Source organism: Streptomyces aureus, from assembly GCF_000725495.1.
GTDB classification, from domain to species: Bacteria; Actinomycetota; Actinomycetes; order Streptomycetales; family Streptomycetaceae; genus Streptomyces; species Streptomyces aureus_B.
This window is the reverse complement of the sequence record NZ_JNZD01000004.1, coordinates 57,672-113,477: the sequence shown is the minus strand read 5'-3', so window position 1 is coordinate 113,477 and position 55,806 is coordinate 57,672. Positions and strand designations below refer to the sequence as shown.

Annotated in this window: 55 protein-coding genes and 1 pseudogene (2 of these 56 running past the window's edge); 29 read left to right on the top strand and 27 right to left on the bottom strand. The window is 71.9% G+C overall.

From position 1 onward, the window contains the following. Positions 1-220, bottom strand: partial view of a MerR family transcriptional regulator gene (locus tag IO36_RS06690; RefSeq protein WP_209441169.1) — the start only. 416 nt of this gene lie to the left of the window's left edge; the window shows 220 of its 636 coding nt (coding positions 1-220); its start codon is at positions 218-220; its stop codon lies off the left edge, out of view. 79 nt (positions 221-299) lie between these two features. On the opposite strand from IO36_RS06690, the gene IO36_RS06685 reads away from it, so the two are divergent. Next, a complete protein-coding gene (locus IO36_RS06685) occupies positions 300-791 on the top strand; it encodes a DUF4188 domain-containing protein (protein WP_037617226.1) in 492 nt (163 codons plus the stop codon). Between the two features lie 142 nt (positions 792-933). Here IO36_RS06685 and IO36_RS06680 read toward each other — a convergent pair whose 3' ends face one another. The 4 genes and pseudogenes from IO36_RS06680 to IO36_RS06665 form a co-directional block, all read right to left on the bottom strand. Continuing rightward, positions 934-1,665, bottom strand: coding sequence for a hypothetical protein (locus tag IO36_RS06680; RefSeq protein WP_037617224.1), 732 nt, complete (start codon positions 1,663-1,665; stop codon positions 934-936). Between the two features lie 287 nt (positions 1,666-1,952). Continuing rightward, positions 1,953-2,550, bottom strand: a pseudogene (locus IO36_RS06675) (maltokinase N-terminal cap-like domain-containing protein). Between the two features lie 59 nt (positions 2,551-2,609). Further along, positions 2,610-3,293 (bottom strand): alpha/beta fold hydrolase, encoded by a 684-nt coding sequence (locus IO36_RS06670; protein WP_037617222.1) that lies wholly within the window; start codon positions 3,291-3,293, stop codon positions 2,610-2,612. Between the two features lie 223 nt (positions 3,294-3,516). After that, on the bottom strand, positions 3,517-5,067 hold the full coding sequence (locus tag IO36_RS06665) for an FUSC family protein (RefSeq protein WP_037617220.1): 1,551 nt from the start codon (positions 5,065-5,067) through the stop codon (positions 3,517-3,519). Positions 5,068-5,250: 183 nt separating this feature from the next. Between IO36_RS06665 and IO36_RS06660 the strand changes: the two genes are divergently transcribed. Further along, positions 5,251-5,745, top strand: coding sequence for a MarR family winged helix-turn-helix transcriptional regulator (locus IO36_RS06660; protein ID WP_078943042.1), 495 nt, complete (start codon positions 5,251-5,253; stop codon positions 5,743-5,745). 11 nt (positions 5,746-5,756) lie between these two features. After that, positions 5,757-7,073 carry an alpha-amylase family glycosyl hydrolase gene (locus tag IO36_RS06655; protein WP_037617217.1) on the top strand — a complete coding sequence of 439 codons (1,317 nt, stop codon included), beginning with the start codon at positions 5,757-5,759 and terminating at the stop codon, positions 7,071-7,073. 277 nt (positions 7,074-7,350) lie between these two features. Here the strand turns inward: IO36_RS06655 and IO36_RS06650 are convergent, their stop codons facing one another. Beyond that, on the bottom strand, positions 7,351-7,962 hold the full coding sequence (locus tag IO36_RS06650; RefSeq protein ID WP_158997258.1) for a helix-turn-helix domain-containing protein: 612 nt from the start codon (positions 7,960-7,962) through the stop codon (positions 7,351-7,353). A gap of 444 nt (positions 7,963-8,406) precedes the next feature. Between IO36_RS06650 and IO36_RS46720 the strand changes: the two genes are divergently transcribed. The 12 genes from IO36_RS46720 to IO36_RS06580 all read left to right on the top strand — a co-directional run bounded on the left by IO36_RS46720 (position 8,407) and on the right by IO36_RS06580 (position 20,543). After that, the gene (locus tag IO36_RS46720) at positions 8,407-8,679 is read left to right on the top strand and encodes a phosphopantetheine-binding protein (protein ID WP_037617213.1); all 273 of its coding nucleotides are present in this window, start codon (positions 8,407-8,409) and stop codon (positions 8,677-8,679) included. After that, positions 8,672-9,439: an SDR family NAD(P)-dependent oxidoreductase gene (locus IO36_RS06640; protein WP_037617211.1), complete on the top strand. Its 768-nt coding sequence runs from the start codon at positions 8,672-8,674 to the stop codon at positions 9,437-9,439. Before IO36_RS46720 ends, IO36_RS06640 begins: the two co-directional genes overlap by 8 nt. Before the next feature lie 25 nt (positions 9,440-9,464). Beyond that, complete coding sequence (locus IO36_RS06635) at positions 9,465-9,938, top strand: MaoC family dehydratase (RefSeq protein ID WP_037617208.1); 474 nt, start codon at positions 9,465-9,467, stop codon at positions 9,936-9,938. Next, positions 9,938-10,744 (top strand): SDR family NAD(P)-dependent oxidoreductase, encoded by an 807-nt coding sequence (locus tag IO36_RS06630; protein WP_037617206.1) that lies wholly within the window; start codon positions 9,938-9,940, stop codon positions 10,742-10,744. Before IO36_RS06635 ends, IO36_RS06630 begins: the two co-directional genes overlap by 1 nt. Next, on the top strand, positions 10,734-12,026 hold the full coding sequence (locus IO36_RS06625; protein WP_037617205.1) for a beta-ketoacyl synthase N-terminal-like domain-containing protein: 1,293 nt from the start codon (positions 10,734-10,736) through the stop codon (positions 12,024-12,026). Before IO36_RS06630 ends, IO36_RS06625 begins: the two co-directional genes overlap by 11 nt. Next, positions 12,023-13,336, top strand: coding sequence for a beta-ketoacyl-[acyl-carrier-protein] synthase family protein (locus IO36_RS06620; protein WP_037617200.1), 1,314 nt, complete (start codon positions 12,023-12,025; stop codon positions 13,334-13,336). Before IO36_RS06625 ends, IO36_RS06620 begins: the two co-directional genes overlap by 4 nt. Beyond that, positions 13,333-14,055, top strand: coding sequence for an alpha/beta hydrolase (locus IO36_RS06615; protein WP_037617196.1), 723 nt, complete (start codon positions 13,333-13,335; stop codon positions 14,053-14,055). Before IO36_RS06620 ends, IO36_RS06615 begins: the two co-directional genes overlap by 4 nt. 141 nt (positions 14,056-14,196) lie before the next feature. Next, positions 14,197-15,198 (top strand): ACP S-malonyltransferase, encoded by a 1,002-nt coding sequence (locus IO36_RS06610; RefSeq protein ID WP_078943038.1) that lies wholly within the window; start codon positions 14,197-14,199, stop codon positions 15,196-15,198. A gap of 499 nt (positions 15,199-15,697) precedes the next feature. Continuing rightward, positions 15,698-15,928, top strand: a complete 231-nt coding sequence (locus IO36_RS06605; protein WP_037617193.1) for a DUF397 domain-containing protein — start codon at positions 15,698-15,700, stop codon at positions 15,926-15,928. 548 nt (positions 15,929-16,476) lie between these two features. Then, positions 16,477-18,375, top strand: a complete 1,899-nt coding sequence (locus IO36_RS42955) for an FHA domain-containing protein (protein WP_245173148.1) — start codon at positions 16,477-16,479, stop codon at positions 18,373-18,375. 247 nt (positions 18,376-18,622) lie between these two features. After that, positions 18,623-19,222 (top strand): TetR/AcrR family transcriptional regulator, encoded by a 600-nt coding sequence (locus tag IO36_RS06585; protein WP_158997256.1) that lies wholly within the window; start codon positions 18,623-18,625, stop codon positions 19,220-19,222. Positions 19,223-19,538: 316 nt separating this feature from the next. Next, complete coding sequence (locus tag IO36_RS06580) at positions 19,539-20,543, top strand: patatin-like phospholipase family protein (RefSeq protein WP_051900091.1); 1,005 nt, start codon at positions 19,539-19,541, stop codon at positions 20,541-20,543. Between the two features lie 74 nt (positions 20,544-20,617). On the opposite strand, the gene IO36_RS06575 is transcribed toward IO36_RS06580, so the two are convergent. Continuing rightward, positions 20,618-21,148, bottom strand: a complete 531-nt coding sequence (locus IO36_RS06575) for a hypothetical protein (RefSeq protein WP_037617185.1) — start codon at positions 21,146-21,148, stop codon at positions 20,618-20,620. A 478-nt stretch (positions 21,149-21,626) separates the two neighbouring features. Here IO36_RS06575 and IO36_RS06570 point away from each other — a divergent pair, with 478 nt between their 5' ends. The 4 genes from IO36_RS06570 to IO36_RS06555 all read left to right on the top strand — a co-directional run bounded on the left by IO36_RS06570 (position 21,627) and on the right by IO36_RS06555 (position 25,850). Next, complete coding sequence (locus IO36_RS06570; RefSeq protein ID WP_037617182.1) at positions 21,627-22,370, top strand: class I SAM-dependent methyltransferase; 744 nt, start codon at positions 21,627-21,629, stop codon at positions 22,368-22,370. A 368-nt stretch (positions 22,371-22,738) separates the two neighbouring features. Then, entirely contained in the window at positions 22,739-23,908 is a 1,170-nt protein-coding gene (locus IO36_RS06565; protein ID WP_051900090.1) for a hypothetical protein, read from the top strand. A gap of 114 nt (positions 23,909-24,022) precedes the next feature. Beyond that, positions 24,023-24,820 carry a formylglycine-generating enzyme family protein gene (locus IO36_RS06560; RefSeq protein WP_037617180.1) on the top strand — a complete coding sequence of 266 codons (798 nt, stop codon included), beginning with the start codon at positions 24,023-24,025 and terminating at the stop codon, positions 24,818-24,820. 271 nt (positions 24,821-25,091) lie between these two features. Continuing rightward, positions 25,092-25,850 (top strand): polyamine aminopropyltransferase, encoded by a 759-nt coding sequence (locus tag IO36_RS06555; RefSeq protein ID WP_037617175.1) that lies wholly within the window; start codon positions 25,092-25,094, stop codon positions 25,848-25,850. Positions 25,851-25,962: 112 nt separating this feature from the next. Here IO36_RS06555 and IO36_RS06550 read toward each other — a convergent pair whose 3' ends face one another. From IO36_RS06550 to IO36_RS06530, 5 genes are read right to left on the bottom strand one after another with little or no spacing between them, the layout of a single operon-like run. Further along, a complete protein-coding gene (locus IO36_RS06550) occupies positions 25,963-26,841 on the bottom strand; it encodes an STM4011 family radical SAM protein (RefSeq protein ID WP_037617174.1) in 879 nt (292 codons plus the stop codon). Between the two features lie 6 nt (positions 26,842-26,847). Continuing rightward, positions 26,848-28,203, bottom strand: a complete 1,356-nt coding sequence (locus tag IO36_RS06545; protein WP_037617171.1) for an STM4012 family radical SAM protein — start codon at positions 28,201-28,203, stop codon at positions 26,848-26,850. Next, positions 28,200-29,006 (bottom strand): STM4013/SEN3800 family hydrolase, encoded by an 807-nt coding sequence (locus IO36_RS06540; protein ID WP_037617170.1) that lies wholly within the window; start codon positions 29,004-29,006, stop codon positions 28,200-28,202. Before IO36_RS06540 ends, IO36_RS06545 begins: the two co-directional genes overlap by 4 nt. Positions 29,007-29,064: 58 nt before the next feature. Beyond that, positions 29,065-30,228, bottom strand: coding sequence for an STM4014 family protein (locus IO36_RS06535; protein ID WP_037617168.1), 1,164 nt, complete (start codon positions 30,226-30,228; stop codon positions 29,065-29,067). 28 nt (positions 30,229-30,256) lie between these two features. Beyond that, the gene (locus IO36_RS06530) at positions 30,257-31,225 is read right to left on the bottom strand and encodes an STM4015 family protein (RefSeq protein ID WP_037617166.1); all 969 of its coding nucleotides are present in this window, start codon (positions 31,223-31,225) and stop codon (positions 30,257-30,259) included. Positions 31,226-31,549: 324 nt separating this feature from the next. Here IO36_RS06530 and IO36_RS06525 point away from each other — a divergent pair, with 324 nt between their 5' ends. Both IO36_RS06525 and IO36_RS06520 read left to right on the top strand, forming a co-directional pair. Beyond that, positions 31,550-31,876, top strand: a complete 327-nt coding sequence (locus tag IO36_RS06525; RefSeq protein WP_037617165.1) for a hypothetical protein — start codon at positions 31,550-31,552, stop codon at positions 31,874-31,876. Positions 31,877-32,007: 131 nt separating this feature from the next. After that, positions 32,008-33,033, top strand: coding sequence for a DUF6745 domain-containing protein (locus IO36_RS06520; protein ID WP_037617162.1), 1,026 nt, complete (start codon positions 32,008-32,010; stop codon positions 33,031-33,033). A gap of 52 nt (positions 33,034-33,085) precedes the next feature. Here the strand turns inward: IO36_RS06520 and IO36_RS06515 are convergent, their stop codons facing one another. Continuing rightward, positions 33,086-33,886: a class I SAM-dependent methyltransferase gene (locus IO36_RS06515; protein WP_037617160.1), complete on the bottom strand. Its 801-nt coding sequence runs from the start codon at positions 33,884-33,886 to the stop codon at positions 33,086-33,088. Between the two features lie 379 nt (positions 33,887-34,265). Between IO36_RS06515 and IO36_RS06510 the strand changes: the two genes are divergently transcribed. Together IO36_RS06510 and IO36_RS06505 are read left to right on the top strand one after the other, a co-directional pair. Then, positions 34,266-35,537, top strand: a complete 1,272-nt coding sequence (locus tag IO36_RS06510) for a phosphatase PAP2 family protein (RefSeq protein ID WP_078943092.1) — start codon at positions 34,266-34,268, stop codon at positions 35,535-35,537. A gap of 297 nt (positions 35,538-35,834) precedes the next feature. Continuing rightward, positions 35,835-36,659 (top strand): SDR family oxidoreductase, encoded by an 825-nt coding sequence (locus IO36_RS06505; RefSeq protein WP_037617155.1) that lies wholly within the window; start codon positions 35,835-35,837, stop codon positions 36,657-36,659. A 28-nt stretch (positions 36,660-36,687) separates the two neighbouring features. On the opposite strand, the gene IO36_RS06500 is transcribed toward IO36_RS06505, so the two are convergent. From IO36_RS06500 to IO36_RS46715, 4 genes are all read right to left on the bottom strand, one after another. Then, positions 36,688-37,038: a PRC-barrel domain-containing protein gene (locus IO36_RS06500; RefSeq protein WP_037617153.1), complete on the bottom strand. Its 351-nt coding sequence runs from the start codon at positions 37,036-37,038 to the stop codon at positions 36,688-36,690. Positions 37,039-37,251: 213 nt separating this feature from the next. Continuing rightward, complete coding sequence (locus IO36_RS06495) at positions 37,252-38,007, bottom strand: tetratricopeptide repeat protein (RefSeq protein WP_158997254.1); 756 nt, start codon at positions 38,005-38,007, stop codon at positions 37,252-37,254. Positions 38,008-38,370: 363 nt separating this feature from the next. Then, positions 38,371-38,829, bottom strand: coding sequence for a hypothetical protein (locus IO36_RS42950; RefSeq protein WP_158997252.1), 459 nt, complete (start codon positions 38,827-38,829; stop codon positions 38,371-38,373). A 152-nt stretch (positions 38,830-38,981) separates the two neighbouring features. After that, positions 38,982-39,668, bottom strand: a complete 687-nt coding sequence (locus IO36_RS46715; protein WP_158997250.1) for a DUF4328 domain-containing protein — start codon at positions 39,666-39,668, stop codon at positions 38,982-38,984. Positions 39,669-40,202: 534 nt separating this feature from the next. On the opposite strand from IO36_RS46715, the gene IO36_RS06480 reads away from it, so the two are divergent. Together IO36_RS06480 and IO36_RS06475 are read left to right on the top strand one after the other, a co-directional pair. Beyond that, a complete protein-coding gene (locus tag IO36_RS06480) occupies positions 40,203-41,411 on the top strand; it encodes a globin domain-containing protein (protein WP_037618294.1) in 1,209 nt (402 codons plus the stop codon). Between the two features lie 142 nt (positions 41,412-41,553). Continuing rightward, the gene (locus IO36_RS06475) at positions 41,554-42,096 is read left to right on the top strand and encodes a DUF4262 domain-containing protein (RefSeq protein WP_078943035.1); all 543 of its coding nucleotides are present in this window, start codon (positions 41,554-41,556) and stop codon (positions 42,094-42,096) included. 120 nt (positions 42,097-42,216) lie between these two features. On the opposite strand, the gene IO36_RS06470 is transcribed toward IO36_RS06475, so the two are convergent. Together IO36_RS06470 and IO36_RS06465 are read right to left on the bottom strand one after the other, a co-directional pair. After that, entirely contained in the window at positions 42,217-42,834 is a 618-nt protein-coding gene (locus tag IO36_RS06470) for a hypothetical protein (RefSeq protein WP_037617149.1), read from the bottom strand. A gap of 101 nt (positions 42,835-42,935) precedes the next feature. After that, positions 42,936-43,625 (bottom strand): FadR/GntR family transcriptional regulator, encoded by a 690-nt coding sequence (locus tag IO36_RS06465; RefSeq protein ID WP_037617147.1) that lies wholly within the window; start codon positions 43,623-43,625, stop codon positions 42,936-42,938. Positions 43,626-43,812: 187 nt separating this feature from the next. On the opposite strand from IO36_RS06465, the gene leuA reads away from it, so the two are divergent. Further along, positions 43,813-45,612, top strand: coding sequence for a 2-isopropylmalate synthase (gene leuA, locus IO36_RS06460; protein ID WP_037617145.1), 1,800 nt, complete (start codon positions 43,813-43,815; stop codon positions 45,610-45,612). Between the two features lie 253 nt (positions 45,613-45,865). On the opposite strand, the gene IO36_RS06455 is transcribed toward leuA, so the two are convergent. The 4 genes from IO36_RS06455 to IO36_RS06440 all read right to left on the bottom strand — a co-directional run bounded on the left by IO36_RS06455 (position 45,866) and on the right by IO36_RS06440 (position 48,161). Further along, entirely contained in the window at positions 45,866-46,516 is a 651-nt protein-coding gene (locus tag IO36_RS06455; RefSeq protein WP_051900086.1) for an Rv1733c family protein, read from the bottom strand. Positions 46,517-46,613: 97 nt separating this feature from the next. Next, the gene (locus IO36_RS06450; RefSeq protein WP_037617143.1) at positions 46,614-47,435 is read right to left on the bottom strand and encodes a rod shape-determining protein; all 822 of its coding nucleotides are present in this window, start codon (positions 47,433-47,435) and stop codon (positions 46,614-46,616) included. Continuing rightward, complete coding sequence (locus IO36_RS06445; RefSeq protein ID WP_037617140.1) at positions 47,432-47,800, bottom strand: TraR/DksA family transcriptional regulator; 369 nt, start codon at positions 47,798-47,800, stop codon at positions 47,432-47,434. Before IO36_RS06445 ends, IO36_RS06450 begins: the two co-directional genes overlap by 4 nt. Positions 47,801-47,834: 34 nt before the next feature. Next, positions 47,835-48,161: a TraR/DksA family transcriptional regulator gene (locus IO36_RS06440; protein ID WP_037617139.1), complete on the bottom strand. Its 327-nt coding sequence runs from the start codon at positions 48,159-48,161 to the stop codon at positions 47,835-47,837. Positions 48,162-48,627: 466 nt separating this feature from the next. Here IO36_RS06440 and IO36_RS06435 point away from each other — a divergent pair, with 466 nt between their 5' ends. The 3 genes from IO36_RS06435 (at position 48,628) to secD (ending at position 53,254) form a co-directional block, all read left to right on the top strand. Beyond that, a complete protein-coding gene (locus IO36_RS06435) occupies positions 48,628-49,581 on the top strand; it encodes a HAMP domain-containing sensor histidine kinase (RefSeq protein WP_037617137.1) in 954 nt (317 codons plus the stop codon). Next, complete coding sequence (locus IO36_RS06430) at positions 49,578-50,243, top strand: response regulator transcription factor (protein WP_037617135.1); 666 nt, start codon at positions 49,578-49,580, stop codon at positions 50,241-50,243. The genes IO36_RS06435 and IO36_RS06430 overlap by 4 nt, the downstream gene beginning before the upstream one ends. A 773-nt stretch (positions 50,244-51,016) precedes the next feature. Beyond that, on the top strand, positions 51,017-53,254 hold the full coding sequence (gene secD, locus IO36_RS06425) for a protein translocase subunit SecD (protein ID WP_425535515.1): 2,238 nt from the start codon (positions 51,017-51,019) through the stop codon (positions 53,252-53,254). A 102-nt stretch (positions 53,255-53,356) separates the two neighbouring features. Here the strand turns inward: secD and IO36_RS06420 are convergent, their stop codons facing one another. The 4 genes in view from IO36_RS06420 to IO36_RS06410 are tightly spaced (at most 57 nt apart) and all read right to left on the bottom strand, a layout consistent with a single transcriptional unit that may run on beyond the window. Then, entirely contained in the window at positions 53,357-54,058 is a 702-nt protein-coding gene (locus IO36_RS06420) for a TetR/AcrR family transcriptional regulator (RefSeq protein ID WP_037617129.1), read from the bottom strand. 40 nt (positions 54,059-54,098) lie between these two features. Beyond that, complete coding sequence (locus IO36_RS06415) at positions 54,099-54,725, bottom strand: class E sortase (protein WP_051900085.1); 627 nt, start codon at positions 54,723-54,725, stop codon at positions 54,099-54,101. A 57-nt stretch (positions 54,726-54,782) separates the two neighbouring features. Next, on the bottom strand, positions 54,783-54,956 hold the full coding sequence (locus IO36_RS46710; protein WP_158997248.1) for a hypothetical protein: 174 nt from the start codon (positions 54,954-54,956) through the stop codon (positions 54,783-54,785). A gap of 18 nt (positions 54,957-54,974) precedes the next feature. After that, a protein-coding gene (locus tag IO36_RS06410) for a glycosyltransferase family 2 protein (RefSeq protein WP_037617127.1) crosses the window boundary here: on the bottom strand, positions 54,975-55,806 show its 3' portion. The gene runs 251 nt beyond the window's last position; 832 of the gene's 1,083 nt are visible here — the last part of the coding sequence; its start codon lies off the right edge, out of view; the stop codon is at positions 54,975-54,977.

Here is a 55,806-nt window from a genome sequence, read left to right as displayed (position 1 = left end):
CGTCCTCCGCTGCGGCGATCACCTCGCGGGCGTCGGCCACCGAAACCCCGCCGATCTGGATCAGGGCCCGCACCAGACGCAGTCGGCGCAGATGGTCCTCGCCGTACTCGGCCTGGGTGGCGGAGATCCGGCGTCCGGGCTGGAGCAGGCCTTCGCGCAGGTAGTACTTGATCGTCGCGGTGGACGCACCGCCGCGCTCACTCAGCTCCGCCAGCCGCATGGTGTTGCACCCTTCGTCGGACAGTGGCACTATCCAAACATGGATCGTGCCACTATCCAAAACGAGAACGGGGAGTCTCATGGGTAATGCACCGACCGGGCGGCGGGTCACGGCCGCCGCCAAGGGTGACGTGGTGGTCTTTCTCATCGGCATGCGGATCAACCGCTGGCGGGCCGTCCGCCACTGGCTCCCGGCCCTGATGGCCATGCCGCGGATGATCAAGGAGCTCTCGCAGGACGGCGACAGCGGGTTCCTGGGCCACCGGGGGCTGGGCGGCGGCCCGCGGGTGTTCACCGTCGCGCAGTACTGGGAGTCGAGCGAGAAGCTGATCGCCTACGCTTCCGACCCGTCCGGCGAACACCGCCCCGCCTGGGCGGCGTTCAACCGCCGGCTCCGCAGCAGCAACGGCAGCGTCGGGATCTGGCACGAGACGTACGTCGTCCCGGCGGGTTCGTACGAGTCGATCTACGTCGACATGCCCCCCGCGGGTCTGGGCGCGGCCTGGGGCGTCGAGCCGGTGGAGCGACGCGGCGAGCGGGCGGCACAGCGGCTGGAGGGCAAGGCAGCTTAGGGCGTGTTGCGAAAGTCCCGTCGTTCGCCCGAAGCGCGGCAGGCGGGACTTTCGCAACGCGCCCTTAGGTGCGGCCGTCGGCCGGAGCGCTCGGGTGGCGGGACGCGGGGGAGGGGCGTCCCGGGGCCGGTGCGGCCGCGCGTCAGGCGGAGGGCCGGGGGCCCGGATGGATCCAGATCCGCAGCGGGCCGATCGGCTCGAAGCCGTGGCGCAGGGCGGCGGCGAGGTCGTCGCCCTGCTCGTAGCCGACCACGGGCAGGGCGGGAAACAGCGAGTGCGCCACGTCCAGGAGGTCGGGCCAGGCCGTGCTCGGGCCGTCGTCGTGCGTGAAGACGTTGGAGAGGCCGAGCACCCGGTCGCTGCGGCTCGCCACCGCTCCGGCGAGCACCCGGCCATCGGGGGAGCGTCCGGCCAGGACGAAGGTGTCCGGGTCGGCGAGCAGTTCGGGGCGGAACAGGTCCACGTCGCCGTTCCCGCCGTCCCAGGCCAGCGCCCACGCGTGCAACGCCCCCGGGTCGTCGGCCACGGCCCAGGCGAGGGCCGGGTCACCGGCGGGGGGTTCCGGTGCCGGGCGGTGGATCCACTGGGCGTCGAAGAGAACCCGGAAGCCCGCGTCCGTCAGGTCGAGGTCGGCGAAGCCGTCCTTCACGGTGGCGCCGGGTGCGGCGGTGTCGATCCGCGCCGTCAGTGCGGCCGGGTCGGCGCCGGGTACGAGCGTCACCGCGTCCGGGTAGTACGGCGGTGTACGGGACGCCGCGGCCCACGTCTGCTCCCCGAACCCGCTCTCCACGCCGTGCGATCGGCACATCGTCGCGCACCACTCGGCGTTGTTGCGGGCGGCGGCGCGGACCAGGGACGGGTCGGGCGTCTTCATGAGTGTGGATCATGGCATGTCCCGGCAGCCGGCACCCGGCCCTTTTCCGCGCGGTGACACCCGACCCTCGTGAGGAGGGGGGTGAGGGCCCGAGACCGGGCAGGGATTCGGGCCCTCACGTCGCGCATCCGTCGGGGGCGTTTGCGCGCTGACCACTTCAACGAGCTTCGCGCCGGAGGGATACGTTTCTCCGTCCGGGGAGGAAACCGCTGCTCCGGGGGCCGGCGGAAACGGCCGCTGCGCGGGAGCGCACGCCTACCGCGGCCTGCACCTCCCGCACCCGACGCCTACCGCGACCGCACGGCGTCGGGCCCCGGTGCGACGGTCGCGAACACTCCGCGCGCCGGCGTCCCGCCGGGCCAGGTCCACCCGGCGACGAGGCACCCCGACGGTCCGGCCGCCGCCTCCTGCGACCTCAGGACCCGCACGAGCGCGACGTCGGGTCCGGCGCCCGGTCCGGTCCCGCGCACGACGACGGTCGGGTCGGGGGTGTCGCTCTCGGACTGGTGCTGCGGCGTCGCCTCACCGCGCAGGCGCGTGCAACCGGGCCCTCACCACCGGGTCGTGGGCACCGTCGTAGATCCAACGGGTCCCCAGCACCCCGTGTTCGGAGGTCCCGATGAGTGCCTCGTCGTCGGCACCCTCAAGCGGCGTCCCGCGGTATCCCATCGGCACGAGATACGCGACCGGATCCGCCGCGCCGGTGTCCACCACGACCATGAACTCGATCCCGACCTCGCCCTCCGGGTCGTCCAGCCGGAAGCCGCCCGCCTTGACCAGCTCGGGCCCGCCCGCGCCACCCGCGTACCAGGGCTGCTCCGGGAGCCAGCGGGTGATCAGTTCGAGCTTGGTGGGTGTCATGGTGGTGCGGTGGACCGAGGCCATGCGGGAGCTCCCTCTGTGCGTGCGTCCGGCGCCCGCCCGCGGGCGGGAGACGATCGAACCTACCGGTCCCGCGGCACCCGTTCGAGCAGGCGGTCCACCAGCCGGGACGGGTGGGACAGCGCGGCCAGATGCCCGCCGGGAACGGTCTCGGCCTCGATGCCGAGGCGCTCACGGGCGACGCGGCGTTGGAAGTCCACGGGGAAGAACCGGTCCCCGGTCGCGGCCAGCACTCGGGTCGGGGTGTCGGGCCAGCGCTCGATGGCGCAGGGCTGGCCGAAGGCGATGTCGGCCTCGGGCCCCTGGTGATCGGCCCCGGCGGCGGCGACCTCGGCCGGGACGTCGTGCAGGAAGTAGGTGTCCAGGTCGAACGCGGTGCCGTAACCGCCCGCCTCGGCGGCGGCCAGCCGGGCCGCCTCCGATCCGGTGTTGCCCCACCACTGCCCGGGTGTCTCGCCCGGCAGCGGCACCATGGCGTTGACGAGCACCAGCTCGCCGACGGGAACGCGGGCGCAGACCATCGGCGCCGTGAAACCGCCCATGGACTGGGCGACCAGCACCGTGCCGGCGCGATCGCCGATCACCGCGGCCACGGCGTCGGCGTACTCGGGCAGCCCCGCGGACTCGTCGGCGCCGGGAAGGTCGACCGCGACCGCCTCGTGCCCTCTCGCCCGCAGTTCGGACACCACACGATGCCAGTACCAGGCCGCGCCCCCGGCCCCGGGAACCAAGACAAACACGCTCACCCTCGCCTCCGTCCGTCTCGCTGTGCTGATGTGGACCGCCGGGAGCGGCGCGAGTCATCGGTGCCGGTGCCGCCCCGGCCGACTCCCTGGTCGATGTTCCAGCCGGACGGCCCGGCTTCCGCGCAGCACACGCGGACGAACCCGTCCGGGGACCGGAGCGGGCGAGACGGTGGCGGCGGGTGCGCCCCGGGTCAGGGAGTGGTGGCGGCGGGTGCGTCCCGGGTCAGGCGGGCGTGGCCGTCGTGGTGTCGGGGGAGAGGACCGGCGGCGGGCCGAACAGGGTACTCAGCACGTCGAGTTGGCCGTCGATCACGTCGAGCGCGACGAGGGCGGCCGGGACGAAGCGGTCGGTGGGCGCTACCGCGACGGGTGGCCTGAAGCCCTCCTGAGGGGCCGTCTCCGCGGGCGCCGGCGGGGCCGGGCGGCGGCCGATCGCCCGGCGCACGGAGAGTGCGTGCGCCGCGACCCGGGCGCGTCCCCGCGTCACGGCGGGGTCGGCGCTCAGCGCGTCCGGCGCCGATCCGGCGGCGCCGGCCAGGTCGTCGACGGTGTCGGCACAGCGGCGGAGTGCCCCCACGGTGCGCAGCGTGGCGTCGTCCGGGGGCCACAGGGCGGACAGCGGCCGGGGGACGGGCACCGCCGCCAGGATCCGCATCGGAGCCGTCACGATCGCCAACTGCTCGACACGGTAGGCGAATCGGTCCTGGGCCACCCGGACCGCGGGGCCGTCGCGCCAGTCCGTCTCCATCAGCTCGCCGAGACCCGACAGCGCCGCCGCCGTACGGGCCCGTACCACCGCCTCCGTCCGCACCGGCAGCACCAGCCAGGAGGCCGCCACGCCGACGACCGCGCCCACCGCGATCCCCGCCAGCCGGGTGTGCAGCAGGTCTCCGGGGCTCTGTCCGAACCAGTCGTAGAGCAGCGAGAGCACGGCGGTGACACAGGCCGCCCAGTAGGCGTAACTGAGTTCACGCAGCCAGGTGGCCACGGCGAGCACCACGAAGATGACCACGACGGCGCTGTCCGACCGCGGCCCGAACTGTCCGGAGACGGCGCTCGCCACCACCGTGCCGGCCGCGGCGCCGAGCGTGCGCCAGGCTCCCTTGACCAGGACGTCGCCGCGGCTGCGCGCACCGCTGCACACCAGGAAAGCCGTGAGGACCACCCAGGCCCAGTGGTCCGGCCACGCGTTCCGGCCGATCACGAACGCCACGGTCAGCGCCGCCGCCATCTGCACGGCCATCCGGGTGCTGGCGGACGGGCGGCGGCGCGGGGCGCGGGGCGCGGTGGTCACCTTCGCGGAGGGCGGCCGGGGCACGAGACCCGTGTGCTGGGCCGTCCACGTCACCACCGTTCCCCAGACGACCGCCGCCAGCGCCGTCACCGCGGCCCAGGCGGTGTGTTCGTGCCCGGTGACCGGTACCGCCCCGGCCGGTACGACCAGGACCGCTATCAGGGGCAGGACGACGAGCGTGCCCGCGCGCGTGGCACGGGCGCCGAACCGGCGCACCCAGATCGCCCCCGCGACCCCGGCGACGAACGCCGCGTCCCCCGCGTCGGGGTGCCGCTGGATCAGGCTGCTCAGCTCGGTGCCCGCCGCGGCCGCGCACGGCAGGACGACGCAGGCCAGCAGCCGGTCGGTCCGGTCGAAGAGGCGCTGCACGCGGCCGAGCGCCGAGGCGATCACCACCGCCTGCACCACGCTGTCCACGCGCAGCCCCGCCTCGTGCTCGACGAGGAGTGCCAGACCGTACGTGCCGAGCACCGTGGCCATGCTCACGGCCGTCGCCCGCAGGTACGTCCCTCGTGGATCGAAGCGCAGCGCACGACGCGTCGACCTGAGAAAACTACGCAACACGTAGAATCACCGCCATGAGAACCCCTGAAACAAGCCATGAGTGAGCCGTCTCTGGACTCACCCTGCGGCCGGTATCGTAAGTGATACCTTAGCAATGTGATGGAAGAGCGCACAGAACGCGAGGACGTGGAGCGGTCCGGGGCCGAGCGGCGGGACTCCGCCGAGATCCGCCAGGGCGTGATCCGGCTCGCCCGGAGGCTGAGCGCTGAGCGCCCCGCCGACGGCTTGAGCCTGAACAAGAGCAGCGTCCTCGGCCATCTGCGCCGCAACGGCCCGATGTCGGCCGGTGCGCTGGCCGCCGCCGACCACCAGCAGCCCCAGTCACTCACCCGGGTCTTCGCCGACCTCGAGGCGGAGGGCCTGATCAGCAGGACCCGGGACGCGCAGGACGGGCGGCAGCGCGTGGTCGAGCTGACCGAGGCGGGCCGGGCGGCCCTCGCCCGGGACATGGCGCAGCGCGACGCGTGGCTCGACGTCGCCCTCGTCGACCTCAACGAGACGGAGCGTCAGGTCCTCGTGCTCGCCGCCCGCCTGATGAACCGCCTCGCCGACTCCCCGATCGGCGTGCCCGGCTCCACGACCCGACCCCACTGACGGAGGCTTCCGTGTCCTGGCCCGACCACGCCATCTGGTGGCACGTCCATCCCCTGAGTTTCCTCGGCGCGGAACCGGACGCGCTGCCCGCCGACGCACCCGTGCGGCACCGGCTGCCGGTCCTCGTGGGCTGGCTGGACCATCTGGTCGGGCTCGGCTGCAACGGCCTCGCCCTCGGACCGGTGTTCGCCGCCGAGACCCACGGCTACGACACGACCGACCCCTTCCGGATCGATCCCCGGCTGGGGACCGAGTCCGACCTGGTCGACCTGGTCGACCGGGCCGCGTCGCGCGGGGTCCGGGTCCTGCTGGACGGCGTGTTCAACCACGTCGGCAGGTCCTTCGCGCCGTTCGCCGACGTGGCCCGGCGCGGTTCCGACTCCCCGTACACGGACTGGTTCGTGCCCGAGGGCGACGACTTCCGGACCTTCGAGGGGCACCGTCATCTCGTCGCGCTGAACCACGCCTCCCCGGCGGTCGCCGAGCATGTCGTCGAGGTCCTCGACCACTGGCTGGACCGCGGCGTCGCCGGCTGGCGGCTGGACGCGGCCTACGCGGTGCCCCGGCCTTTCTGGCGCGCCGTCACGGACCGGGTCAGGGAGCGCCACCCCGGCGCGTGGTTCAGCGGTGAGGTGATCCACGGCGACTACGCGGCGTACGTCGTCGAGGGCGGCCTCGACACCGTGACGCAGTACGAGCTGTGGAAGGCGATCTGGAGCTCGCTCAACGACCGCAATCCGCACGAGCTGGCCTGGGCGCTCAAGCGCCACAACACCATGGTCGACACCTTCGCTCCGCAGACGTTCGTCGGCAACCACGACGTCACCCGCGTCGCCAGCCGGCTGGAGGAGCCCCGGCACCTGGCGCACGCCCTCGCCGTGCTCTTCACCGTCGGGGGCGTCCCGTCCGTCTACGCGGGCGACGAGCGGGGGCGGGAAGGTGTCAAGGAGGAGCGGATCGGCGGCGACGACGCCATCCGGCCCGCGTTCCCCCGCTCTCCCGGTGACCTCGGCCTCGAGGGGCTGGCCGTGCAGCGGCTGCACCAGACCCTGGTGGGCGTGCGCCGCCGCCACCCCTGGCTCGTACGGGCCCAGACCCGGATCCACACGCTCGGGCCGTCCGTCCTCAGCTACTCGCTGGCCGCGCCCGACGGCGGCTCCACCCTCGCGGTCGCCCTCAACTTCGGCGCCTCTCCGGCCACGGCCGGCATTCCGGCCGCCGCGTGGACCACTCTCGCGGGCGACGGCTCTGTCGATTCCGGCACGGGTGCGGTCTCGCTTCCTCCGGCGGGCTGGTCCATCGCCACGACACCGGGAAGTCATGACTGAGCCACGACACGGGGAAAATGTAACGGGCCACGGCGTCGGGAACCCGTAACCGGGCCACGGCATCGGGGAGCCGCAACTGATGGTGCGCCGGTGTGCTTCGATTCTCCGGCGTCGACCGTGGCGAGGAAACGACAGTCGACGCCGGACGGAACAATCGGGTGCGCGGAAACCGTCGAAGTTCTGGAACCGTCCCGTCGAAAAATCCCTCCGACGTGTCGGCGGTCCCGCAATTTCACCTGGCTGAAATCTTGGCGGAACTCGATTTCGGACAGTCAATTCAAGCGGCGTCGGCGCTGAATGCCCGCGCCCACGCATTGCGCCACAACGCTATCCGGCGCCCATGCTGTCCGCATGCCTGGACATAGGCGACGAGAAGTTCCTCCGACGGCATGCGAAATCCGGCCAGAATGTCGGCGACCGTACTGCGCGGTAATGGTCCGGCCCCGAGGTCGCGGGCCTTCCGCTCCATTTCCCGCAGGGACGGCTGGCCGGCGGCGAGCCGTGCCTGGTGCATCGCCTCCAGGAGGTGCGCCGGCTGGTAGACGAGTTCCAGCCTGCGCCTGGCCCGGGGCGCGGAGGCGACCTCCCGGCCGTCGGGAGTGTGGCCCGACTGTCGTGCCGCCTGCTCCCAGCGCAGCCGCGCCTCGCGCCGCGTGGCGCCGCAGACCTGCGCATACGCCTCCACGACATGGCGCCGGGGCAGGAACGTGCCCCGGTCGGCCCGGGACAGGGTGACGGCGGAGCAGGCGGGGTCCGCGATGCGCAGTTCCTCGGTCCGCTCCGCCATCTGCCGGTACGTCAGTCCGGAGCGTTGGCGCAGCGAGCGCAGCCATTGAGCCAGTTCGTAGCATTGCGCGGATTGCGGGATCGATGTTCGGCTCCGCCCCACCACTTCCCCCTGGATGTCGAGACTGCCGGACGCGTGATGCGTCCGATGATATGTCGATCGACGAGGCCCACGGATTCGGCCGATGCCGGGGACCGGGTATTGCGTACGGCCAGGAGGCCCGTTTTGGCCTTTACTTGGGCTCCCCTAGATCGACGCTATGGACGGCTCGGACGGAGAGTCAAGATGCCTTTACTCTACTTTACTCTGCATGGGAATCCCTTTTCTTTCGGTGGATGTTTGGTTCATTTTGTCCGGGAAGTGGAGTGACGAGATCCGTGCTGTCACATGGGGTTTTGGTCGAACGCGGCTCAAGCGGCCCAGTGGGTGTCCCGAATCGCGTTGCATAACGGCCTTGCTGGCTCATTCACCGCTCTGCTGACATGGATTTGCCCGGCCGGAGACGCCGGCCGGTCCCGCTCCTGTCGAATCTGCGGAGGAACACCGATGACCACCGTGTCCAACACCGCCCTGGCCGAAATCATCGAGCTGCTCAAGGAGGTCAAGCCCGGCATAGCCGACCAGACCATCGAGGCCGGCAACTCCGTGGTCGAGGACCTGGGCCTCGACTCGCTGGACCTGCTGCAGCTCGCCCGTCGCATCAACCGGCACTTCGGCGTCGAGTTCGACCTCGACCAGTGGAACGCCGAGGCGGACGAGCACCACCGCAGCATCGCCTCGATCGTGGCCGTCGTGGCCGCCGCCGGCAGTCGTGCCTGAGCCGGCCGCGGCCGGCCGGGTCGCCCTCGTCACCGGCGGTTCACGGGGGATCGGCGCCGCCGTCTCCTACCGCCTCGCCGCCGACGGACTCACCGTGCACCTCGTCTGCCGCAGCGCGGTGGACGCCGGACGCGCCGTCGTGAAGGAGATCGAGGCCGCCGGCGGCCGAGCGGTCCTGCACCAGGCGGACGTCGGCGACGAGACCGACGTCGAGAACCTGGTCGAGCGGGTGACCGAACAGGAGGGCGCCCTGCACGTCCTGGTCAACAACGCGGCCGTCATCGACGACCAGCTGCTCGCGGTGACCCGGACGGACCGCTGGGAGAACGTCCTGCGGACCAACCTCACCGGCCCCTTCCTCACCAGCAGGGCGGTCCTGCCGACCATGCTGGACCAGGGCTGGGGCCGCATCATCAACATCTCCTCCAACTCGGCGCGCACCCCGGGGCCGGGGCAGAGCGCCTACGCGGCGTCCAAGGGCGGCCTGGAAGCCCTCACCCGCGCCCTGGCCGTCGAGGTCGGACGCAAGGGCATCCGGGTCAACTGCGTGGCGCCCGGCAAGGTCCGCACCGAGATGACCGCGGCCGTCGCCGACCAGCTCGGCTCGGACGCCGACGGCACCCGCTGGGGGCTGCCCGAGGACATCAGCGGACTCATCGCGTTCCTCGCCCGCGACGAGGCGGACTACATCCAGGGCCAGACGTTCACCGTGGACGGCGGCCGCATGATCATGCGCAGCCCGGGCCGGCGGTCCCGGTGAGCCGGCGGCGAACGGAGGACGCGCCATGGGTGCCGTGAAGTACTGGGAGGACCTGGCGAACGCACCGGTGCGCCGGTTCGGGCCGGTCGTGTTCAGCACCGCGCTCCTCGACCAACTCCTCGATCTGATGGGGGAGAAGCACCCGGTGCACGACAGCGACGACTTCGCCCAGGGCACGGACCGGCGACAGCGCATCGTGCCCGGAGGCTTCATCCACTCCATCACTTCCGGGTGGGTGGTCCAGCACGGCTCCCCTGCCGCCATCGTCGGCATGCGGCGGGTGAGCTGGGACTTCGTCAGGCCGCTGTACCCCGACACCCCGTTCTGGTTCACCACCGCCACCGACCGGGCCCAGGAGATCGACGACCGGATCGGCCTGGTCGAGACCACACGCAGGGTGTTCGACGAGAACGACCGGACCTACGCCATCGGACGCATGAGCGTCGTCGTGCTGCGGAACGCCACGCAGCGCACCACAGCTGCAGGAAGGGTTCAGTGATGGACAGTCAGTACCAGCCCCTCAAGGGACGAGTGGCCCTCGTGACCGGCGGCTCGCGCGGCATCGGCGCGGGCATCACCCGCAAGCTGGCGGACTGGGGAGCGACCCTGGCCATCAACTACGTCGACCGTGAGGGCCCGGCCAAGGAACTCGCCGAGGAACTCCGGGAACAGGGTACGGAAGTGACCCTGCACCGCGCCGACCTGAGCGAGCCCGCCGAGATCGAGAACCTGATCTCCGAGATCGGCGAGATCCACCAGGACCTCCACATCCTCGTCCAGAACGCCGCCGCCACCAAGTTCGCCCGGCTCTCCGAAGCCTCCCTCGGCGACTGGCAGTTCGTGCAGGACACCAACTCCCGGGCCACCTGGCTGCTCGCCAAGCACGCCCTCCCGCTGATGCGGGAACGCGAGGGAGCCCGGTTCATCACCATCACCAACTCCACGACCACGCGCATCATCCCGCGGGCCGGTCTCTTCGCCGCCGCCAAGGCGGGACTCGAGGCGCTCACCGACTACCTCTCCTACGAGCTGGCGCCCTACGGCATCGTCGCCAACTGCGTCCGTCCCGGACTCGTGCAGACCGGCGTCTTCAAGGTCCGCCCCGACTTCGCCCACGGCGTCACCAAGGAACTGTCCGTCTCCCCCTGGCCCGGCGACCGCATGACCACGCCGGAGAACAGCGCCGACGTCGTCGCCCTGCTCTGCCTGGAGGAGGCGTCCTGGATCGCCGGACAGACCATCACGGTCGACGGCGGATACCGGCTGTGGGGCGGCATCAGCGGCGGAGGCCGGCGTGGCGAGTGAACCCGCCGGACGGCAGGACCGTCCCGACATCGTGGTCACCGGCCTCGGGGTGATCTCCCCGGCCGGGATAGGAGCGGTCCCGCTGTGGGAGGCCATGGCGGCGGGCAAGACCTTCTTCGACACCGGCGGCCACGACGGGCCCGCCCCGGCGCTGCCGTGGCCGTCGGCCTCCGTGGACACCACGGAGATCACCTGGCCGGCCGGCCGCGACTGGGCCAACGCCGGCAAGTACGCCAACCAGTCCGCCCGCTGGGCCGTCGCCGTCGCCCTCCAGGCCCTCGGACAGGCCGGGATCGACGGTGACACGGAGGACGTCCGCGGCGGCACCGTGATGGCCGTCGGCAGCAGCAGCGACGAACTGAGCGACGTCATCCCGCAACTCGCCTCCCGCTTCCGCCATGACCGGCGGCCGCTGGCGAAGTTCCTCCACGACGAGGTCCCCGACTACTCCTACATCCGCGGAATCCCGTCCCAGCTCGGCCAGTTCGTCTCCATGGCCAGCGGCTTCAGGGGCTCCAACGTCGCTGCCTACGGCGAGGCCGCGGCGGGCGGCGCGGGCGCACTCGCCCTGGCCGTAAGGCTGTTGGAGAGCGGCGAACTCGACCGGGTGCTCGTCGTGGGTGTCGCGCCGCCGCTCACGATCACCGCCATGGCCGCCTTCGACCAGGACGAGCCCCTGGGTACCCGCGCCACCGCGGGCGCCGGACCCTTCGACGCCGAGCGGTCCGGGACCCTGCTGGGCCAGGGTGCCGCCGCCGTCCTCCTGGAACGGGCCGAAGCCGCCCGCGGCACAGCGCTCGCCCGCCTCGCCGGCTGCGAGGTGCTCGTCGCCGCCGACGTCATGGCCTCCGCGGAGCAGGTCGTCGGCGCCGTACTCGCCGACGCGGACACCACTCCCACCGCCTGGTGGGCGCACGGAGCGGGGTCGGCCCGGCTCGACACCGCGGAGACCCGGGCGGTACTGCCCCGCGTGGACGGCCTGCCCGTCACCGGCTCCAAGGGCACCATCGGCAACGCCTTCGAATGCTCGGCCCTCATCGACACAGCGCTGGTCGTGGAGAGCCTCGCACGGGGAGAACTGCCGCCCGTGGGCCTGCTGCGCAGGCCCGACCCGGGACTCGGCGGACTCGACCCGGTCATGGGGGAGGCCCGCCCCCTCGGGCCCGCGCCCTCCGCGCTGGTCACTGCGTTCAACCAGGGCCGGCACTCGACGGCGGCGGGAGCCCTCGTCATCACGACGGCGCACGAGGACTCGACCGACGACGGGAAGGCACGTACATGAGCGACGACATCGTCATCACCGGCATGGGGGTGATCACCCCCATCGGCGGGGACGTCGAGACGTTCTGGTCCGCCAACCTCGAAGGCCGCTCCGGAATCGTCCGGGAGGAGCGGATGGACACCACCGGACTGCCCTGCGGCTGGACCGCGGGACTCATCCCGGAGGACATCAAGGCGAAGGTCGCCGCCGAATACGGCGCCCCCGACCGGTCCTGGGGCGACTCCCTCATGCTCGCCTCCGTCGACCAGGCGCTCGGCGACGCCCGCCTCGACGAACTGCCCGCTCAGGACGGACCGGCCGCCCTCGTCTACGCCCGCGTGTGGCCGGGCCCCACCGGCTCGTTCCCGCAGGACTACGTCACCCACATGGAAGACCTCGCCGAACGCTACGACAGGATCGGCAACGAACCCGCCGCGGTCCTGGAACACCTGCGGGGCAAGCATCTCCCGCCGGAGACACGGGATTTGTCCAGCTATCCGAGCGAGATCGCCGAACGCCTCGGGACCGCCGTCATCCCGGTACGCCTGGAGGCCACCTGCTCCGGGGGCCTGCGCGCCATCGCGGAGGCGGCCCGGCTACTGCGCTCGGGACGCGCGCAGTACGCGGTGGTGTCCGCGTCAGTCTCCCGCAACACGCCTTACGTCCTGTCGCAGTACGGCCAGCTCATGGCCCTCTCGCGCTGGAAGGGCGACCCCGCCCAGGCATCCATGCCCTTCGACAAGCGCCGTACGGGCATGGTCATCAACGAGTCGGCGGGCGCGCTCGTCCTGGAGACGGCCGAGCACGCGGCCCGGCGCGGCATGACGCAGTCGTACGCCGTCATCGGCGGCTGGGGCCTCGCCGTGGACACCCGCCACATGACCGCTCCCAGCGTGGACATGATCGAGCGGGTCATGCGGACCGCGCTCGACGAGGCCGGCGCGCACCCGGACGACGTCGACACCGTCAACGCCCACGGCACCTCCACCCGGCTCAACGACGTCACCGAGGCCCGCGCGCTGCACGAGCTCTTCGGCGAGCGGATGGCGGACCTCGACGTCAGCGCCGTGAAGTCGCTGACCGGGCACGGCTCCGCGGCCTCCGGCGTGGTGGAGACGGCGGTCGCTGCCCTCACGATGTGCCGCGGGGTCATCCCGCCCGTCACCACCACCACCGAACCCGACCCGGCGTGCGCGGTGCGCACCTCCCTCACCCCGGTCAGGCGGCCGGTCCGCACCGTGCTGAAGAACTCCTTCGGCTTCGGCGGCCAGTACGCCTCGATGCTCTTCCGCCGCCCGGCCACGCCACGGCCGGCACCCGAGCCGGTATGAGCACGATGGACCGGCTGCAGTACGAGGCCACCCATCCGACCCGTGCGCACCGCGGCACCGTCGTGTGGCTGCACGGCATCGGCCAGGCACCGGGCGATCTGATGGCCGTGACCCAGCGGTTCCGGCTCGCGGAGGCGGGCGTGCGCGGGGTGTTCCCGCGCGCGCCGGTCTCGGCGCCGAGCCTGCTGAGCGGTCTGGCGGTGCCGTGCTGGTTCCCGCAGAACCTCCTCGCGATCGACCGGATCGACGTCGAGGGCCTGCTGGCGGCGCACCGGCCGCTCGCGGAGCTGCTCGACGCGGAGGCCGATCGGGTCGGCGCCGGGCGGGTCGTGCTGGCCGGGTTCTCCCAGGGCGCCACCGTCGCCCTGACCATGGCCCTCACCTACGCCCGGCAGCTCGCGGGCGTGGCCCTCTACGCGCCCTTCATGCCGCCGGACCTGCCGGCACTCCTCCCGGACGGCGGGCCGTCGGCGGCCGCGGACGGCCTGCCGGTGTGGATCGGCCACGGGGCGCGTGACTGGGTCGTCCCCGAACGCAGCGGCGCGGAACTCCGGGACCTGCTCACCAACTGGGGACACCCGGTGACCTGGCAGCGCTACCCCGGCGGGCACGAGCCGTTCGCGGGAGTACGGGCGTCGCTGCCGGCGTTCCTGAGCGAGGTCCTGGACGTCGCCGTGCCGCAGGTCCCGGGGGCGGGGCCGGCAGCACGTACCCGTTGACCGGGGATCCCGGCTCCCGCTGCCGGAGGTCCGGAACCGCGCCCCCCTCGGGGTTCCCGACCTCCGGATCCGCCGTCCCGCCCCCGGTTCCGGACGTCTGGCACACGCACACCCGAAGGGACCGGAAAGGGGTCCGTATCGATGTCTCAGCAGTCACCTCCGAGGGCGGCGGACCGCCCGGAGACCGTGCCGTTCGAGGTCGGTCTGCTCTTCCCCGGCCAGGGAGCCCAGCGCCCCGGCATGGGCGAGCCCTGGCGCGACACCCCGCACTGGAAGGTCGTCACCCGTCTGTCCGAGGTCGCCGGGCGCGACCTGGGCCAGCTGCTGCTGGACACCGGCGCCGAGCGGCTGAGGCGTACCGACACCGCCCAACTGGCCACCTTCACGCTGGAGATGGTGGTGCTCGACGCGTTGCGCGAGGCGGTCCCCGGTCTGCGGCCCGTCGTGTGCGCCGGGCACAGCCTCGGCGAGTACGCGGCCCTGACCGCGGCCGGGGTGCTCGACCCCGAGGACGGCGTGTGGCTGGTCGGCGAGCGCGGGGCGGCCATGGAGGCAGCCAACCGGCTCACGCCCGGCACGATGGCGGTCCTCGTCGGCCCCGACATCGTGCCCCTGACGCAGAGACGTGCCGCCCGCATGCGCGCCGCGGACCGCGCCCAGGTGTGGGTCGCCAACATCAACGGCGCCGACCAGGTCGTCGTGTCCGGCACCGCCGAGGCCGTGGCGGCGCTGGCCGACGAGGCGGCGCGTGACGGCGCACGGGCCATCTCCCTCCCGGTCGGCGGCGCGTTCCACACCCCCTTGATGGCGCCGGCCTCCCCGCGTCTGGCCGAGGCCGTCGACCGCGTTCCGCTCCATCCCGCGCTCTGCCCGGTGATCGCGAACGTCGACGCCCGTGCCCGGCTCCACGATCACGAGGCGTGGCGGACACTGATGCTCCGTCAACTCGTCATGCCCGTACGCTGGGTCGGCTCGATGCGCACGCTCAAGGGCATGGCCGGGGGACGGCTGCGGCTCCTCGAGGTCGGGCCCGGATCCACGCTGGCCAATCTCGCCCGCCGTACCCTGCCCGGACAGATCCTGGTCCGTTCCGTCGGCACTCCGGCCCAGGTGGAAGCCCTCGCCGCCGATTGGTGGCCTTGACCTGGACCGTCCGGGCGGCACCCCGCGCGACGACCACGGACGTCGGAGCGGAGAACGCGAAGCCTGTCCGCGAGAGGGGAGGTCGTGGCAGACTGCTCGGCGTCCAGGGGGTCGATGAGGCGTGAGACGTGAGGGCACCGCGGTCCGTTCCGGCCGTTCGCCGGCCGGTGCCGACCCCACGGCTGCGCCGGACGCGGCGGCCGGGAGTCCCAACCGCCGCTCCTTACGGCCGAGTCGGCCGTGCGCCGCACCGCCGCCACCGAGAGCCTTCGGATCCCTCGCCCGCCCCCTCGCGCCGACGCGTCTCCCGGGCGCCGTCGTCGCGACCGGCACCGACGGCGTCACCCCGACGGGGAAGTCGCTCCGCAGTGAACCGAGTCGCGGAGCTCCGCGACGAAGTCCGGTCGCGCGCAGGGGTGTCCGGCTGGACGCGTTCCCGAGCCAGGCCCATACGACGTCCCGGGGAACGCCCGGCCGGCGTCCGCAAGGAGACACAACGATGAACCACGCCGTGAACGCCGCCCGAGAGCTGGGAACCCAGGGGTGGAGCAGGCCCTGGAACGCCGGCGAGGACGGCGGCTGCGTCGAGATCAAGCAACTCGGCGACGGCGTCGTGGCGGTCAGGCAGTCGACGGACCCGGACGGCCCCGCACTCATCTGCGCCTCGTCCGTCGTCGCGGAGTTCGTCGACGGAGCGAAGGAAGGCCGGGCGGACTTCCTCATCGCCTGAGGCTTGCCTCCTCGGCCCCGGTATCGCACGCGCCGCGGAATGGGATCGCGAGGGCGGGGCCGGTAGCCGATTCCGGGGCGTGGTGACAACGGATTCGGGGGCGAGGCGGCCGCGGATTCCGACTGGGTGGTGGCAGCCGATTCGAGGGCGAGGCGGCCGCGGGTTCCGAGGACGTGGTGACAGCGGATTCCGGGGCGAGGCGGCGGCGGATTCCGACGGCGGACGGGCGCGCGGCGGCGCCGGACCGATCCCGTTGTCCATGGGGGTCGCCCGGAAGCCGCAGGGATTCCGCCGACGTGGGACGGCCCCTCCCGAAAGGCTCCGGAATCGGGCATGATGGACCATCCGAACTGGTCAAGCGACTCAACGCCGTTGTCACACCGAACCGTTCACCGTTCCTGTACGTCGAGGTTCCTGTACGTCGAGCGAACGTCGCCCCGCCCGATCCCGTCGCACACCGCTCGGTCCCGCCCGGCCGGAGGTGTGCGCCGACGGCGCCGCGACAGCGAGAATGTCGTCAACCTGGGGAGGGAAATCCCGTGGCGCCGGTGCTTGTCGGACGTGAAGGACTGTTGGCCGGAGAACGGATACCGGTGATCGGCACCCGGGTCACGTTCGGACGCAACCCCGAGAACACCGTCGTCGTCTCGAGTCTCAGCGTCTCGCGCTTCCACGCCGAGATCGTGCTGGACGACACCCAGGGCTATGTGCTGCGGGACTGCGGCAGCAGCAACGGCACCCTGGTCAACGGCGAGGAGATCGACTCCCGGCTTCTCGAGCCCGGCGACGACATCACCATCGGCGACCAGGAGTTCCGCTTCGAGGTCGCCGACGCCATGGAGACGATCATGGCGCTCTCGCTGCCGAGGGCGCTGACCGACGGCGACGAGGAGGCCGGCCGCGGGCCGGTGCTCAGGGTCACCGTCGCGGGCGGGGGTCCCGTCGGCCTCGCGCTCGCCCTGCTGCTGGAGCACTTCCTGGGCGCCCAGGTGAGCGTCACCGTCTACGACGGGCGATGGCGGAAGCGGGGCCGCTCGATCGTCTGGAAGGACGAGAGCGAGGGCAACGTACGCCGCCAGCAGGTGGTGACCGTACAGAGCCGTCAGTACCTCAGCCTGCCCGAGGAGGTGAAGGCGCGGCTCTTCGACCCGGACAGCTACACCGAGATGTGGCCCTCCGGTCCCGACTCCATCGGCGAGCACCACCCGCGGAACATGCGGATCGCCTACATCGAGGACCGGCTCCTGGAGGTGGCCAACGAGAAGCGGGGCCGGATCCGGCTCGTCCCCGCCCGGTTCGACGTCGAGGAGCAGCAGGAGGTGCTGGCCACCCAGCACGTGCTGGCCATCTGCGACGGCGGACGGTCGCACACGCGCGAGCACTTCGCCGCCAAGTTCGGCAAGGCGGACGAGTCCATCTACTCCCTCGACGGCCGCCACCTCCAGGACGTGGTCCTCGGACTGCGGGTGAAGTCGGGCCTCGCCGACCCCATGGCCGTCCTGCTGACCGTCGGGCAGAACCGCTTCCTGCTCAACTCCCTGCGCGGCGAGGGCTTCCTGAACATGCGGCTGACCGACGCGGAGACCGCGGAGGTCGTCGGCATCGATCCGGTCCGCCGCGTCTTCGAGGAGTGCATCGCCTCCCGCCCCTGTGTGATGGGGCGCGACGAGCACGGTGACTTCCGCTGCTCCACCCACAGCACCCTGTTCCTCCCGGCCCTCATCAGGGGCTCGGCCCTGTGGAAGCGGGTGGACGAGGGACTGCGGCTGTTCGGGGTGGAGCCGGGTGAACTGAGCGCGGTCACCTCGTTCCGCCTCGACATGGTGCAACGCCCGCGCTTCACAGCCGAGTTGCTGCCTCCGACGGCCAACACTCCGGGCACGTACGGATTCCTGCTGGGCGACGCGGCCAACGCCATCCACTTCTGGCCGGGCCGGGGACTCAACAGCGGCCTGGCCTCGGCGATCTCGCTCGCACGGTCCCTGAACGGGGCGTGGAACGGCAAGCCGTTCCGGGACGCGGACTTCCTGCGCCACGAGGCCGCCATGTCGATGCTCCAGTACCGGCACAAGAGCCGCGCCTGGAAGGCGATGGTGACCACCGACGACAAGGGCGCCACCTGGGCCATCAAGGACATCATCGCCCACGGCATCGACGGGATCCCCGAGGAGCCGGACCGCGACGCCGACACCGCGACGCTGCTGGAGCGACTGCGCGGAATCCGCTCCCGGCTTGAGAAGCGCATGTCCGGCCTACCGGACGACGACGCGATCCTGGAACGGCTGGGGACCCTGGAGAGCACCACGCTGCGCATGCTGGTGCTCAGCGGAGCCTGGGACACCCTCACCATGGGCGGTGAGGAGGTGGACATCGACATCTTCTACGGCAGGGACTCCGCGGCCGCGGCGGCGGCCGTCGAGGCACTGGAGCCGGTGGCGCAGGTGTGAGAGCACGCGGTGTGCGGCCGTCGGCTCGGGTGTGACGTTCGTTCGGGGTGCGGCCGGTGGTCCAGGCGTGCGGTGCGTACAAAGTGCGGCCGTCGGCCCGGGTCCGAGACGGGTACGGAGTGCGGCCGTCGGCTTCCCGCGCTGGTTCGCCAGAAGCCGGCCGGCCGGACCGGGCCGGTAAGGTGGACGTCCAGTCTCACCTCACCACCAGCCCTCGAAGGCAAGATCCATGCGGGAGCGAGCGAGCGTGCCCAGCGAACGAGAGCCGGGCGTCCCGGTGGTCGGCCGAGCCGCCCGGGCCGCGGCGACGCGGCAGCAGATCGTCGGGACGGCCCAGAGACTCTTCGCGGCCCGTGGCTATCAGGCCACCTCGTTGCAGGCCATCGCCGACGAGTTGGGCCTCACCAAGGCCGCGGTCTACTACCACTTCCGCACCAAGGCGCAGATCCTCCAGGCCTCGCTCGATCCGGCCGTCGAGGAGATGGCGGTCCTCCTGGACGAGCTGGCCGCCATGCCGTCGCGCCAGGAGCGGCTGGACGCGTTCGGGGTCGGCTGGGTCGACTTCCTGGTGCGGCACCGCGAGCTGGGAACCATGCTCCTGCACGACCCCGAGATCCGGGCCGCCAGCATCTACGCCGAGAACGACGGGCGCAGGCGGCGCATCCTGCGGGTGCTGTTCGGCAGCTCGCCGACGCCGGCGGAGCGCATGGCCTATGTGATGTGCGTGTGGATGCTGGAGGGCCTGGGCGAACTGTCCGACCTCCCGGACGACGAGCTGAGGGCCGCGTTGCTGCTGACCGCCCGCGGTCTGCTGGCCGTGCCGGGGACGGAGTCCGGCGAAGGCTGAGCGGGTGCCCCGCGGCCCGGGCCGTGGGCGGACGGGCGGCACACCCTGGTCCATCGACGGACGGGCGGGCGGCACACCTCACGCCGTCTGTGGCGGGGCAGCACTCTCGGCGCACCCTCCATCCCCCTTTCGATGTGGCGCAGATTTCACTAGCCATCGGCTAGTGAATGGCAGTTCACTGGTAAAGTGATGCTCCGGGCGGCCGGGTCACGACAGGAGACGGGCCGTGATCCGGGGCCGGACGCTCGCGCCCCGCCCCTCCCGAGCTCCGCGTGCGGAAACCACCCCCGAGCTGTCCCCTGGAGCCCTGACCACGATGACGACGACCGCGACGAACTCCGCCGGCACCCCCGAGTCCACGGAGCCGCACCCGGTCTGGCGCGTGCTCACCGAGCGTGCGCGCACCGGCAGCCGCCCCGGCGCCCGCACCGACGGACACCGCGTCGCCCTGGCCATCGAGGGCGGCGGGATGCGCGGCATCATCGCCGGCGGGATGGCGATGGCCCTGCACGAACTCGGACTGACCAACAGCTTCGACGCCGTCTACGGCGCTTCCGCCGGCGCGGCCTCCGGCGCGTGGCTGCTGAGCACGAGCCCGGAGTCGCTGCGCTTCTGGGCGGTTCCCAAGTACGCCAGGACGTTGATCCGGCGCTCGAACCCCCTGCGCGGCAAGCCGCTCGTGGACCTGCACGCCTTCTACGAGGTCCTTTACCGCTACGGCGACCAGGACTGCGCGCCGATGGACTTCGCGTCGATCCTGGCCAGCGACATCGAGTACCACCCGCTGGCCACCGACGCCGAGACCGGCGCATCCATCGATCTGCGGCCCTTCATCGGCGATGCCGCGGAACTCCGTCTCGCGCTGCGGGCGAGCGCGTCCCTGCCGCTGCTGGCCGGAGAGCCCGTGACGCTGCGCGGACGCCGCTACTACGACGCGGGCGTCTCCGAATCCGTGCCCTACCGGACCGCGCTGGCGCAGGGCGCGACGCATGTCATGGTGCTGAGGTCACGCCGGGCGATCGACGTCGCCCGGCCGTCCCGTTCCGCCGCGCTCATCGCGAAGACGGTGCTGCGGCGCGAGCCCGAGGCGCTGCGCCAGGTGTTCCTCGACCGTGAGACGCGGCTGGCCGAGGACGATGCACGCCTGGCCGACCACGCGGCCGTCGTCTCGATCCGGCCCGCCCCGGACTCGCCCGCCGTCGGACGCCTGGCGAGTGACGGGGACCTCCTCGAGACCGCGCTGGAGTCCGGGCGCACCGCGGTACACGCCGCGCACGGTCACCTGTACGGCACGGGGGACCGCCCGGCGACCACTGACTGAGACGCCGGTCTCAGGCGTCGGGCGGCCGCCGACTGAAGCGCCGGGTTCAGTCGGCCACCGGCCGAGACGCCGGCTCAGGCGTCCGCGGGCCCGGTGAAGCGACGTACCCACGCCTGGAACCGGTCGTCGAGCCCCTTGCGCGCGTCCCAGAGTGCCTCCGGATCCTCCGCGGGCCCGAGCCCGAACGTCTCGTCCAGCCAGACGAGGAACTCCGCGTGTCCCTGGCTGTGTTCCTCGACGTCGTCGGGATCGGGGAACCCCTCCGGGAAGGGCTCGCCGTCGATGGCGAGCAGCTGGAACAGCTCCCTCAGATCGCGGGCGATCACCAGGAGGTCGCCCTCGTCGCCCACGAAGACGATGGGCAGGGTGGCGAGTTCGGCGCGGTCGTCGCACCGCCACAGGGCGTAGTCCGAGCCGCTGCCGTTGGCCTTGGCGAAGGGGACGAACCCGCTGAGGAACGCGGGATCCTCCGACCAGGTGTGCAGCCCGGCGTCCCCGCCGTACTCGCCGAGCTCGAAGCCCTCCGAGTAGAAGACGGGGCCGAGCCGGTCCTCGAACTCCTTGAGCAGATTCAGTTCATGGACGGGTGAGTACGAGTCGTTCATCGGACCTCCTCGCCGCGCGGCGTGTCGTGTGCGGATGGTTCGCCTGTCCTGGGACCGCTTCGGGCGGCGGGCGAAGACGCCGGCGCCAGCATCGCACCGCCGACTGACATCCCCGCTCGTGAGGTGCGGTGAGGTGTGGAGAAGCGGCGGGGGAGAGGCGTGGCGGGCATCTGATACGATTGATCTTGAGCTGGTCGGAGGAAGTCGCTCCGGTCGCCGATGCGTTGGTGGTCCAAGGAAAGACGCCCCGCTTCCTGCGGGGAAATGCAGGTGCAAGGCCTGCCCGGCGCTCCATTGAAGCCCTGCCCCGTCCAGTACGGGGCAGGGCTTTTTCTTGCCGCATCGGCAGGCGGCGCACGGCGATGCCGGGAGGGTTCCGCCCGGTCGGCCCGAGGACTCGTGCCGATCTCGGCCTCCGTGGCTTTCGCGCGGCGCAGGACGGTCCGCGGAGGGCGGCTCCTTCGCGATACTGGGCGGCATGGCCATCTATGACACGCTCGGCGCGACGTACGGCCGGACCCGGCAGCCGGATCCGCGGATAGCCGCGCAGGTGCACGCCGCACTCGGGGACGCCGCGACCGTGATCAACGTGGGCGCGGGCACCGGGTCCTACGAACCGCGGCAGACGGTCCTCGCCGTCGAACCCAGCCAGATCATGATCGACCAGCGCCCGCCCGGCTCCGCACCCGCCGTGGGCGCCGTCGCCGAACGCCTTCCCCTGCGCGACAACGCCGCCGACGCCGTCATGGCCCTGCTGACCGTCCACCACTGGACCGACCTCGTGGCCGGCATCGCCGAACTCCGCCGGGTCGCGCGCCGGCGCATCGTCGTCCTGACCTGGGACCAGGAGATCTTCCGCGAGCGGTTCTGGCTCGTACGCGACTACCTCCCGCAGGCCGCCGCGTTCGACGACGTCCGGGCCGTTCCGATCGACCGGCTCACCACCCTGCTCGGCGGGGCGCGACAGGAGCCCGTCCACGTTCCGCACGACTGCACGGACGGCTTCGGCGCGGCCTACTGGCGCAGACCCCACGCCTACCTCGACCCCCACGTGCGCGCCGGTATCTCGATGTTCGCCCAGACGGGAGAGGACGCCCTGGCCCCCGGCCTCGCGGCGCTCACCGACGACCTCGCGACGGGCCACTGGCACCGCCGCCACTCCGACCTGCTCGCCCTCGACACCATCGACGTCGGCTATCGACTCCTGGTGGCCGACGTCTGACCCGCCCGGGCCGGTCCCGGCCCCTGATGCTGCCGAGTCTCTCTCCGCCGGTCTGGTCGGGCCGGCGGGGCATGGTCTATGATTGATCTTGAGCCGATCGGAGGAAGTCGCTCCGGTCGCCGATGCGTTGGTGGTCCAAGGAAAGACGCCCCGCTTCCTGCGGGGAAATGCAGGTGCAAGGCCTGCCCGGCGCTCTGTGAAGACCCTGTCCCGATTTCGTCGGGGCAGGGTCTTTTGCGTCTCCCCTGCCCGCACCACCCACATCTCCTGTCCGGTAATGATCACTCCTGAACGATCAACACCGCCTATTCTTCGACCGGTTGACGTACCCATGGATTCGGGACGCAGGGCAGAGGCGGGGGCTACACATGACCTATCGGCGCGCGGTGATACCGGCACTGGCCGGAAGCCTGCTGATCACGTTGCTGCTGTGGTGGGCCGGGGAGAGCGCTCAGGCACTTCACCTGCAAGGCGCCACCACCGTGTTCGACGCCCAGTCCGTGAGCGAGCTCCGGATGTGGCTGAGACCCTGGGCGTACGACCCTCCGGCAGGCTTTCTCTCCGACGGATCCGGGGGCGTGGCACTCGGCGGAAGCTCGTACGCGGACCTGTACACCACCGCGATGCAGATCAGATTCGTGGCCGTCTTCGCGTTCTTCCTGGCCGGCGCGCTGCTCCTGATCCGCCGCCTCCCTCCGACCGAGGGCCGTACCGCGGCGACCGTGCTCGGGCTGTGGGCCTGGACCCCCATGGCCGGCATGCTGGCCGTGACCGTCTCCGCGCCGTGGGAGATCGCCTCCTACGGGCACGGCAGCTTCCGGGTGCTGCCACGCCTGGCCTCGGTGATCGTGTCGAGCGGGCCGGTCACCGTGCCGGCGGGGCTGCTCACCGCCCTGGTCACCGTGCTCATCGCGCGCGTCACCGCCAAGGGCGAGGAGCCGTCGCCGCGCCGGACCGTGGCACCCCGGGCCGCCCGCCTGGCCGCGAGCACCGGAACCGCGGTGATCGCACTGTCGCTGGTGGTCCTCTCGTACCAGTCCGTGGCCGCCTGGATCCAGACCTCGTTCGACGGCGGAGGGATGCTGTCCGAGCCCGGCGAACTGCTGCGCGCCTGGCTGCTGCTCGGCAGCTGGACGGGCCCCTCGGCCACCCCGATGGGCGACTGGCCCCTGTACCGGGCCGCCGACGCGCTCGTCCTCGTCGCCTTCTGGTGGGCGCTGCGCCTGCTGCCCGGACTGCTCACCCGGACCACGGCACCTGCCATGGCCGTGGGCGGGGTCTGCGCGACCGTACTCGCCCTGCTGGCGGGCCGGTTGGTGCACCTCGCGTTCGACGACGCGTTCACCGTCCGGGGTCCGGTGTCCCTGATCACCCAACTCGACTCGGGTGTCCCGGCCGCCCTCACCTTCGGCGCCGCCGCGGGACTGACGGCACTGCTGACCCTGCGACTGGCGGGAGACCGTGACGGGGACAAGTCGCCGGCGCCGGCAGCCGGTTCCGGCGAACCCGTGGCCGACGAGGCCCGCGCCGAGGAGTAGGAGCCGGGCCGCGGTGGGCCCGAACCGCCGTACACCACGGGCCGCCTCCGTCCCGCCCGAGCGCGCTTCCGCCCGACCCGGACGATGTCGGACCCCCGTGGCACACTCCGGTGCATGTCCCTCGCTGATCTCACCCTCGACCACTGGCGCTCCTTCGACCTGCGGACCGCTCAGCGAGCCGCCCGCGAAGCGGCCGACCTGGTGGGCGGCCGCGTCACCGCGGTCGACAGCGTCGAGCACCTCGGCTCCCCGCTCCACCGCGTCCGAATCGACCGCCAGGGCCAGGAGTTCGCCCTGATACCGGGCGGCCCGGTCGAGCTCGGCTTCGACGTCGACGCCTGGCAGCCGACGGCCGAGCAGTCCGCCGACTACGCGCGGAGTCTGGAGGCCGGGTTCGGCCTCGGCGCCGATCTGCGCGCGTACCTCGCGCAGATGCTCAGCCCGAGAAGGAGCGTCGCGCCGGCCACCGTGCTCATGGCCGTGGAGGACGAGAGGCTGACCGAGATCCCGGCCGACACACCGGCGGAGCTCGAGGCCCGCGGTCTGCGCATGCCCACCTCCGACGAGTGGGAGCACGCGTGCGGAGCCGGCGCGGGCACGCTGTTCCGGTGGGGCGACGAGTGCCCGCTGGACCGCATTCCGTACGGGGACCGCACCGGTCCCCACAACCTGCTGAACGCCTTCGGCCTGCGCATCGCCTACGACACGTACCGCGCGGAACTGACGAGCGAGGGCACCGCCGTGCACGGCGGCGACGGGGGCGAGTCCGTGTGCGGCGGCTACGGCACCCTGCTGGCGTGGCTGCCCCTGGCCACCGCCAACCGCAACCCCTCCATGGTCGAGTTCGTGTACGGACCCGAGGGCGAGGACATGTGCGACGACTTCTCCGTCCGGCCCGTGCTGACCCTCTGAGGGGCGGTTCCCGCCGGGCTGACCCTCTGAGGGGCGGTTCCCGCCGGACCGGCACGAGGTCGGGCGCGGCCGGAGCGGACAGACTCGTTCCGGTGGTGCCCGACCGTTCGACCGCCGGTCGGCCGCGCTCCATGTGAAGATCCTCCCAAGCATCGGGCCCGAACGGGACGGCGGTGCCGCACCTCGTCCGGGCCGCCGGGACGAGGCGACGGCGCCCGTCCCGCCGGGCCCCGACGGTGTGGTGGCCCGAGACCGGGGAGAAGAGCATCGGATGAGCGCACGTTTCGAGGAGATCGACTGGCGTCCGACGCCGATGGGCGACATCAGTCTCCGTCGCCGCAGGGACCCGCTGTCGGGTGACGACGTGTACGAGGTGAAGCTCGGCGACGAGTATCTGATGTCCTCGCTCTTCACCACGGGGGAGATCGAGCTGACCCGGATCGGCCTCGCCGAGCTGTCCGAAGGCCCGCTGGACGTCGTCGTGGGCGGACTCGGCCTCGGCTACACGGCCAGGACGGCGCTGGACGATCCGCGCGTGCGCTCGCTCATCGTCGTCGACACCCTGGCCGAGGTGATCGACTGGCACCGCCGCGGGCTCGTACCGCTGGGCGAGGGCCTGGCGACCGACCCCCGGTGCCGGCTCGTGCTCGGGGACTTCTTCGCGATGACCACCGGGGGAGTCGCCACCGACGAAGAGCCGTCGGCCGACGTGCCCCGCGGCCTCGACCCGGAGGCCCCCGGGCGCCGTTTCCACGCCATCCTGCTCGACGTCGACCACTCACCGCGCCATGTGCTCCACCCCCGCCACGCCGTGCTCTACACACGGGCCGGTCTGACAGCCCTGGCCGAACTGCTCCTTCCCGGCGGCGTGTTCGCCCTGTGGTCGAACGATCCGCCGGACGACGCGTTCGGCGCGGTGCTCGCGGAGGTCTTCACCGACACCGCGGCCCACGTCGTGGACTTCGACAATCCACTGCAGGGCGGCAAGGCCTCCAACACGGTCTACGTCGCCCGACGCCGCGACGGCTGACCCGCCGGGACCGGAGGGCCGCCACGGCCCCGGACCTCAACCGGGGCCCCAGCGGCTCCGGACCTCATCCGGGGCCGGCCCCCACGCGGATTCGGACCTCATCGGGAGCCGGTCACCGGGGGAGCAGGGGAAGCAGCTTCCGGTCCGGGAGCTGCCGCGGGACGCGTTCCAGGACACCGCCCGCGAACACGTCGTACAGCGGCAGCGTCTCCAGATGGACGTAGCCGATGTGACAGTCGCAGGCACCCAGCGGGCAGGGCCGCGGGACGAGGGCCGCGCGGTACGAGCCGTCGTACAGCCGGCCGATCTCGGTCGGGACGAAATGGCACCGTCGCACCGTTCCGTCGCCGTCCACGGAGATGACCGACTCGCCCGTGCGGCAGGGCAGACCGGCCGACCGGTGCGGGTGGCGGCTGAACGGGAACAGCGGATCGAGCGCGGTCCACTCGGCGGCCTGCTCGTCCGAGTAGGTGTGTCCTTCGGCGGCGTTCACCCACAGGTACACCTGCTCCGGGAGCTCGGCGCGCAGCCGGCGCGCCGGTTCCCGGTGCTCGGGCAGGCCGACGACGCCGACACTGAAGCGCACGCCCAGCTCGCCGAGCCGCCGGGTCTTGGCGACGAACCGTTCGTGCGGTGTCTGCCCGGGGTGGTACGTGCACCACAGCGCCACCGTGTCCCGGTCCGCCTGCTCCAGCCAGTCGGTACGGCAGCTGAGGTTCGTCTGGATGGCCACCCGCTCGACGTGCGGCAGTTGGGACAGCTCCACCAGGGCGCGCCGGTACCAGGAACGGACCAGCCCCTCGCCCCACGGAGTGAACAGCACCGACAGCCGGTCGCCGCGCTGCTCGCCCACCCACGCGGTGAACCGCTCCAGCGCGGCCCGGTCCGCCCGCAGCTGCTCCGTACTGTCACGGCGCTTGGCGAACGGACAGTACGGACAGTCGTAGTCGCAGGAGGCGAGCGGGCCGCGGTACAGGATCGTCAGGTCCACGGAGCCCTACTTCCGCTCGTACGCGGCCATGGCGTCCCGGACCGCGGGGGAGAAGAACTCCGGGCCTATCGCGTCCGAGTGCGCGAGCCCCTCCGCGGAGAGCCGGAGCCCTTCCTCCTGCCCGTCGGCGAGCCATCCCCGGGCGTCGAGCGCGTCGATCTCGGCCGGGAAGTCCTCGTACGGCTCCGAACCGAAGCGCCGCCGGTAGTCCGCCATGGGCAGCCCCTCGGCCTGGAGGAGCGACTGGAGCAGATGCCGGCGCCGGGCCTCGTCCTCGTCCACCCGGCGGCCGTGCAGCGCGCGCGAGAAGTCCTCGGTGGCGGTGTAGTCGTCGATGATGCCGCGGATCTCCCGCATCGACACCGCGTAGTCGAAGGAGTAGTGCAGCGTCGAGGTGTACGAACGGGCGCCGCAGCCGAGGCCGATCATGCCGTCGGTCTGGCAGGCGTAGTCGTCCGGCCCCTGCGGTGGTGCGTCGGCCCGCCGGAACATGCGCATCGACACCTGCTCGTAGCCCTGTTCCAGCAGCCGGTCGCGGCCCTGCCGGTACAGCCGCAGCCGCTGCTCGTCCCACTCCAGGTCGGCCGTCCGCGCGTCGGAGTGCCGGCCGAGGCCGGTGAGCGGACGGATGTAGAGGGGATAGAGATAGATCTCCTCGGGCCGCCAGGCGAGGGCCGCGTCCAGCGAGTGCCGCCAACTGGCCGCGGTCTGGCCGTCGATGCCGTAGATCAGATCGATGTTGAGGACGGGGACGGCCGCCTCCCGGATCCGCGCCAGCGCCGCCTCCACCTCGGAGCGCCGCTGCGGACGGACGGCGGCACGCGACTCCTCCTCGACGAAGGTCTGCACTCCGAGGCTGAGCCGGGTGGTGCCCCGTTCCACCAGCACGGCCAGCCGGTCGGCCGTGGCCGTGGAGGGCGAGGCCTCGACGGACAGCGGGATCGCGCGGAGATCGGCCCCCATCTCCTGCTCGGCGATGTCGCACAGCCGCTCCAGCTCGGCGGCCTCCAGGAACGTCGGTGTGCCCCCTCCGAAGGCGGCGTTGGCGAAGCGAGGGGTCTCCTCGTCGCCCAGGGCCTCGCGCATCGCGACGGCCTGGCGCCGGACCGCGTCCAGATAGCGGCCCGTCAGATCGCCGGGAGCGCCGATCCGGGTGAACAGATTGCAGAAGCCGCAGCGGATCTCGCAGAAGGGGATGTGCAGATAAAGCGACAGTGCCTGCCGCGACTCGCCCGCCCACAGGTCCCGCAGCGCGGGGCGCGGAGCCAGCGGCCGGTAGGCGGTCTTGTGGGGATAGGCGTAGGTGTAGCTCTGGTACGGGCGTGGCAGGCCGGTCGGGGCGGCCGCGGGGGCGAGCGTCATACGGTCGGCTCCAGGAAGAAGTGGCTGTAGGGCACGGTCCACACGCAGTCGTGGCCGAGGCGGTGGCCGGTGTAGCCGTCGTCCCCGTAGGCCGTGCCGTGATCGGAGCAGACGATCGCGAAGCAGCGGCGGCGCGAGCTCATCGCGCTGAACAGCCGCCCCACGTGGGCGTCGATGTACTCGAGGGCCGCCGCGTGGGTGGCCCGGCTGTCGCCCGTCTCACGGGTGGCACCGGGCAGGTGGAACCAGGTCGGCTGGTGCAGCGCCGAGGCGTTCAGGAACAGGAACAGCCGCTGCTCGGCGGGCAGTTCGGCGACCACCTTCTCGGCCCGCGCGACCTGGGCCTCGAACGAGGTGGGGGAGGCCACCCCGAACTCCGGTTCCCAGTGGCTCTCCTGGAAGAGTCCGGGCAGTACGCCGCCGAGGGCTCCTTGCTTGTTGAAGAAGCCGACGCCCCCGATGCACACCGTGCGATAGCCGCGCGCTGCGAGCCCGGACACCAGGTCCGGGGTGTCGAAGACGAACGTGCCGTCCGCCGTCGTCTCGCTGCCCGCGAAGCGTGCCGCGAACAGCCGCTGGTGCGGGCCCGGTGTCGCCGGGGTGGGCAGGAAGCCCGCGAACATCGCCTGGTGGGAGGCGTAGGTGAAGCTGCCCGGTGCGTGCCGCCGCTCCCAGGTGCCGCCGGGCAGGTGCGCGGCCAGGTGCGGCAGACGGCCCGCCGCGGCGAGTTCGACCGCGACGTCGTGGCGCAGGGTGTCGAGGGTGAGCAGGAGCAGGTCGTCCCGGCCCACCACCTCGTTCATGTCCGGCGACCCGGCCGGTGCGGGGTCCGGGCGAGTCGGGGCCGGAGTGGTGTCGGGTTCAGGCTGGTGCATGTGCTGTCCTGGCAGGAGTGTCGAGCGGCGGTGCGGGGCGGACGGGGAAGCGGTCGGGGGAGAGGGTACGCAACAGCGCGACCTGCGCCGCGTACGTGTCCAGGCCTTCGGCGCCGCTTCCGGGCAGACCGGTCAGCCGGGGGAGCAGGTCACCGAAGGCGTTGACCTCCCCGACGGCGAACCTGCGCCAGCCGATCGCCGGCAGGAGGTCGACGCCCACGCACAGCGTGCCCGGGAAGCAGGCCGCCGCCCGCTCGCCGACCGACAGGGCCTCGGCCCACCGGTCACCGGCCAGGGCGCGGACCGCGGCGAGGTCGCCCCGTGTCCCGCCCAGGTGCAGATTGGTCAGCGGAGAGCGGCTCGTACGGACCACGGCGTGGGTCGCGCGACCGGCCACGACGACGACGCGCAGGTCGGCCGACCTGCTGCCCAGCGAAGCCTTCGGCAGCCAGCGCTCGATGTGCAGTCCGTCCGGCGCGAGCGCGTCCACGATCGCGGCGATCTGCGCCTCCTCCGTATAGCGGCGGATCCGCAGGGAGTTGTGGAGGTCACCGCCAGGGGTGCGCTCGACCGAGGTGGTGGCCCGGATCCGGCCGGAGGCGGTCGTCTCGACGGCCAGCACGCCCGAGGCGGACGAACCGTGCGCGAGCTTGACGAAGACCCGCCGCAGCCCGGCCTCCGCCATCAGGTCCCGGACACCACTCCAGTCCTCCACGGCCCGCTGGTTCCCGGAGGTGGGGGACTGCGGCACCGGCACCCCCGCCGCGTCGAGACGGGCGTGGCACAGCCGTTTGTCGAAGAGGACTGCCAGTTCACCGGGGTCGTCGAGCCGCCGGCCCCCGCGCAGCGAACCCACCCCCTCGAGGAAGCGTGTGTACCAGCGGGCGGAGCCCTCCACCCTCGTCGGCTCGTCCACACCCCGCAGCAGCCGGTCCACCTCGGCGTTCTCGCCGGGGGAATCCAGCCGGACGACCTCGTCGTCGGCGAAGTCGTGCCCCCCGTCCCGCAAGACGTCCCGCCACTCGACCAGCCGGGGCGTGCCGCAGCCCGCCGCCTCGGCCGCCGCTGTGAACAGGGCCGCGCGGCGGTTCTCCCCATTGGCCACGAGCGCCCACTTCACCGGCGCGCCGTTCGGCCCCGATCCGCCCATCCCGCCTCCTCGTTCCTCGCCGCGGGTGCTACTCGCCGACCGCGACGAAACGCCAGACCGTTCCGTCCTCCTCCTCGTCGGAGTCCGCGTCGCCGCGGTCGGCGCGGACGGTCACGCCGGCGGGCTCCAAGGTCTCCAGCAGCCGCGTCCGGACCCCTTCGCCGAGGTAGTTGTGGTGCAGGTCGAGCACCTGGAGATGGGTCAGCGGCTGGCCCGACAGCAGGGCCGTCGCACCGTCGTCGGTGAGCACGCCCATGGAGACGTCGAGGTGCGTCAGGCGTGCCACGACGGGGGCCGAGGCCAGCGCCGTGCAGATGGCGTCCTGGATCTCGCTGTTGCGCAGGGCGAGACGGGTCAGGCCGGGCAGCCGGGTGCCCGCGAAGAACGGCTCCAGGTCGGCGACATCGGCGTCACCCCCGTAGTTGGACGTGCCGAGCCACAGGTCGAGTTCCGCCAGGGCCGGCAGATCGCTGGCGGCGATGCCCCGCACGGCCTCGACGGGCATACCGCCGGTCTCGACGGTCAGCTTGCGCAGCCGCTCGTGCCGGATCGCCGGGAAGACGAGCTGACTGCCGCCCCGGACGCCGAACTCCTCCAGTTCCGGGAAGGCGTTCAGAAGGGGCGACACATCACCCTGGATGATCCAGGAGATCTCGCACTCCTCCATCACGATGTCCGCGAGGAACAGCGCGCGCAGCGCGGGCAGTCGGTCGCGCGCGGCCAGCAGGGCCGTGATCACCGCGTCGGGAGCGGTGTCGTACACATCGCTCCACGCGCCGACGACGAGGGCCCGCACCTTTTCCGTGTCCACGGCCGCCAGGAAGCGCGCGAAGGCGTCCTCCCACTCCTCCTCGCTCTCGTAGGCCTCGACGGCGACGCGCCAGGCGACGGAGTCGGGCGCGGGGAGCGAGGCGGCGGTGGGCGCCGGGTCGTCGGCGTCCGGGAAGGTGAAGACCGGCAGGCCGTGGAACTCCTCGAGGTGCCTGTTGATGGTCATGCGCGCCCGCTCCTTCGTGTTCGGTCCGGGTGGATCGAGAGTCGTGGTGGAGAGTCCGGAGCGCGCGGTCCGCACCCAGACAGACGAATTTCTACCAAGCGCCACTGACATCGCGGCGAACAGGGTCGGTACCTGTGGACAGAGGCAATGCGGCGGTGGGCCGGGGATGCGTCCGCCGTCGCCGACCGGGTCGCGGCGACGGCGCCATCGGGGACATGACGCCTGGTCAGCGAGGGTGCGAGCCCGGTGCCGGGGCCGATTGTCAGTGGCCGCCTCTACGGTTTTTCCCATGGCACATCCCGTGCCGTGCGGGGAGGGAGACCCATGTTCCGTCAAGGTGACGTGCTGATCGCGCCGTTGGACGAGAAGGCGGTGCCGGACCACGCCCTCGACGCGGTGTCCGAGCCGCGCGACGGCCGCGGACGCATGGTGCTGGCCCTCGGCGAAGTCACCGGGCACGCCCACGCCGTGGTCGGTCCGGGGCGGCTGATACGGGAGGGCGGAGTGTTCGGCCCGATGCTGCTGCACGTTCCCGACGGGGCGCGGGTCGTGCACGAGGAGCACGCGGCGATCTCGCTCCCCAAGGGGTGGTACCGGGTGATCCGGCAGCGTGAGTACGTGCCCGGTTCGGTGCGGATCGTCGCCGACTGAGGCGACCACCGGGACCGGCTTCGGGGGAAACGGCGGCGGCACCGGCTCGGGGAGGGCGGGGCCGACGGCAGGGCGAAGGGCAGCCGGGGGCGCCCTGATCGGACACAAGTACAGGGGAGAGGAACGGTTCGATGGAACAGGGCAGTTGGCGGGGCACCGCGACACGGACGGGAGCGGGCGACCGCGCGGCGGCGGAGGAGGGCGTCAGGCTCGCCTACCGCAATGCCGGGCTGGACGAGCCCGAGCGCATCGTCTGGGCGCGCTCGCCGCACGAGGCCGTCCGCATGCTCATGGGCACGGCCCCCGTCGACGGCGGGGAACTGGGGTACACCGGCCCCGGCGTCCGCGGCGCCGTCGTCACCGGACCCTGGGCGGCGGAACGCGCGCGAGCGCACGAGCGGCTGGGACCCGAGGGGTGGAGCGCGCACTGGCGGAGCACCGGGGCGGCTCTGTGGGAGTCGGCCCGCACGCTGGCCGACCGGGTCCGGGCGGGCATCGTGGAGGACCTCGCAGGAGACCGCAAGGAGGAGAGCCGGGTGAGGTTGCTGCTCCTGGACGCGACGCTCGGCCAGCACGACGCGGCCTGGTTGTGCGCCTTCGACCCCGACGCGGCGAGTCCCCTGGCCGGGATCGCGGCGGTGGCGCGGGAGGCAGGCTGGTGGTGGCCGTACGAGAAGGTGGCGGTCGTCAGCGAACGGCCGCTGAGCCTGCACCGTGACGAGGCCGGGCGTCTCGACCGGGGCGACGGCCCGGCCCTGCGCTACGCCGACGGCTTCGAGCTCTACGCCTGGCGCGGGATGCCGGTCCCCCACGACTTCCTCGACGAACTCACGGCGCTGACACCCGCGCGGATCCGCGACGAGGAGAACGCCGAGCTGCGCCGGGTGATGCTGGAGTACTACGGCTACGACCGTTATCTGGACGAGTCGGGAGCCGTTCCCGTCCACCGCGACGAGACGGGGGTCCTGTGGAGGGTCGAACTGACGGGGGACGAGGACGTAGTCATGGTCGAGGTCGTCAACTCGACTCCGGAGCCGGACGGCACGCATCGCACGTACTGGCTGCGGGTTCCGCCGACGACCCGTACGGCGCGTGAGGGGGTCGCGTGGACGTTCGGGCTCGGCGCCGAGGCCTACGAGCCGTCCCAGCAGACGTGAGGACGGCCGGCCGGGAAATCGGCGGGGCCGCCCTCCCGTCGGCTCCCGGTGCTCAGGGGCGCTGCCCCCAGGCCATCAGCATGCCGGGTCCGAGTTCGGCCAGCCGGGGCGACGCCAGATAGGCCAGGGCCTCCTCGACCACGGCGGAGTCCACGCGTCCGGTCTCCTCGAGGGCCGGCCGCATGCGGTCCAGCGTCTCCGACCAGAAGCGCGCCAGCGGACCGCCCGCGACCAGCGGCGGGCAGACCAGCTCACCGGCGACGTTCCGCAGCCCCTCGTCCCTCAGGAAGTGCGGGTACGCCGGGACGTCCGACGTGTCGGTGCCGATGGTCGACCGCAGGGCCCGCCACATGGCGTCCATGGTCCGCCGGTAGGCCGACGAGGTGTCCAGGGGGTTCGGCACCTCCACGGCATCGCCGAGCACGAGCCAGCCGCCGGGGTTCAGCCACCGCCCGAGACGGGAGACGAGTTGACGACGTTCGGGCAGGTGCATGAGGACGAACCGGGCGTGGACGAGGTCGAAGCCGCCCAGGTCGAGGCTCTCGTCGCGGAGATCGGCGGTGACCACCCGCAGGCGTGGGTCGGTGAGGGCGTCCAGCCCGCCGGTGTCCCGGTCGAGCGCGACCACCTCCGTGACCTCCGCCTCATCCAGCAGCCAGCGGACCACGGTCCCGGTCCCGGCTCCCACCTCGAGACAGCGGGCGCCCGGCCCGGGGATCAGGGCGCGCAGACGGCCCGTGGTGACGGGGTCGTAGACCAGCGCCGCGGCGTCGATGCGCTCGGACTCCTGCGGGTGCTCCGGCTCGAACAGGGCTTCTCCGTAGTGGCCGCCGGAGGCCGAAGGGCCCGTCACGTCGCGTCCTTAGGTTCCGGTCCCGGGATGAGTATCCTGCCGGTCCGCACCATGAAATCCCCTGAGAGCCGAGGAACGAATTACAGCCAGAGTGGCAGCTTTCGGGTGCCTCGGCAGAACGGCGGACACAGGATCCACCGACCTTTGCACCGGCTGTGACCCTTGAAACGCACCTGTAACGCTCATAGCATGATCGAACTCACGACGATTGCCCTGATCGTCCGTCCTTCACTAGAAGAACACGCTGTCTAGCGCGAAGGGTGAGTCATTGTGACCAATACCTAACAAATCGGCCAAACAGTTGATATCCATAGCATCCCGAGTAATTTCACGAATAAACAACGCAATTGACTTCGATGAGCGACGCAGATCACGGGTGATTCTGTGGGCCGTCGCGGGTGTGGTGACCTTCGGGTTCCTGGTCGCGATGGAGATCATCGCGCGTCACTACGGCATGCCGGGACCGATCGCCAATCAGGCCGGTGAGGTGATACTCACACCCACCTCGGGACCGCTGCTCTACGCCGGCCTGGCGTTGATGATGGTCGTCCTCTCCTGGCGCCAACGGTTCATAGCGCTCGGGATAGCGGCCGGAATCGACATCGTCTTCTTCCTGGTGCGCTGGGTGCTCGACGCCAGAATGATGTTCGGCAACGGGGCGTTGTGGGTGATCATCGGCTATGCGTTCATCGCCGTGACCCGCCGCACGGGCAAGGAACGCGTTCTGCTCCTCAAGGGCGTGGGGCTGGGCCTGCTCCTGGTGGCCGGCCACAAGACCGGCGACACCTGGCTCATGATCACGTCGGAGACGCGGCCGACCGTCCTCGACCCGTACGTGGCCACGGCCGATCACGCGCTGGGTAACCCGTCCTGGGTGGTGGGCCGGATCGTCGAGGCCACCGGCCCGATCGGGTACCACGCACTCCACCTCGTCTACGGCCAGCTCCCGCTCGCGGCGGCCGTCTTCGCCCTCTACCAGCTCCGCCACGTGGCCGAGAGACGCCGCTTCCCGGGCCATCATCTGGTGCGCACCTTCCTGGCCATCGGACTGGTGGGGCCCGCCATCTACATGATCTTCCCCGTGGCCGGGCCGGTCTTCGCCTACGGCGCCGAGGGCGGACAGTGGGCGGCGGCCAACCTGTGGCCGCACACCGCGGTACCGGTCGGCACCCCGCACCCGATCCCGTTCGACGAGATAACCCCGCGCAACTGCATGCCCAGCCTGCACACGGCCTGGGCGACCACGCTGTTCATCCACACCCGCGAGGGCTCACGTCTGCTGCGCTACGCGGGCACGTTCTGGCTGGTCGGCACGCTCACGGCAACGCTCGGATTCGGGTACCACTACGGCGCGGACCTCGTCGCCGGTGTCGTCTTCGCGCTCACCATCGAGGCGGCCATGCGCTCGTTCCACCGAGGATGGGACCGCTCGGGATACACGCTGGTCGCCTACGGCTCGGTGGTGTTCACCGCGCTCCTGGTGTCGTACCGCTACCTGCCGGTGGAGATGGCCCGGCACGCCTGGGTGGCCGGACCGTGCCTCCTCATGGCGATGGGTTCCGTGATCTACGGCTATGTGCGCACGACCCGGGCGTGGCACCCGCGGACCGCACTCGTGCAGCAACCGGAACCGCAGCTCGTGCAGGTCTGACGACCGCGCGCTCGCGACCGCTCTCAGCGGCTCACCCGATACCCGTAGGGCCGGCCTTGCCGGCCCTACGGTCGTGAGGGGCCCCGTCCTCGGCCTTCCCCGTGGGGCACGCCCGGTCTTGCACCCGTCCCGCGCACCCGGCCCGGTCTCCGGCCTTCCCCGCGGGACAGCCCCAGGACCTCGGTCTGCCCGGCGGCCGGATTTGCGCTGGAGTGCACTCCAGGGTGTTGGGTGGCGGGAGTGGCGCCGCGGTGACGCGGCGACCGAGCGGACGACACGTTCCACGAGGAGCACTCCATGACACAGAAGATCTGGTTCATCACCGGCGCCTCCCGGGGCTTCGGACGGGAGTGGGCCATCGCGGCTCTGGAGCGCGGCGACTCGGTGGCCGCGACGGCCCGGGACCTGTCCACTCTGGGCGATCTTCGCGAGACCTACGGGGACCGGCTGCTGCCCTTGCAGCTCGACGTCACGGACCGCGACGCCGACTTCGCCGCGGTGCGGCTGGCGCACGAGCGGTTCGGACGGCTCGACGTGGTCGTCAACAACGCCGGCTACGGGCACTTCGGGATGATCGAGGAGATCACCGAGGCGGAGGCCCGCGCGCAGCTCGAGACCAACCTCTTCGGCGCCCTGTGGGTCACCCAGGCGGCACTTCCGTTCCTGCGCGAGCAGGGGAGCGGCCACATTCTTCAGGTCTCCTCCATCGGCGGGATCAGCGCCTTCCCGCTGGTCGGCATCTACCACGCGTCGAAGTGGGCGCTCGAGGGGATGAGCCAGGCGCTCGCCCAGGAAGTGGCGCCCTTCGGCGTCAAGGTCACGCTGATCGAGCCGGGCGGGTTCTCGACCGACTGGGCCGGTTCCTCGTCGAGCACCTCCGAGCCGCTGCCGGCGTACGCCGACTTCCACAAGGAGGTGCAGGAGCAGCGGCGCAAGCGGGTCGGCACCCCGGGCGACCCGCGCGCGTCCGCCGCGGCCGTCCTGGAGATCGTGGACGCCGAGGAGCCGCCGCTGCGCTGCTTCTTCGGCTCGGCGCCGCTCGGCATCGCGAAGGCGGACTACGAAGGGCGCCTGGCGTCCTGGGAGAAGTGGCAGTCGGTGGCGGAGCTGGCGCAGGGGTGAGTGGCGCTCGCGGGCGGGCCCGGGTGGGTCAGGCGCGGTGGCTCTGGTAGTAGCCGCCGACCAGTTCGTGGTAGTCGACGTCGCCGACATGCCGGTCCCGGTCGAACTCCGGGGATTCCCTGATCTGCTCCTGGGTGAGCGCGACATAAATCTTCTGCTCGTCCAGGTCGATCCGTCGCACCGTACCGGCGGGCAGCAGGACGTGTCTGCCGAAGATCCACACGCCGAGGTCGACGACGAGGTACGAGGAGCCCGCGTCGTCGGCGTGCTTGTCGACCTTGCCGATGTGGCCGTCGGTGGCCTCGACCTTGTACCCGACCAGATCGGTGCCCGCGATGTGCCCGGCGGCCGGGTGGTAACCCCAGATGCTGTCGGTCATGAGCGGCTCCCTCGTCGAGGATCCTCGCGTTTCCGGAGCGGAACCCGGGGCGCGCGGGGGCGTCCTCCACGTTAGACGAAGGGCGCGCGCGACGCCGGTTGCGGCTCCCGGGGCGCCAGTGCCGAACGAGACCAGACCAGACCCGCCCGACCCGGATCCGACCGGCCCGCCCGCCCAGGACCGGGACGAGCGGGGCCCGTGCGGTCGGCCGCGTCAGTAGTAGTCGCCCCGGCGTTGTGCCGGGTTGACTGCGTCCCGCCGCTGCTGCAGCCGCCGGGCCGCCCGGGCGGCCGCGATCTCCCGCAGCTGCGCCTGGCTCTGGAGCGTCATCATCGACCCCAGGGCGTGGCGCGCGGTCAGCGGGTTGTCCACGCAGGTCTGGTACATCACGGCGGCGCGTTCGTTGTCCTGGTACAGGGTGCGGTAGATCTCCGCGGCGCGGTACTGGCCGTAGGGGTGGTTGCGGGTGGCCGCCGCCAGGAACTGTTCCAGGGCGTGCTCCGCCGGTGCCCGGGTGATCGGGATCAGCCGCTCCAGGTACAGGTCACCGAGGACGATCATCGCCTCGGGTTCGCCCAGCTCGGCCGAGGCGTGGTACCAACGGGCCGCCTCGTCCAACGACTCGACGATGCCCGCCTGGGGGCAGCCGTGGTGGTAGAGCGAGGCGAGGTAGAAGGCCGATCGCGGTGAACCGCTGCTGTGCCGCAGCCGTGGCACCGCGCTGGCGTAGCGCCCCTGTATGTAGTCGATGTGCCCGAGCAGTTCGATCGCGGCGCCGTGGCCCCTGGCCGCCGCGATCTCGAGGAAGTAGACCTCGGCGCCGGGGTGCTGCCCGCTGTTCCAGCTGTGCAGGCCGATCCGGTAGTACTCCTCGGCGCTGGTCGGCTCGTGCCCGTCCACGGTGAAGTTGGTCCCCTGCCACAGCACCATGTCGCTGCCTCTCGCGTCGTGGCCTGCCCCGGCGGACACGTGCGGTTCGTCGTGCCGCGGCCTCGCGGGGAGGCCGGGAGCGACGACGGGGACGAACCAGTCGTCACCGGTCGTTCCAGCCGTTCCTGTACGTCGTCCCGGCGCGCCGGGTTCCGACCGATGGTACGGCTCGGCAACCGGCTCAATCGTAGGCCCGGTTGTCCTGACATCCGGGCGTTCCGCGGAGGCTACCGCCGATGTGGCCCGTTTCCGACGGCGGCGCCAGATCCTTGAAGCCCTCGCCGCCCGCCGACCGGAATCCGGTGGGAGCCCTCCGACCCGGCCCCGGCCTGGGGGAGCACCGGTGCGGCCGGATTCCCGGACGGGAGGGGCAAGGACGGGACGGTCCGCCGTACGGGCCCTTCACCCGGACGTCATCCGCGGTGCTTCCCGGTCCTCAGATGCTTTCTGGTTCCCTGGCCCTTCCGGGGTCTCCGGTGGTACGCGCGCGGCCACGGCGTCGAAGAAGCGCCACCCGTCCACTTCGCCGGCGCGACCGAAGACCTCCCCGTGCGCCCTGGCCTCGTCGAGCAACTCCCGCACGGTCGCGGGCCGGTGAAGATTGAGGTAGCCGCCTCGCATACGGCTGACTCCACCCTCGTGGGCTCCCCAGCCACCGCCGCCCACCACACGCTCGGGGCCCGCGGCGAAGACGATGCGGATCACGCCCGGCGAACCCTCGCGCGCGAGGACGAGGACCTCCTGGCAGGCGTGCCCGGGGCCGCCGCCGGCGGGGTTCGGCTCCGGCACATGGCGATGGCTGACCCACCACCTGAACCGCTCGGAGCCTACGACCAGTTGGCGGTAGCGACGACGTCCCATGCCGTCACGTTAGCAACGCCTGCGATAGGGCTGTCGGCAACGCTCATGGCACGACGGCGAGTTCAGACGGTGCCGGTAGCTCGGACAGGGCCGCTCGCTCAGACCCCGCCGGTTGTTCGGACCGTGCCGGTTGTTCAGATCACGCCGGTCGCTCAGACCGCACCGGTCCCGACAAGGCTCCCGGACCGGGCGGGGGCCGACCACACGGCACCCCTCAGCCGACCGCTGAGCTGCCACACCACGCAGACGGACAGCAGGGCGGCGCAGAGGAACAGCCCGTCGCCGAGCAGCACCCGCTCCAGTGCCCGGCCGCTCTGTGACGAGGTGTCCGACTTCTTCATCGCGGTCAGGGCCCGGTCGCCCGCCGTCCCGGCGGCGAGGACGAAGAGCCACCAGACGGTGAGCAGGGGGTGGCCGCGGCGACGGCGCTCCGCCGGTTCGGAGGCCGCCCACAGGTCGTTGACGATCATCTTGGGGACGAACAGGTCGGCTCCCGGGACGATCCAGCCGAAGAACAGCCAGGCGCGGCGGCGGCGCTGTCCCTCCGGCCAGAGCCGTTCCGCGAGGTCACGCATGCCGGCCGTCCAGATCATCAGCACCAGCACTGCTGCGACGGTCACGGCCTGCCACCAGCCCACTATGTTGCCCAGCCACATGTTGGCGATGAGCAGCGGCAGCCCCTCGCCGCCGTCGGGCGTGGGCGGCAAGGGCGGTGCCAGCAGGACCTGGTGCTTGTGCCACGCGGCCAGCGCGGTCGCCAGGGTCAGGAGGACGTGTGCGGCGAGCACACCACAGGTCCACAGGGCGGACCCGCCCCGCGCTTTCACCGCGCTCTTCACGACACACCTCCGGGAGCCCCTGTTCGGACTTTCCGCAGGTCGGCGCGTGATCCTAACCCGCCGAGAGGTGCTATGGCCCCGCCCCGCAAGTGCTGCCGCCGTCCTCGGAGCCGGAGTTCGCCTCCGGGGCAGCGCCCGGTGCGGGGACAGGAATCGCGCCGAACGGTACCGGGTGCGACGGATCCCGGCCGCCCCCGGTGTGGTGCTGCCGTACGGGCCGGGACGGCGCATGCCACGACGTGCGCGCGGTGGGGGAGCCGGCCGCGTAGCCGCGCGGAGCGCGGCCGCGCTCCGGACCTCGCGGCGGGATCCGGAGAATCGCCCACCAATGCGGGAACAGGGGATGCGCGGTGCCCGGTCCCCTTCTAGCGTGGAGCGCGGGCGCCGCGCCACGCACCCCGGCGATCCGGTCACCGAGGAAGGCCGTGGCATCGGCACAGGCCCGGCGGCCGCCCTCTGCTCCGACTGCCGTACGAGCAAGGCCGCAGTTGCCCGATGCCCGCCCGCACCTCGCCCGCGCTGGAGATGCCCGTCATGCTTTCGAACACGTCTCGTCCCGTCATCACGGCGACGCTGCCCGTCGTCGGCGAACACATCGGTGAGATCGCCCAGCGCTTCTACCGGCACCTGTTCGCGGAGCACCCCGAGCTCCTGAACGGCGTCTTCAACCGAGGGAACCAGGCGCACGGAGAACAGCAGCAGGCGCTCGCCGGTTCCGTCGCGGCGTTCGCCAGTGGCCTGGTGAGCACGCCGGAGCGGACACCGGAACACCTGCTGAAGCGCATCGCGCACAAACACGCGTCGCTCGGGATCCGCCCCGAGCAGTACCAGACCGTCCACGACAACCTGATGTGGGCCATCGTCGACGTCCTCGGCGACGCGGTCACCCCGGAGGTCGCCGCGGCCTGGGACGAGGTCTACTGGCTGATGGCGAACGCCCTCATCAACCAGGAGCGCGGGCTGTACAGCGCCCGGGGTGTCACGCCCGAGACGGTGTGGCGCACATGGGTGGTCGAGAAGAAGATCAGGGAGACCCGGGACGTCGTGACGTTCGTGGTCAAGCGGGTCGACGACCGTCTGGTGACCACCTCGCTGCCCGGCCAGTACGTCACCGTACTCATGGACATGCCCGACGGGGTGCGTCAGCCGCGCCAGTACAGCCTGACCCGGGCCGACGACGGGGAACACCGCCAGTTCTCCGTCAAGCGGGTGTACGGCAACGGGGAGCCCGAGGGAGAGGTGTCCGCCCTCCTGCACGACTCGGTCGACGTCGGTGACGAGCTCACGCTGTCGCTGCCGTACGGCGACGTCGTACTCGACGACTCCGGGCGGCCGGTGGTGTTCGCGACGGCCGGCATCGGGATCACCCCCATGGCCGGGATGCTCTCCCATCTGGTGCAGGCCGAGTCCCGGCTGCCGATCACCGTCCTGCACGCCGACCTCGACGAGGCGTCGTTCGCGCTGCGCCGCCAGGTGGTCAGTGACGTACTCGAACTGCGCAACGCCGAGATGTACCTCTGGTACGAGAAGGGCGCGCAGACCAACGAGCCGGTGAAGGGCGTCTTCGACGGGCTGATGGACCTCTCCCACGTCGATCTGCCGGACAAGGCGGTGTACTACATGTGCGGCCCGCTGGCGTTCATGCAGCCGCTGCGCAGCGCCCTGCTCGGCCGCGGAGTCTCGCCCCACGACATCCAGTACGAGGTCTTCGGCCCCGACCTCTGGCAGGCGGACCTCGACTGAAGCACCACGCCGTCACCCCGACCGGTCAGTTCACTTGGACGGAGACCGGTCGGGCCTGCCCGACACGGCCGGGGCGGGCGCCGAGGCGCTCTTCGACGACGGCGATGCGTGGGGTGCCGCGACCTGCGGTTAGGCTGCCCGGATGATCGACTCCCCTTGCTTCTGTCTCCTCTGCGCCCCGACCGAATGGGGCGGTCCCGTGTCGGAGGAGCGTGACCGGCGGGTGGCGCAGAGCGTGACGGACTTCGGCTGGCACGTCATGGGGGTGGCCGGCGGTGATGCCCCGAGTGACTGGGGCTACTCCATCGGCATGTGGCACACCCTGCGCAGTCCCGAGGTGAGCGTCTTCGGTCTGCCGTCGGGGACCGCGATGAGCGTGGTCAATTCCGCCGGGACGGCGATACGGGACGGTGAGCCGCTCGAGCTCGACCGGCCCCGGGGCGATGTGCTGAACGGCTACGACGTGGTCCTGCGGCCCGTCGATCCCAGCTGGTACTACGACTTCTTCGGCGCGGGCGTCGACTTCTACCAGACCCCGCCGCTGCCGATCGCGCAGCTGTTCTGGCCCGACAAGGCCGGCCGGTTCCCCTGGGAAGCGGGCGTGGACGAGCGCTGCCGCACGGTGCAGCCACTGCTGTGGATTCCCAAGAACGAGACCACCGGGCCGTGGACCGACGTCGCGTGAGGTGACCCCGAGGGTCGCGCGAGCCGGCTGCCGGCCCCGCCGACCCCCGGCTCCGTCAGCCGTCGGCCGTCAGCCGCAGGGCCGCCGTCCCCGCCGGCTGACGACTGCCGGCCCCGGCCGTCAGCGCACCGCGGTGGCCCGCGGCGCGACCTCGCAGTGGTCGATCTCCTCCACGCGCCCCGCGCTCGCGACCGGCACCCGGACCGTCGCCTTGTCCTTCGCGGGCACCGACACCTGGTCGGAGGTCTCGAACAGGGCGGAGCCCCGGGCGTCCTTGAAGCCGATCTTGACGGTGAACAGGCCCTGGCGTCCGTTCGGATTCCTGACCTCGACGGTCGCGTACGGGTCGTCCGCGCTCGCGCAGTGGACGAGCACGGCGGTGCCGTCCTCCAGGGGCCTGGCGGAGTCGCCGGTGGGGGACGCCGTGGGGGTGGAGCGACGGGTGGGCCGCGTGCGGTGGGTGCTTCCGCCGCTGGTACCGGTGGTCGTCCCGGAGCCGTACGTGTCGTCGGACCCGGAGCCGCTGGTCGACCCCCCGTAGGGATCGCCGCCGGACGAGCCGCCGCTGCCCCCGGACGTCGACGAAGCGTCGTGGTCCTGGCTGGAGCTGCTGCAGCCGCCGCCGTCGCTGTGGTGGCCGCGCCTGCCGTGACCGTGACCGGAAGAGAAGCCGGTCAGGGTCAGTACGACCATCGCCGACACCGCTGTGAGTTTGAGTCCCCGCCCCCGTGTGTACATGCCACCAGCCTACCGACTGCCGTCGCGGCAGGTCAGGGGAGGTCGAGCGGCGCCCGGGGCGAGCCCGGCGTCCTTCCGCGACCGTGCGGAGGCCGGCGTGGTCACAGGGATCTGAGCAGGGCCAGGGTTTCCCGGAGTTCCTCCCGCAGTGCCCGTCCGGCCGCCTCTGCGTCCCCTCGTACGACAGCGTTCACCAGAGCGGCGTGCCCCGTGTCGCCGTGGTTCGGGTCGTCGGAGCGCAGGCCGAGCAACTCGACCAGATCCAGCAGGCGTTGCTGCAGCACCGGCACGAACTCGGTGAACAGGGCCGTGAGTACGGGGTTGTGGGCGGCGGCGACCACGGCCCGGTGCAGGGTGATGTCGGCCTCCACGAACGCGGTGTCGCCGTTACCGGCCGCGTCCCGGCGTCCGGCCAGGGCCGCGTGGAGCGCGGTGACGTCCTCCTCGGTCCGGCGCTCCGCCGCCAGTTGGGCGGCCTCCACCTCGAGGAGCATCCGGACCTCGTACACGTCCGTGATGGCCGAGCGGCGCAGCCGGGTGGACCAGTCCTCCTCGGGGGTGGTCGCGATGACGAAGACGCCGGATCCCTGACGCGCCTGGACCAGTCCCGCGCCGGCCAGTGCGCGCAGCGCCTCGCGGACGGTGGACCGCCCCACGCCCAGGGTCTGGGCCAGCGTGGTCTCGCCGGGGAGCTTCGTTCCCACGGGCCACTCGCCGTCGGTGATCTGCTCGCGCAGGTGGGCGGTGGCCTGCTCGACCAAGGGGGAGGGCCGCAAGGCGCCTAGAGACATGTGAGGTTCACCCTTCCATCCCTCAGGTTGTCTGAGGACCTGAGGTGTCGCTAGTGTACCCCGCATGCTGCTGTCCGGGCTTCTTCTCCTCGGCCGCCGCTGCGGGGCCTGACGCGACCGGCACCCCGCAGCGGGGTTCCAGGCTGCGCCGGTCTCCGACGGCCGACCGAAAGAGGCTCAGCACACCATGGCAGCTCCCTCTCAGAGCACGGCGTTCCCCACGCTGCACACCCCCGCCGGTGACGTCCCGGACGGCGCGCCGCGCTGGAATCCGCAGCGTCCGAGCGCGATGCCGCACCACCGCTACCGGCCCGCCCACGAGCGGGTCGCCCTGCCCCTGACCGACCGGACCTGGCCCTCCCGCCGGATCGAGCGGGCCCCGCTGTGGGTTCCGGTCGATCTGCGCGACGGCAACCAGGCACTGGCCGAGCCCATGGACACCGCGCGCAAACGCCGGATGTTCGACCTCCTGGTCGCCATGGGCTTCAAGGAGATCGAGGTCGGCTACCCGTCCGCCAGCCGGACCGACTTCGACTTCGTACGGCACCTGGCCGACAGCGGTGCGGTCCCGGACGACGTGACCGTCTCCGTGTTCACGGCCGCCCGCGAAGACCTGATCGACCGGACCGTCGCCTCCCTCGAAGGACTCCCCTGCACCCTCGTGCACCTCTACACCGCGACCGCTCCCACCTGGCGGAACGTGGTCCTGTCCCGCTCCCGCGCCGAGGTCCACCGGTTGATCCTGGACGCCGCCGGCCATCTGCTGCGCAGGACCGAGCAGTTGGCGGGCGCCGACATCCGGTTCGAGTTCTCCCCGGAGGTCTTCAACCTCACGGAACCGGACTTCGTCCTGGAGGTGTGCGACAGCGTGACCGAGCTGTGGGACGCGAGCCCGGACCGGCCGGTGATCCACAATCTGCCCGCGACCGTGGAGATCGCCACGCCCAACGTGTACGCGGACCAGATCGAGTACATGCACCGCCACCTGGCCCGCCGCGACTCGGTGATCCTCTCCGTCCACCCGCACAACGACCGCGGCACCGGTGTCGCCTGCGCCGAACTCGCCGTGCTCGCGGGGGCGCAGCGCGTCGAGGGCTGCCTGTTCGGCAACGGCGAGCGCACCGGGAACGTCGACCTGGTGACCCTGGCCCTCAATCTGTACGCGCAGGGCGTGAATCCGATGGTCGACTTCTCCGACATCGACGCGGTCCGCGAGGTGGTGGAGCACTGCAACCGGCTGCCGGTCCACCCGCGGCACCCCTACGGTGGCGACCTCGTGCACACCGCCTTCTCCGGCACGCACCAGGACGCCATCGCCAAGGGGCTGGCCCATCACGCCGAGCAGGCCGCCGAGCAGGGGGTCGCGGCCGAGGAGGCGCCGTGGGCGGTCCCGTACCTGCCCATCGACCCGGGGGACATCGGCCGCAGCTACGAGGAGGTCATCCGCGTCAACTCCCAGTCCGGCAAGGGGGGTATCGCCCATCTCCTGCGCACCCACCACGGGCTGGACCTGCCCGGGCGGATGCGGCCGGACTTCTCCCTCGCGGTGCAGCGGGTCGCCGACGCGACCGGTCGGGAGCTGAGCCACAAGGAGCTGTGGGAGCTCTTCCGCACCACCTACATCGCCCCGGCCCTGGACGGCCCCGTCACCCTGGCCTCCTGGAGCGCCACGGAACCCGCCCCCGGCGAGCACCGGTTCACCTGCGTCCTGCGCGCCGACGGGCAGGAGCACCCCTGTCACGGCACCGGCAACGGCCCGCTGTCCGCCTTCGCCGACGCCCTGCGCACCGTGGGCATCGGCGTCGACGTCCTCGGCTACACCGAACACGCCACCGGCCTCGGCCCGGACAGTCCCGCCGCGGCCTACGCCGAGTGCCGCGTAAACGGCGTGACCCGCTGGGGCGCCGGCTGGGACACCTCGGTCCTGACCGCATCGGTCCACGCGATCATGGCCGCGGTCAACCGCCGCGACACGGACGCCTCGTGACGGCGCGACGGCTCTCACCCCGACCCGCACCACCGTGACGGCGCGGCGGCCGTCACCCTGACCCGCGCCGCCGTGCCGACGGGCAACCCCCGTCGGCGCGGCGGCGTCGTCCCTGCAATGGAAGATCGCCGACAGGCAACCCCCTTCGGCGCCCCGGCGTCGACGAAGGCCACGCCTGGTGGACCGACCGGCAGGCGGTCGCCGACCACTACGACACCACCCAACCCGGGCCAGGAACGAGACGAACGAGCGGTCACCGGACGTCGTCCCGGTCGGGTGGACCGCCGACGGGTGCCGTCCACCGGGGAGCGGTTTCGGCCCATGACGTGTCCCACCGGGCGCGGTTGCGCCGCTGCAGCGCGTGGACTGCACAGCCGTACGCTGCGGCGCCGAGGAGGGGGACGGCCACGCCCGCGAGGACGGCGCAGACCATGGTGCGGTCGCGGACCTGATCCGTGGTCAGGGGTGGGTCGGTGATCCTTCCTTCGGTGTCGACCCAGACGTCGACGGTGCTGCCCTCGGTGAGCGAGGGCTCGACGTCGGCCTTGGCGGTGCGGGTGTGTCCTCGGGCGTCGGTGAAGCGGACGGTGACGGGGTAGAGGGCCTCCTCCGCCTCGTCCGATCCCGGTTCAGGGTGTCGGGGGGCGTCGTGGGCCAGTACGGCCGTGGTCTCGTGCCGGGTGGCGGCCTGGTGCCGTGCGGTTTCCCCGAGGTGGCGGTAAGCGGTGTCGCCGACCAGGAAGATCGCGGCGGGGATGCCGCCGAGGACGGCCAGCAACAGGCCGACGGCGACCCATGCTTGTGCGAGGTCGGTGCGTCGGCGCAGGGGACTGCGCCGCCACCGCCACCACAGGATGCGCGGGAGTTCTTCGGGAGGGTGTGACGGGGTCGTCGCGCGGGCCACGACATCGCTCCTTCCGTGTGGGCGTGGCGGCCTCGCCAGGTCGTGCGGGGACGGGGGTGGGGAGGTGAGTACAGGGGTGGGGAGGTGAGTACGGGGTCTAGCGGAAGTGCACGGGGTCCGTGACGGCACGGGCGGATGGATGGGCCCGGGCGGCTTGGAGGAGCTTCGCGGCGCCGCGGACCGCCGCGGTGTGGGGTGCCGGGACGGGCTGGACCGGAGCGCGCAGCCGGTCGGCGAGGCGGTAGGTGATGTCGGGCCGCAGCGCGCCCCCGCCGGCGAGGAGGGCGCCGCGGTGGAGCGCCTCGAAGGTCTCCGAGGTGTGGTCCTGCTCCAGCATGGTGGTCACCATGGCGACGACCGCCTCCGTGATCCGCGACGGCGGGGTGTTGCTGTCCAGGTCGCTGGTGCCCAGGGCGGTACGAAGGGCGTCCGTCACCGCGCCCTCGGTGAGCAGCGTGACCTCGGTGAGGTGGGCGCCGATGTCGACGACGAGCAGGGGACAGGCCGGGTCGGCGTCGGCGGCGACGGCCACGGCGCGCGCGGTCGGGACGGTCAGGACCAAGCGCGGGTGCAGTACTTCGACCGCGGTGCGGGCCTGGGCCCGGTAGGCGATTCCCCCCAGTACGGGCGTGGTCAGGATGAGCAGGGGACGGCCGAAGCGGGGCAGGCGATGACCGAGCAGCCGGTTCAGCATCCGCGCGGTTCCAGGCGTGTCGACGATGGTGCCTCGTTGGATGGGGTAGGTGGCGCCCGTACCGGGGAAGGTCACCGTGGGTACGTCGAGGATCACGCGCCGCCCGGACACCCAGGCACGGGTGCGGGCACTGCCCAGATCGAGGGCGATGCCGGCGCCCGGCCGGCCCAGGGGCCACATGCGGTGCCGGGCGGGCGAGGGACCGGGCCCTGGTGCAGTCGTCACGGCCTGGCCTCCCGTACGTGTTGGCACCGGCCGCAGTAGCGAGCCTGCGGCACGATCATCAGTTGTTCGCGGGCCATGGGCCTGCGGCACAGATGGCAGATTCCGTAGTGGCCCTGGTCCATCCGTGCGAGGGCGGCTTCGACGTCGGTGAGGACCATGCTCGCGGAGGCCGTGAGCTTGACGCGGACCTCCATCTGGGCGGCGGTCCGCCGGTCGAGAAACGCGTCGGCACGGGTCGCGGCCTCCGAGAGCTGCCGCAGTTGCTCCCGGCGGAACAGGAGTTGCTCGCGCAGGTTCTCACGCAGTACGACGAAGTCGTCGAGCGAGAGTGCCGTATCGCGGTTGTCGACGGTCTGGTGGTTCACCCATTCACCCCCGGGCAGTGCGGGCGGGCGGTTGTCAGCCGGCGTTACGCTGGCAGGGGACGCAGAACGGCGTGTGGGGCAGGATTTCCAGACGCTCGACCGGGATCGTTTCGGCGCAGTTCCGGCAGACGCCGTAGGTGCCGTCCTGGACGCGGGAGACGGCGGCCTCGACCTCGGTGAGTACGCGCTCGATGGTGTCTTTCTGCGCGGCCATCGCCTGTTCCTGCCCGTCCGGCGCGACCTCGCCCATGGCACGGAGCTGCAACAGGCGGGAGGAACGTTCGTGTTCGAGGCGCTGGAGGGCCTCGTGCGCCGTCAGCCGCTCATGGCGGGTTCCGGCCTGCGGCGTATCGAGTGACATGGGGGTTCCTTCCATCGACGGGGAGGCGGCTCGTTCCGGGCGGGGGATCGTCGGGTGACCGAGGACCGGGGGAGGGCGGTTGTGGTTCATGCCTTCACCGTCGTCGCAATGCCGCGCGGAAACCATCGGGCGCGATACCCATCTCCCGCCTGTCCCGGAGCCCATCGCGGCGCGGGCCGCGCAGGTCCGGGAAATGGGCATTGGAGCCCATCGACGCCGGGGCGGGGAAGCGGGCAGCCTGGGAGTGGGCCGGTCAGGACCGGCCGCGGCTCGTCTTCGGGCTGCGCGGTGATCGGCAGGCGCCGTGCGGTGTCGACGGCGCCGTGCGGGGACCGACAACCCCGCGCGGTGACCGATATCGCCGGGCGGTGACAGACAGCATCGGCAGGGCCGTGCCACACACGGCCCAGCATCGGCAGGGCCGTGCCGCACACGGCTCTCTCACACGTGGAAAGGCGTCATCCGGGTGTCCCTGTTCTGGCGGGTCTTCGCACTCAACGCGGTCGTGCTGGGAAGCGCCACCGCGCTGCTGCTGTGGGCTCCCGTGACCGTCTCCGTGCCCGTGGTGCTGACCGAGGCTCTCATCCTTGTGGCCGGCCTGGCCGTCATGCTGGTCGCCAACGCGGCCATGCTGAGGATCGGCTTGGCCCCGCTCGACCGGCTCACCCGGCTGATGGCCACCGTCGATCTGCTGCGCCCCGGACAGCGTCTGCCGGAAAGGGGCCGCGGCGAGACCGCCGAACTGATCCGCACCTTCAACGCCATGCTCGATCGCCTCGAGCACGAACGTGCCTCCAGCAGCGCGCGCGTGCTGCTCGCGCAGGAAGCGGAGCGGCGCCGCATCGCCCAGGAACTGCACGACGAGGTGGGCCAGAGCATGACCGCGATCCTGCTCGCGCTGGAGCGGGCCGCCGACGACGCGGACGAGCCCCTGCGCGGTGATCTGCGGCAGGTGCAGGAGATCACCCGGGGGAGCCTTGACGAGGTCCGCCGTCTGGCGCGTCGTCTGCGGCCCGGCGTCCTGGAGGACCTCGGTCTGATCAGCGCCCTGACCTCTCTGACCGGAGAGTTCTCCACGCACGTCGGGCTGCGCGTGGTGCGCCGCTTCGACACCGGTCTGCCGGAGCTGGACGATCAGACGGAGCTGGTGCTGTACCGCGTCGCCCAGGAAGCCCTGACGAACGCGGCGCGCCATGCCGAGGCGAGCAGGATCGAGGTGAGCCTGCAGCACACCGAGGAGGCCGTCGTGCTGACCGTCGTCGACGACGGCCGCGGCAGCGGAGTCGCCCGCGAAGGGGCGGGAATCCGCGGCATGCGCGAGCGGGCCCTGCTGATCGGAGCCACGCTGGACGTCAGCTCTCCACCGCAGTCCGGCACACAGATCCGGCTGACCGTGCCCCTCGTCAGGAAGCAGCCATGAGTACGCCCCACACCTCCGTGATCCGCATCCTCCTCGCCGACGACCACGCGCTCGTACGCCGCGGGGTGCGGCTCATCCTCGACCGGGAGCCGGACCTCGAGGTCGTGGCCGAGGCCGGGGACGGCGCGGAGGCGATCGAGTCGGCCCGCACCCACGACGTCGACCTGGCCGTGATGGACATCGCCATGCCCCGGATGACCGGCCTGCAGGCCACCCGGGAACTCCTCGCGCTCAAGCCGGACGTGCGGGTGCTGATGCTGACGATGCACGACAACGAGCAGTACTTCTTCCAGGCGCTGAAGGCCGGTGCCAGCGGATACGTGCTGAAGTCCGTGGCCGATCGCGACCTGGTCGCGGCCTGCCGGGCCGCCATGCGGGACGAGCCCTTCCTGTATCCCGGTGCGGTCACCGCGCTCGTCCGCAACTACCTGGACCGGGTCCGCCAGGGCGAGGAGCCCCCGGAGCAGGTGCTGACGGCGCGCGAGGAGGAGGTTCTCAAGCTCGTGGCCGAGGGGCACTCCTCCAAGGAGATCGCCGAGATGCTCTTCATCAGCATCAAGACCGTTCATCGGCATCGGGAGAACCTGCTGCACAAGCTCGGTCTCCGTGACCGGCTGGCACTCACGCGCTACGCGATTCGTGTCGGCCTGATCGAGGCGTGAGCGCCGCCCGCCGACCGCCTCGGAGTCCCGGCCCCCCTACCCCCGAGCCGGGGCTCTGAGGCTCCGTACCGACGCCGCCAGATCACCATCGAGACCGGAGGGGCGGGGATGACCCCGTACGTGCCTGCCCTTCCGCGCCGTCCCCAGGGCCCGGCGGTGGTGCTGGCGGTTCTGTTCGCCGTTCTCATCACCTTGCTCGGCCCGCCGGCTCCGGGTGATGGGGACACTTGGGTGTACGTCGGCTCGCCATCTGCCGGTCCGGCGTCCGTCGGGATGGCACCTGTCGCTGCGGCGCCCGTCGGCGCGGCGTACGTGAGCACGGCACCCGTGGGTTCGGCGTCCGTCGGTTCGGCGTCGGTCGGTTCGGCACCCGGCGGCACGGCTTCCCTCGGTTCGCCGGGCGGCGCCGAGGTCCCGCCGGTGTACGGCGACACGCTCGCGAACCACGGGGATCCCGCCCTCACCGCCGCTTTCGTTCGAAACCCTCGGGATGCCGCGAGCGAGCGTCAGCCCGCGCCGGCCCCTGCCCCGGGTGAACCATGTGGCCCGGCCGTCGATCCGCCGCATCCCGCGCGGTCCCCGCTCTCGGCCGTGGGCCCCTGTGCCTCCGGGCAGCCCTCGCACCGTCACGGGGTACGAGCACCTCCCTTCCTCTCCGGCACCTGAACCCACGTCCCCTCTTCGCCACATTCTCGGCCGCGCCCGGTGTCCTGGCCGCGGCATGCCTGCCGGAGGCTCCCCTCGTGAACCGATCCCCGCACATCAGAAGCCTGATGGCGCTCGCCGTTGTCGCGCTTTCCCTGTACGTCGCACTCACCGTGCCCGTCACCCTCGGACTCGATCTGCGGGGCGGCACCCAGATCGTGCTGGAAACCCGCCCCGCCCTCGGCGCCGACACCGATGGCGACGCCGAGGCCGAGGCCGAGACCGAGACCGACGCCGACGTCACGGATCGCACCGTAGAGGTGCTGCGCGGCCGTATCGACGCGCTCGGTGTCGCCGAACCCACCGTCACCCGCTCGGGCAGCAACCGGATCGTCGTCGAACTGCCCGGCCTCCAGGATCCGCGGAAGGCGGCCGAGGTGCTCGGCCGCACGGCCCAGCTCACCTTCCACCAGGTACTCGGCACGGCGGTCGGCCCCGACGACGGAGCGGATCCCCTGCCCGAGCGGGCCCGTGAGCAGGTGATGCCCGACGAGTCGGGCGACCCTCTGCGCCTGCGGACCGCTTCCCTGACCGGCAACGACGTGGACAAGGCGGCCGCGCGCTTCGACCCGCAGAGCGGTGCCGGCTGGCATGTGACCGTCGACTTCACGGGAGCCGGTGAAGGGCGGTGGGCGCGCCTGACCGGTGAGGCCGCTTGTCACGCGGCCGGGGATCCCGCCCGCCGGGTCGCCATCGTCCTGGACGACAAGATCATCTCTTCGCCGCAGGTCGATCCGTCGGTGGCGTGCAGGTCCGGCATCAACGGCGGGTCCACCCGGATCACCGGGTCCTTCGACGACGGAGAGGCCAAGGAACTGGCCCTGCTCATCAACGGCGGCGCTCTGCCGGTACCCGTCGAGACCATCGAACAGCGCACCGTCGGCGCGACCCTGGGAGCGCAGGCCATCACGGCCAGCGCCTGGGCCGCCGCGATCGGGACCGCTCTGACCGCACTGTTCATCATCGCCGTGTACCGGATCATGGGGGCCTTGGCGACCGTGGCCCTGGCCTGCTACGGCCTGATCTCCTACGCCGCTCTCGCCGCCCTCGGCGCCACCCTCACCCTGCCGGGCCTCGCCGGGTTCGTCCTCGCCATCGGCATGGCGGTCGACGCCAACGTGCTGGTCTTCGAACGCGCCCGCGAGGAGTACGCGTCCCGCCTTCGCCCCACTCCGCGATCGGCGCTGACCGCGGGTTTCCGCCAGGCCTTCAGTGCGATCGCCGACTCCAACATCACCACACTGATCGCCGCCGGCCTGCTGTTCTTCCTCGCCTCCGGGCCCGTGCGCGGGTTCGGAGTCACTCTGGGGATCGGCGTACTCGCCTCCATGGTCAGCGCCCTGGTCATCACGCGCGCCCTCGCCGACCACGCCGTCGCCCGTCCCCGCCTGCGCCGCCGCCCGCGACTGACGGGCATCGCCCACACCGGCATGGTCCGCGAGCGCCTGGGCCGCACCGCTCCGGACCTGATGGCCCACCCGCGCCGGTGGCTGGCGGCCTCCGCCGCCGTCCTCGTCCTCGCCGCTTCGGGGATCGTCGTACGGGGCCTCGACTTCGGCGTGGAATTCACCGGTGGCCGACTCGTCGAGTACGCCACGGCCGATCCCGTCCATCCTGATCGGGCCCGCAGCGCGATCGCCGACGCCGGATTTCCCCGGGCCGTCGTCCAGAGTTCCGGCGAGAACCGGCTCACCGTTCGCACCGAGCAGCTGAGCGACGCGCGGGCGGCGGTCGTCACCGAAACCGTCACCGGCCTGGCGGGCGGAGCCGACAAGATCCGGGACGAAGCCATCGGACCGAGCCTCGGCAAGGAACTTCGCCGAGGAGCCCTCATCGCCCTGCTCGTCGCCCTGGGAGCCCAACTCGTCTATCTCGCGGCACGATTCCGCTGGCTGCTGGGGACCTCGGCGGTCGCGGCACTCGCCCACGACGTCGTGATCCTCGTCGGCGTCTTCGCCTGGCTCGGCAAGCCCGTCGACGGCACCTTCCTGGCCGCGCTGCTCACCGTCATCGGCTACTCCGTCAACGACTCCGTCGTCGTCTTCGACCGGATCAGGGAACTCGCCCGCCGCGAACCCAAGGAGCCCTTCGACCGCGTCGCCAACCAGGCTCTCCTGCAGACACTGCCCCGCACCGTCAACACCGGCATGGGGGCCGCCTTCATTCTCACCGCACTGGCTGTTCTCGGCGGCGACACCTTGACCGACTTCGCCCTCGCCCTCCTCATCGGCCTCGCGGTGGGAACGTACTCCTCGATGTTCACCGCCACACCGCTGGCCATCGAACTGGACAAGCGCCGGAGGTGAGTTCGACGCCGGGCCCGCCGGCCGGCGCCGTGGGTGTCCTGTCACCGGGAGACCCACGGCACGGCGGGATCGCGGCACGGTGACACGGTGGCAAGGCGGGCGTTACAGGAAGCGGTCCAGCAGGGCGTCCAGGCCGGTGGTCAGACCGTCGGGGCCGCCCCGTTCGGCCAGGGCGGGGGCGGTCGTGCGGAGTGTCGGCAGCTCCTGGAAGGACATGCGGTGGAGACCGAGCCGGAACGCGGGGTCCGGTTCGCTGGGGTTGTCCACCATGGCCTGCAGTTCCACCGACACGTATCCGAGGATCCAGGCCATGAAGGCGCGCCATATCCGGGCGGAGTGCACCTGGTCGTATCCGGCGTCCTGGATCAGGGCGAGCACGCGCTCGTGACCCCTGAGGACGGGCGGGGGCCTGCGGGCCAGCGGTACTCGTGTCATGCGGCTGAAGATGAGCAGCGTCCCCTCGGGGTGGTCGAGGCACACCTGGTAGGTGACGAGTGCGATCCGGTGCAGTTCGGCCCGCAACGTCGGACCGGAGGCGGCCGACGGCCGCGCTGCCGCGGCGAGATGGCTCTCCAGTTCCAGAAAGAGGGCCTCCGCCACACCGTCAAGGAGCGCGTTCTTGCCGGGCGCGTAGCGGTACAACGACATCGCCTCCACGCCGAGTTCGGCGCCCAGGCGGCGCATGGTCAACGCCGCCGGCCCTTCCCGGTCGACCAGGTCCAGAGCCGCGGCGAGCACCCGCTCGCGGGTCAGACGCCCCTGACGGCCGTCCCCGGCGTCGCCCGTTCCCGGACCGTGTGTCATCACCTGCCTCCTCACTCCGCGGAGGGTTCCGCAGCCGGGGTCACCGTGTCTCGAGTTCGCCCCAGACGACGAACCGGTGGACGTAGCTCCCGGTCCAGCCGCGGTCCGTGCAGGTGATCAGGGTGATGCGTGCCTTGTCGGGCCGGGCTCGGGGCCGGCCCGGCACAGGAGCGACGACACCGACGTCCGACGGCTCGACGACCTTGGTCCGGGTGACCCGGTAGGTGTACGTCCTCCCGTCCTGCTCGACTTGCAGCGCGTCCCCTTTGCGCAGCTCAGGAAGGCGGTTGAAAGGCTGCCCCCATCCGGTCCGGTGGCCTGCGACGGCGAAGTTCCCCTTCTGGCCCGGCCCGGCGGTTCCCGGGAAGTGCCCGGGACCCTTGCGCAGGTCCCCGGGGGAAACGCCCTCGACGACCACCGGGGCGAAGTCCGGGCCGAAGCGGGCGACGCGCAGCACCGCGAACGCCTCCCCGGCGCGCGGGGCGGGCCGCTGCGGCCGGTCGGCCGCGGCGGCGGCGGGGGGCGACTGCCCGAGTTCGTGACGGAGCGACTGCTGCGCGCTGTCGTACGCGCCGTTCGCCAGCTTGTCCCGCAGCAGTGCGAAGCCCCCCAGGGCCAGACCCGTGACGATCAGGCCGATGCTCAGCAGGCGGATCACGCGTCTCATGGTGCGGCTCCCGGGTCTCCTGTGGGGCCGCCGGCGCGGCCCCGCCTCGGTGCTGTGTCAGCCGTCGTCGTCGGTCTTGCGGGGGATCAGCCGCAGCGCGGCGCAGCCCGCCGAGATCAGAACGAACGCGACGATCCAGAACCAGAAGCTGCCCGGGCCTCCGGTGATCGGCAGCAGACCCGCTCCTCCGGCTCCGCCCGCCGTCGCGCCCGCGCTTGTGTAATTTGCCATGGCTGTTTCCTCCTCGGTTCACCAATTGCGGTCCCTGCGCAACGCGGTGTCCGCGAGCGCACGGATATGAACTCCCTGCAGGAACAAGTCGTAGAACCACTCCGGAATGACCAGCATCGACGCGGTCGTCGCCCGCCAGCCCCGGGACCTGACGGTGACGGCCCGCTCGACGGCGTAGAAGGCCGTGAAGGCGATCCAGAACGGGGCGATGCGTATCCCGCCCCCCACGGTGAGGAACCAGATGAGGGAACCCACATAGGCGGTCGACACCGACGTCCCGAGAAAGGCGACGAGCTGGCGGACCCAGCCTTCCGTGGTGTAGCGGGTCAGGCCGTAGTCGAGCAGGTTCTCCAGCGCGCCCCGCTTCCAGCGCAGCCGCTGCCTGGCGAGGGACCTCCAGGTCTCCATGACCTCTGTGGTCATGGTCGCGCGGGACGGTGCCACGATGCGGTGGCGGAGGTGCTTGAGCGCCAGGGTGAGTTCGTTGTCCTCGGTGAGGGCCTTGGTGTCGTAGACCCCGTCGGCGGCGGGCAGCCGGCCCGTCCCGCGCGCCCGGAGCACGTCCTTCAGGGCTCCGGCCCTGAACAGGCACGCGGTACCCGTCAGACACAGCACCTTGCCCCGCTTGCGGGCGGTGTCCCGGGCGTACCGGGCGAACTCGTTGCGCTGGAAGGCCCCGCACAGCCGGCCGCCGGTCCGGCCCCGGAAGTTCCCGCCGACGGCACCGTAGCCCTGGGCCATCTTCCGGCGGGTGACCTCGATGAAGTGGGGATCGAGATAGGTGTCGGCGTCCTGGACGAGGATCGCGTCCTCGTCGGTGAGCGACGGCAGCAGCCGGTCGAGCGCCCCG

Excerpts from the sequence above, each read along its gene's own strand:
- IO36_RS06685 (WP_037617226.1), top strand. The coding sequence starts at position 300 with ATGGGTAATGCACCGACCGGGCGGCGGGTCACGGCCGCCGCCAAGGGT.
- IO36_RS06680 (WP_037617224.1), bottom strand. The coding sequence starts at position 1,665 with ATGAAGACGCCCGACCCGTCCCTGGTCCGCGCCGCCGCCCGCAACAAC.
- IO36_RS06665 (WP_037617220.1), bottom strand. The coding sequence starts at position 5,067 with ATGGCCACGGTGCTCGGCACGTACGGTCTGGCACTCCTCGTCGAGCAC.
- IO36_RS06660 (WP_078943042.1), top strand. The coding sequence starts at position 5,251 with ATGGAAGAGCGCACAGAACGCGAGGACGTGGAGCGGTCCGGGGCCGAG.
- IO36_RS46720 (WP_037617213.1), top strand. The coding sequence starts at position 8,407 with ATGACCACCGTGTCCAACACCGCCCTGGCCGAAATCATCGAGCTGCTC.
- IO36_RS06635 (WP_037617208.1), top strand. The coding sequence starts at position 9,465 with ATGGGTGCCGTGAAGTACTGGGAGGACCTGGCGAACGCACCGGTGCGC.
- IO36_RS06630 (WP_037617206.1), top strand. The coding sequence starts at position 9,938 with ATGGACAGTCAGTACCAGCCCCTCAAGGGACGAGTGGCCCTCGTGACC.
- IO36_RS06620 (WP_037617200.1), top strand. The coding sequence starts at position 12,023 with ATGAGCGACGACATCGTCATCACCGGCATGGGGGTGATCACCCCCATC.
- IO36_RS06615 (WP_037617196.1), top strand. The coding sequence starts at position 13,333 with ATGAGCACGATGGACCGGCTGCAGTACGAGGCCACCCATCCGACCCGT.
- IO36_RS06610 (WP_078943038.1), top strand. The coding sequence starts at position 14,197 with ATGTCTCAGCAGTCACCTCCGAGGGCGGCGGACCGCCCGGAGACCGTG.
- IO36_RS06605 (WP_037617193.1), top strand. The coding sequence starts at position 15,698 with ATGAACCACGCCGTGAACGCCGCCCGAGAGCTGGGAACCCAGGGGTGG.
- IO36_RS06580 (WP_051900091.1), top strand. The coding sequence starts at position 19,539 with ATGACGACGACCGCGACGAACTCCGCCGGCACCCCCGAGTCCACGGAG.
- IO36_RS06575 (WP_037617185.1), bottom strand. The coding sequence starts at position 21,148 with ATGAACGACTCGTACTCACCCGTCCATGAACTGAATCTGCTCAAGGAG.
- IO36_RS06570 (WP_037617182.1), top strand. The coding sequence starts at position 21,627 with ATGGCCATCTATGACACGCTCGGCGCGACGTACGGCCGGACCCGGCAG.
- IO36_RS06565 (WP_051900090.1), top strand. The coding sequence starts at position 22,739 with ATGACCTATCGGCGCGCGGTGATACCGGCACTGGCCGGAAGCCTGCTG.
- IO36_RS06560 (WP_037617180.1), top strand. The coding sequence starts at position 24,023 with ATGTCCCTCGCTGATCTCACCCTCGACCACTGGCGCTCCTTCGACCTG.
- IO36_RS06555 (WP_037617175.1), top strand. The coding sequence starts at position 25,092 with ATGAGCGCACGTTTCGAGGAGATCGACTGGCGTCCGACGCCGATGGGC.
- IO36_RS06545 (WP_037617171.1), bottom strand. The coding sequence starts at position 28,203 with ATGACGCTCGCCCCCGCGGCCGCCCCGACCGGCCTGCCACGCCCGTAC.
- IO36_RS06540 (WP_037617170.1), bottom strand. The coding sequence starts at position 29,006 with ATGAACGAGGTGGTGGGCCGGGACGACCTGCTCCTGCTCACCCTCGAC.
- IO36_RS06535 (WP_037617168.1), bottom strand. The coding sequence starts at position 30,228 with ATGGGCGGATCGGGGCCGAACGGCGCGCCGGTGAAGTGGGCGCTCGTG.
- IO36_RS06530 (WP_037617166.1), bottom strand. The coding sequence starts at position 31,225 with ATGACCATCAACAGGCACCTCGAGGAGTTCCACGGCCTGCCGGTCTTC.
- IO36_RS06525 (WP_037617165.1), top strand. The coding sequence starts at position 31,550 with ATGTTCCGTCAAGGTGACGTGCTGATCGCGCCGTTGGACGAGAAGGCG.
- IO36_RS06520 (WP_037617162.1), top strand. The coding sequence starts at position 32,008 with ATGGAACAGGGCAGTTGGCGGGGCACCGCGACACGGACGGGAGCGGGC.
- IO36_RS06505 (WP_037617155.1), top strand. The coding sequence starts at position 35,835 with ATGACACAGAAGATCTGGTTCATCACCGGCGCCTCCCGGGGCTTCGGA.
- IO36_RS06500 (WP_037617153.1), bottom strand. The coding sequence starts at position 37,038 with ATGACCGACAGCATCTGGGGTTACCACCCGGCCGCCGGGCACATCGCG.
- IO36_RS42950 (WP_158997252.1), bottom strand. The coding sequence starts at position 38,829 with ATGGGACGTCGTCGCTACCGCCAACTGGTCGTAGGCTCCGAGCGGTTC.
- IO36_RS06480 (WP_037618294.1), top strand. The coding sequence starts at position 40,203 with ATGCTTTCGAACACGTCTCGTCCCGTCATCACGGCGACGCTGCCCGTC.
- IO36_RS06475 (WP_078943035.1), top strand. The coding sequence starts at position 41,554 with ATGATCGACTCCCCTTGCTTCTGTCTCCTCTGCGCCCCGACCGAATGG.
- IO36_RS06470 (WP_037617149.1), bottom strand. The coding sequence starts at position 42,834 with ATGTACACACGGGGGCGGGGACTCAAACTCACAGCGGTGTCGGCGATG.
- IO36_RS06465 (WP_037617147.1), bottom strand. The coding sequence starts at position 43,625 with ATGTCTCTAGGCGCCTTGCGGCCCTCCCCCTTGGTCGAGCAGGCCACC.
- leuA (WP_037617145.1), top strand. The coding sequence starts at position 43,813 with ATGGCAGCTCCCTCTCAGAGCACGGCGTTCCCCACGCTGCACACCCCC.
- IO36_RS06440 (WP_037617139.1), bottom strand. The coding sequence starts at position 48,161 with ATGTCACTCGATACGCCGCAGGCCGGAACCCGCCATGAGCGGCTGACG.
- IO36_RS06430 (WP_037617135.1), top strand. The coding sequence starts at position 49,578 with ATGAGTACGCCCCACACCTCCGTGATCCGCATCCTCCTCGCCGACGAC.
- secD (WP_425535515.1), top strand. The coding sequence starts at position 51,017 with ATGGCGCTCGCCGTTGTCGCGCTTTCCCTGTACGTCGCACTCACCGTG.
- IO36_RS06420 (WP_037617129.1), bottom strand. The coding sequence starts at position 54,058 with ATGACACACGGTCCGGGAACGGGCGACGCCGGGGACGGCCGTCAGGGG.
- IO36_RS06415 (WP_051900085.1), bottom strand. The coding sequence starts at position 54,725 with ATGAGACGCGTGATCCGCCTGCTGAGCATCGGCCTGATCGTCACGGGT.
- IO36_RS46710 (WP_158997248.1), bottom strand. The coding sequence starts at position 54,956 with ATGGCAAATTACACAAGCGCGGGCGCGACGGCGGGCGGAGCCGGAGGA.